The sequence below is a fragment of the Chryseobacterium daeguense DSM 19388 genome, assembly GCF_000430825.1.
GTDB lineage: Bacteria > Bacteroidota > Bacteroidia > Flavobacteriales > Weeksellaceae > Chryseobacterium > Chryseobacterium daeguense.
In genome coordinates, this window is record NZ_AUMT01000009.1 from 113916 (window position 1) to 171586 (window position 57671).

General features: G+C 35.7%; 52 protein-coding genes, 1 pseudogene and 1 riboswitch (2 of these 54 cut by a window edge). Of the genes and pseudogenes, 29 read left to right on the top strand and 24 right to left on the bottom strand.

What is annotated here, in order from left to right; genetic code table 11:
- From H560_RS0112105 to H560_RS0112155, 11 genes are all read left to right on the top strand, one after another.
- Positions 1-203 carry the end of a hypothetical protein gene (locus tag H560_RS0112105; RefSeq protein ID WP_034752754.1) on the top strand. Its footprint begins 283 nt before the window's first position, so 203 of the gene's 486 nt are visible here — the last part of the coding sequence; its start codon lies off the left edge, out of view; the stop codon is at positions 201-203.
- Between the two features lie 6 nt (positions 204-209).
- Positions 210-413 carry a hypothetical protein gene (locus H560_RS0112110; protein ID WP_027380290.1) on the top strand — a complete coding sequence of 68 codons (204 nt, stop codon included), beginning with the start codon at positions 210-212 and terminating at the stop codon, positions 411-413.
- Positions 413-703, top strand: coding sequence for a hypothetical protein (locus H560_RS0112115; RefSeq protein WP_034752756.1), 291 nt, complete (start codon positions 413-415; stop codon positions 701-703). Before H560_RS0112110 ends, H560_RS0112115 begins: the two co-directional genes overlap by 1 nt.
- Before the next feature lie 2 nt (positions 704-705).
- Positions 706-1587, top strand: coding sequence for a hypothetical protein (locus H560_RS0112120; RefSeq protein WP_027380292.1), 882 nt, complete (start codon positions 706-708; stop codon positions 1585-1587).
- Between the two features lie 164 nt (positions 1588-1751).
- Positions 1752-2105, top strand: a complete 354-nt coding sequence (locus tag H560_RS0112125; RefSeq protein ID WP_155845004.1) for a hypothetical protein — start codon at positions 1752-1754, stop codon at positions 2103-2105.
- A complete protein-coding gene (locus H560_RS0112130) occupies positions 2105-2932 on the top strand; it encodes a hypothetical protein (protein ID WP_027380294.1) in 828 nt (275 codons plus the stop codon). Before H560_RS0112125 ends, H560_RS0112130 begins: the two co-directional genes overlap by 1 nt.
- A gap of 1 nt (position 2933) precedes the next feature.
- Positions 2934-4931, top strand: a complete 1998-nt coding sequence (locus H560_RS0112135; RefSeq protein WP_027380295.1) for a hypothetical protein — start codon at positions 2934-2936, stop codon at positions 4929-4931.
- A 29-nt stretch (positions 4932-4960) separates the two neighbouring features.
- The gene (locus H560_RS0112140; protein ID WP_027380296.1) at positions 4961-5461 is read left to right on the top strand and encodes a hypothetical protein; all 501 of its coding nucleotides are present in this window, start codon (positions 4961-4963) and stop codon (positions 5459-5461) included.
- Between the two features lie 3 nt (positions 5462-5464).
- A complete protein-coding gene (locus tag H560_RS0112145) occupies positions 5465-5881 on the top strand; it encodes a hypothetical protein (RefSeq protein WP_027380297.1) in 417 nt (138 codons plus the stop codon).
- Positions 5878-6231, top strand: coding sequence for a hypothetical protein (locus tag H560_RS22405; RefSeq protein ID WP_051289317.1), 354 nt, complete (start codon positions 5878-5880; stop codon positions 6229-6231). The genes H560_RS0112145 and H560_RS22405 overlap by 4 nt, the downstream gene beginning before the upstream one ends.
- A 144-nt stretch (positions 6232-6375) precedes the next feature.
- On the top strand, positions 6376-7119 hold the full coding sequence (locus tag H560_RS0112155; protein ID WP_034752758.1) for a Mom family adenine methylcarbamoylation protein: 744 nt from the start codon (positions 6376-6378) through the stop codon (positions 7117-7119).
- Between the two features lie 28 nt (positions 7120-7147).
- On the opposite strand, the gene H560_RS22410 is transcribed toward H560_RS0112155, so the two are convergent.
- Both H560_RS22410 and H560_RS0112165 read right to left on the bottom strand, forming a co-directional pair.
- Positions 7148-7930, bottom strand: coding sequence for a GLPGLI family protein (locus tag H560_RS22410; RefSeq protein ID WP_027380299.1), 783 nt, complete (start codon positions 7928-7930; stop codon positions 7148-7150).
- A 27-nt stretch (positions 7931-7957) separates the two neighbouring features.
- A complete protein-coding gene (locus H560_RS0112165) occupies positions 7958-8227 on the bottom strand; it encodes a hypothetical protein (RefSeq protein WP_027380300.1) in 270 nt (89 codons plus the stop codon).
- Positions 8228-8605: 378 nt separating this feature from the next.
- Here H560_RS0112165 and H560_RS0112170 point away from each other — a divergent pair, with 378 nt between their 5' ends.
- The 8 genes from H560_RS0112170 (at position 8606) to ribA (ending at position 15642) form a co-directional block, all read left to right on the top strand.
- Positions 8606-10024 (top strand): lipopolysaccharide biosynthesis protein, encoded by a 1419-nt coding sequence (locus H560_RS0112170; protein ID WP_027380301.1) that lies wholly within the window; start codon positions 8606-8608, stop codon positions 10022-10024.
- A gap of 150 nt (positions 10025-10174) precedes the next feature.
- Entirely contained in the window at positions 10175-11191 is a 1017-nt protein-coding gene (locus H560_RS0112175) for a sugar phosphate nucleotidyltransferase (RefSeq protein ID WP_027380302.1), read from the top strand.
- A 114-nt stretch (positions 11192-11305) separates the two neighbouring features.
- Positions 11306-12154 carry a DUF4292 domain-containing protein gene (locus tag H560_RS0112180; protein WP_027380303.1) on the top strand — a complete coding sequence of 283 codons (849 nt, stop codon included), beginning with the start codon at positions 11306-11308 and terminating at the stop codon, positions 12152-12154.
- Positions 12151-13710, top strand: coding sequence for a murein hydrolase activator EnvC family protein (locus tag H560_RS0112185; protein ID WP_027380304.1), 1560 nt, complete (start codon positions 12151-12153; stop codon positions 13708-13710). Before H560_RS0112180 ends, H560_RS0112185 begins: the two co-directional genes overlap by 4 nt.
- A gap of 29 nt (positions 13711-13739) precedes the next feature.
- Positions 13740-13946: a twin-arginine translocase TatA/TatE family subunit gene (locus H560_RS0112190; RefSeq protein ID WP_027380305.1), complete on the top strand. Its 207-nt coding sequence runs from the start codon at positions 13740-13742 to the stop codon at positions 13944-13946.
- A 15-nt stretch (positions 13947-13961) separates the two neighbouring features.
- Positions 13962-14576, top strand: a complete 615-nt coding sequence (locus tag H560_RS0112195) for a DUF4254 domain-containing protein (protein WP_027380306.1) — start codon at positions 13962-13964, stop codon at positions 14574-14576.
- Positions 14573-15028, top strand: coding sequence for a hypothetical protein (locus H560_RS0112200; RefSeq protein ID WP_027380307.1), 456 nt, complete (start codon positions 14573-14575; stop codon positions 15026-15028). The genes H560_RS0112195 and H560_RS0112200 overlap by 4 nt, the downstream gene beginning before the upstream one ends.
- Positions 15029-15045: 17 nt before the next feature.
- Positions 15046-15642 carry a GTP cyclohydrolase II gene (gene ribA, locus H560_RS21530; RefSeq protein WP_051289319.1) on the top strand — a complete coding sequence of 199 codons (597 nt, stop codon included), beginning with the start codon at positions 15046-15048 and terminating at the stop codon, positions 15640-15642.
- A gap of 131 nt (positions 15643-15773) precedes the next feature.
- On the opposite strand, the gene H560_RS0112210 is transcribed toward ribA, so the two are convergent.
- A complete protein-coding gene (locus H560_RS0112210) occupies positions 15774-16301 on the bottom strand; it encodes a hypothetical protein (RefSeq protein WP_027380308.1) in 528 nt (175 codons plus the stop codon).
- A gap of 118 nt (positions 16302-16419) precedes the next feature.
- On the opposite strand from H560_RS0112210, the gene H560_RS0112215 reads away from it, so the two are divergent.
- From H560_RS0112215 to H560_RS0112235, 5 genes are read left to right on the top strand one after another with little or no spacing between them, the layout of a single operon-like run.
- Positions 16420-18129 carry a glycoside hydrolase family 3 protein gene (locus tag H560_RS0112215; protein WP_027380309.1) on the top strand — a complete coding sequence of 570 codons (1710 nt, stop codon included), beginning with the start codon at positions 16420-16422 and terminating at the stop codon, positions 18127-18129.
- Positions 18130-18133: 4 nt separating this feature from the next.
- Positions 18134-19282 (top strand): N-acetyl-alpha-D-glucosaminyl L-malate synthase BshA, encoded by a 1149-nt coding sequence (gene bshA, locus H560_RS0112220; RefSeq protein WP_027380310.1) that lies wholly within the window; start codon positions 18134-18136, stop codon positions 19280-19282.
- Positions 19283-19309: 27 nt separating this feature from the next.
- The gene (locus H560_RS0112225) at positions 19310-20584 is read left to right on the top strand and encodes a DUF2851 family protein (RefSeq protein WP_027380311.1); all 1275 of its coding nucleotides are present in this window, start codon (positions 19310-19312) and stop codon (positions 20582-20584) included.
- Positions 20577-20798: a PspC family transcriptional regulator gene (locus H560_RS0112230; RefSeq protein WP_027380312.1), complete on the top strand. Its 222-nt coding sequence runs from the start codon at positions 20577-20579 to the stop codon at positions 20796-20798. Before H560_RS0112225 ends, H560_RS0112230 begins: the two co-directional genes overlap by 8 nt.
- Before the next feature lie 3 nt (positions 20799-20801).
- Positions 20802-21314: a GNAT family N-acetyltransferase gene (locus H560_RS0112235; RefSeq protein WP_027380313.1), complete on the top strand. Its 513-nt coding sequence runs from the start codon at positions 20802-20804 to the stop codon at positions 21312-21314.
- A 25-nt stretch (positions 21315-21339) separates the two neighbouring features.
- Here H560_RS0112235 and H560_RS0112240 read toward each other — a convergent pair whose 3' ends face one another.
- Positions 21340-22125 carry a peptidase associated/transthyretin-like domain-containing protein gene (locus tag H560_RS0112240; protein WP_034752763.1) on the bottom strand — a complete coding sequence of 262 codons (786 nt, stop codon included), beginning with the start codon at positions 22123-22125 and terminating at the stop codon, positions 21340-21342.
- Positions 22126-22135: 10 nt separating this feature from the next.
- Positions 22136-22873, bottom strand: coding sequence for a carboxypeptidase-like regulatory domain-containing protein (locus tag H560_RS0112245; RefSeq protein ID WP_027380315.1), 738 nt, complete (start codon positions 22871-22873; stop codon positions 22136-22138).
- 182 nt (positions 22874-23055) lie between these two features.
- Between H560_RS0112245 and H560_RS0112250 the strand changes: the two genes are divergently transcribed.
- Positions 23056-26196 carry a UvrD-helicase domain-containing protein gene (locus H560_RS0112250; RefSeq protein WP_027380316.1) on the top strand — a complete coding sequence of 1047 codons (3141 nt, stop codon included), beginning with the start codon at positions 23056-23058 and terminating at the stop codon, positions 26194-26196.
- 42 nt (positions 26197-26238) lie between these two features.
- Complete coding sequence (locus tag H560_RS0112255; protein WP_027380317.1) at positions 26239-27030, top strand: hypothetical protein; 792 nt, start codon at positions 26239-26241, stop codon at positions 27028-27030.
- Positions 27031-27108: 78 nt separating this feature from the next.
- Here H560_RS0112255 and H560_RS0112260 read toward each other — a convergent pair whose 3' ends face one another.
- The 8 genes from H560_RS0112260 to folE all read right to left on the bottom strand — a co-directional run bounded on the left by H560_RS0112260 (position 27109) and on the right by folE (position 36537).
- Entirely contained in the window at positions 27109-27618 is a 510-nt protein-coding gene (locus H560_RS0112260; RefSeq protein WP_027380318.1) for a ferritin, read from the bottom strand.
- 126 nt (positions 27619-27744) lie between these two features.
- Entirely contained in the window at positions 27745-28212 is a 468-nt protein-coding gene (locus tag H560_RS0112265; protein ID WP_027380319.1) for a hypothetical protein, read from the bottom strand.
- 187 nt (positions 28213-28399) lie between these two features.
- The gene (locus H560_RS0112270) at positions 28400-29398 is read right to left on the bottom strand and encodes a hypothetical protein (RefSeq protein WP_027380320.1); all 999 of its coding nucleotides are present in this window, start codon (positions 29396-29398) and stop codon (positions 28400-28402) included.
- Positions 29399-29535: 137 nt separating this feature from the next.
- Entirely contained in the window at positions 29536-32187 is a 2652-nt protein-coding gene (locus H560_RS0112275) for a 4-alpha-glucanotransferase (RefSeq protein WP_027380321.1), read from the bottom strand.
- 125 nt (positions 32188-32312) lie between these two features.
- The gene (locus tag H560_RS0112280) at positions 32313-33479 is read right to left on the bottom strand and encodes a T9SS type A sorting domain-containing protein (protein WP_027380322.1); all 1167 of its coding nucleotides are present in this window, start codon (positions 33477-33479) and stop codon (positions 32313-32315) included.
- 237 nt (positions 33480-33716) lie between these two features.
- On the bottom strand, positions 33717-35183 hold the full coding sequence (gene cysS, locus H560_RS0112285; protein ID WP_027380323.1) for a cysteine--tRNA ligase: 1467 nt from the start codon (positions 35181-35183) through the stop codon (positions 33717-33719).
- A 245-nt stretch (positions 35184-35428) separates the two neighbouring features.
- Positions 35429-35860, bottom strand: a complete 432-nt coding sequence (locus H560_RS0112290; protein ID WP_027380324.1) for a DinB family protein — start codon at positions 35858-35860, stop codon at positions 35429-35431.
- A gap of 11 nt (positions 35861-35871) precedes the next feature.
- Positions 35872-36537 carry a GTP cyclohydrolase I FolE gene (folE, locus tag H560_RS0112295; RefSeq protein ID WP_027380325.1) on the bottom strand — a complete coding sequence of 222 codons (666 nt, stop codon included), beginning with the start codon at positions 36535-36537 and terminating at the stop codon, positions 35872-35874.
- A gap of 98 nt (positions 36538-36635) precedes the next feature.
- On the opposite strand from folE, the gene H560_RS0112300 reads away from it, so the two are divergent.
- A complete protein-coding gene (locus H560_RS0112300) occupies positions 36636-37790 on the top strand; it encodes a hypothetical protein (protein WP_034752765.1) in 1155 nt (384 codons plus the stop codon).
- 107 nt (positions 37791-37897) lie between these two features.
- Here H560_RS0112300 and metF read toward each other — a convergent pair whose 3' ends face one another.
- From metF to H560_RS23770, 7 genes and pseudogenes are all read right to left on the bottom strand, one after another.
- Positions 37898-38857: a methylenetetrahydrofolate reductase [NAD(P)H] gene (gene metF / locus H560_RS0112305; RefSeq protein WP_027380327.1), complete on the bottom strand. Its 960-nt coding sequence runs from the start codon at positions 38855-38857 to the stop codon at positions 37898-37900.
- A gap of 89 nt (positions 38858-38946) precedes the next feature.
- Positions 38947-41607: a methionine synthase gene (metH, locus tag H560_RS21535; protein WP_051289320.1), complete on the bottom strand. Its 2661-nt coding sequence runs from the start codon at positions 41605-41607 to the stop codon at positions 38947-38949.
- 7 nt (positions 41608-41614) lie between these two features.
- A pseudogene (locus H560_RS23760) lies at positions 41615-42675 on the bottom strand (fatty acid desaturase family protein).
- Between the two features lie 84 nt (positions 42676-42759).
- The gene (locus tag H560_RS0112320) at positions 42760-43770 is read right to left on the bottom strand and encodes a homocysteine S-methyltransferase family protein (protein ID WP_027380328.1); all 1011 of its coding nucleotides are present in this window, start codon (positions 43768-43770) and stop codon (positions 42760-42762) included.
- Between the two features lie 153 nt (positions 43771-43923).
- Entirely contained in the window at positions 43924-45108 is a 1185-nt protein-coding gene (locus H560_RS0112330) for an O-succinylhomoserine sulfhydrylase (RefSeq protein ID WP_394330264.1), read from the bottom strand.
- A 53-nt stretch (positions 45109-45161) separates the two neighbouring features.
- Positions 45162-46706 carry an ACT domain-containing protein gene (locus tag H560_RS23765; RefSeq protein WP_034752767.1) on the bottom strand — a complete coding sequence of 515 codons (1545 nt, stop codon included), beginning with the start codon at positions 46704-46706 and terminating at the stop codon, positions 45162-45164.
- Positions 46707-46708: 2 nt separating this feature from the next.
- A complete protein-coding gene (locus H560_RS23770; RefSeq protein WP_027380331.1) occupies positions 46709-47647 on the bottom strand; it encodes an alpha/beta fold hydrolase in 939 nt (312 codons plus the stop codon).
- A gap of 59 nt (positions 47648-47706) precedes the next feature.
- A riboswitch (SAM riboswitch) is annotated at positions 47707-47815 on the bottom strand.
- 189 nt (positions 47816-48004) lie between these two features.
- Between H560_RS23770 and H560_RS0112350 the strand changes: the two genes are divergently transcribed.
- Together H560_RS0112350 and H560_RS22415 are read left to right on the top strand one after the other, a co-directional pair.
- The gene (locus tag H560_RS0112350) at positions 48005-50620 is read left to right on the top strand and encodes an MGH1-like glycoside hydrolase domain-containing protein (protein ID WP_027380333.1); all 2616 of its coding nucleotides are present in this window, start codon (positions 48005-48007) and stop codon (positions 50618-50620) included.
- Positions 50621-50875: 255 nt separating this feature from the next.
- Positions 50876-54583, top strand: a complete 3708-nt coding sequence (locus tag H560_RS22415; RefSeq protein ID WP_081413969.1) for a DUF7619 domain-containing protein — start codon at positions 50876-50878, stop codon at positions 54581-54583.
- A 66-nt stretch (positions 54584-54649) separates the two neighbouring features.
- Here H560_RS22415 and H560_RS0112360 read toward each other — a convergent pair whose 3' ends face one another.
- The 4 genes from H560_RS0112360 to H560_RS0112375 form a co-directional block, all read right to left on the bottom strand.
- On the bottom strand, positions 54650-55075 hold the full coding sequence (locus H560_RS0112360) for an OsmC family protein (RefSeq protein ID WP_027380335.1): 426 nt from the start codon (positions 55073-55075) through the stop codon (positions 54650-54652).
- A gap of 26 nt (positions 55076-55101) precedes the next feature.
- Positions 55102-56424 (bottom strand): DUF58 domain-containing protein, encoded by a 1323-nt coding sequence (locus H560_RS0112365; protein WP_027380336.1) that lies wholly within the window; start codon positions 56422-56424, stop codon positions 55102-55104.
- An 88-nt stretch (positions 56425-56512) separates the two neighbouring features.
- Complete coding sequence (locus H560_RS0112370) at positions 56513-57544, bottom strand: AAA family ATPase (protein ID WP_027380337.1); 1032 nt, start codon at positions 57542-57544, stop codon at positions 56513-56515.
- 80 nt (positions 57545-57624) lie between these two features.
- On the bottom strand, positions 57625-57671 hold the final stretch of the coding sequence (locus H560_RS0112375) for a DUF4350 domain-containing protein (protein WP_027380338.1). Its footprint extends 1114 nt past the window's final position; 47 of the gene's 1161 nt are visible here — the last part of the coding sequence; its start codon lies off the right edge, out of view; the stop codon is at positions 57625-57627.

Here is a 57671-nt window from a genome sequence, read left to right on the forward strand (position 1 = left end):
AAATAGAAGATGTCCGATTTCAAGTTGATAAAGAGGGTTTTCTCTTAAAAAAAGAAAATGAAACATTAAAAAAATTAATGTCAGATTTTATTAAAGCCTGCAAAAATTTAAAGTTCCAAACCAATACAGGTGTTACAATTCAGCTTTTGAATTTACAGGAATTTATAGAGGTTGAAAATAGGTTTAATCAGTTTTTAAAATAAGTTTAAATGCCAATAACAGAAGCACAGGCAAAAGCCCGGATTAAAGAGAAATTAAAAATTGCCCGTAACAATATAACGGACCCGGACGAAGCTCTCGACGCTTTAGTCGATGCTCTTTTTGAAATCATTAAAGAATTATTGACAAATGCAACCGTAACCGGAATTTGTTCGGGAAATGGCGGACCATTAACACAAGGAAAAATAACGTAATGGGGAAAATCCTACATAATCAGACAATTTTAGACATTTCAATTGAAACAACGGGAAGTGTTGACAACTGCTTTCAAATAGCAATTGCAAACGGTCACTCTGTATCTGCTGATTTGACCGCCGGGAGTTCTTTCGGCAATGCGAAAGGCTCAAAGCTAAACGAAGATATAGTAGGTTATTATTCCGCAAAGAAAATACACCCCGCAACGGGTAGCACTGAAATATCGGAAGTTCCGCAACTTGGTGGAATCGGCTATATGAAAATCGCAGGAAATTTTAAAGTGAGTTAATTATGAATAAATCATTCCAAGATATTATAAACGAAATGTTGGGCGCGAAAGAAGGTAATTCTGATCTTTCCGGCTTAACATCCACAAGTAAAACGGCTGTGTGGCTTCAAATACTACAAACCGTCGCTTTTATCATTTTTAACTTTCAGGAAGCTTGCAGATTATTTTTAAAAGAAATTGAAGATAAAATTGCAAGTCAAAAAATACCAAACCTAATGTGGTATAGGGGGCTTGCATTAAAATTTCAATATGGCTTTGACCTACTCCCGGAAAGCGACCAATTTTCCACATCTTTTGAAGATAACGGGGTGATTGTGGAAGCAACACCGGAACAAATAGAAGCATCAAAAATTATAAAATATTGTGCAGTTACCCGAAATAAAGGAACTGACGGAAGAATAAAAATTTCAATGAAAATCGCGGGGCAAAATGTAGATGAAATTCTTGAAGATGAAAAGGCTTTAGCATTCAAAGATTATATCGAAGAAGTTCAAGCTGCGGGCGATGATATTGTTATCGTAAACTTCCTCCCGGACATTTTAAAGCTTGAAATTAAAATAGCCATTGATTCGCTTATTTTAAATAACAATGGTATGAGCATAATTACGGGGAAATATCCGGTTCAGGAAACAATACAAAGGTTTTTATTGAACACTCCTTTTAATGGTGAATTGAGCGTCCAAAGTTTAAGAGAAGCCATAAAAGCAACCGAAGGTGTAAAGGATTTACAGGAATTAAATGTTCAAAGTAAATGGATTGACCCAACTGTCGGCGGGTATGGAATGCTTCAGCCGATAACAATTTCTAAAATTCCAAGATCAGGAAGGTTTAAAATTGAAGATTGGAGCGGTATTACATATTTTAACTATACACCACAACAATAATGAATGATGAATTATTTAATATAAATTTTAGAAAATTGGCGATTTGGTATCTGCCGACATTTCTAAGAAAAAAAATAATACAAGCGTTCCTTTGGGCTTTGATTTTTCCCCTTGAATTAATGTATATAGAGTTTGAGAGAACCCGGAAACGTAATCTTACCAAGATGAATCATAATTACCAAAAGTTTTCAATTCAGAAAAGGTTAAATGATGCTTTTGATTCTCAGTTACGAAGAATAGAAATCGTCAAAGGAGTTCAATACGAGGGCGTTTATTTATATACGAAAGGAGAAATCGACCCAAACAGCCCAAATTATTACAGTGATTCTCCCAACAATAAAATGAAATGGCTAAAAACCGATAAACCTCTTTATTTAAGAACAAAATCGGAATTATACAGTGAGTTTGATTTTATTGTGAGAATTCCTGATACAAATATTAATCAGATCAGATTAAGAGCGGAAATAGACTTCTATGTTCTGCAAAGCAAAAATTATAACATCGAAATTATACAATAATGAAATATACTTTCAAATTTTTACAAACGGGTGGTGTACCGCTGACAAATGACCTTATGGCTTTACTTGAAGAAGCTTACGGTATTTTTGAAGTTTTAGGGGAAATAGCGGGAAACCTAACAATTTTAGCAGGTTGCGAAGAGATCGGCTCGACATTTAATCCGGGTATTGTAGCAATTGAGGGTAAGCTTTATTACTTTGAAGGTGGACTTTCAACGCCAACCGTTTACATTCATACCGAAGAAATACAAGAAACTTTTCAAGATCAGGCAAATAAAACCCTTATCGAAAAAAGAACAGTAAAATTCGGCAATGCGGTAACCACTTACAATTGGGCTGATTTTGTTCGTTTAGAAACATTAAAGGATATTCAGGAAAAAGTAAATAATAGCGTTTCTCTATCAGACTTTAATGCTTTGGTAGCTCGCATGGTAATACAGGAAATGAAAACCGCACCGATTCAAAACGGCGGGATTATTTTATCCTGGAGAAAGTCCGCGTCGGAAATACCCCAATTTTGGAAAGAATGCACCGATACAAGAGGTAAAATATTATTACACTGTGACCCGAACGATGTTGATTTTTCCAATTTGGGAAACACCGGAGGAAATAAAACAATTACTCAAACACTCGGTCAAATGCCTAAACATAGGGTAAGATATACAAGGACATTGCCTTGGGCTTCCGGCAGTGGCGGGGGGTTCTCCGGCGGAGGAAATCAATTTAACATTGGTGATGCCGATTCCTCAGAAGTTGGCGGAGATCAGCCAATGAACATAATGAACCCTTACAAAATAGTATTATTCATAGAACCTAACTTCCAATAAAATGCCATACACAGAAATAAACGATATTTTAAGCTGGTTTCAGACTGGCGATTATCCTACCGAATCACAATTTAAAGCTTCTTGGACTTCCTTTTGGCATAAATCAGAATTGATTCCCTTGAATCAAATTCAAGGCATTGATGAATTTTTACAGCAAACTACGCCGATCAGTTCTTTTAATACTCATTTGACTGACCCGGAAGCACACACTAATTATTTAGCAAAAAAAGATGCTTCAAATCTTACAGATCAAAATAAAGAATCTTGGAAAGTTGCTTTAGGGGTTGGCTCACTTCCTTCTAATATTGCAACGGTAGACGATTCTCCAAATAATATATACGGTAATGTTTGGAAAAAAGAACAGAGCGATGCTCTGTATATGATCGTCGACGAGTTTGTTTCCAATGGTAAAATTATGGCTTCAAAAATTGAAGCTTTAGGGCTTACAGAACTTATTACAGTTACGGAAACGTCTCTATCCGCTTTTATGGCGAATAATGCAAATTATGAGTACGAAAAAAACGACATGATCGCCATTCCCGATGGTGCAGGAAATTATTCTTTATACATCTACAGAGGCGGAATTAAAACCGTTTCAGGAAATTATATTCCGACTGGATTAAGCAATATAACTATTGCAATGGTTCAGGGCTTACAGGCTGCTTTAGACGCTAAAATGAATAAACCAACCGCCGCAGGAAACTATTTCATTAATCATAACGGAACAACGACTTACCGTGCTATAAATCCGACTGCTAACTATCTGTTGTTTTGGAATAATACAGATTTTACGGCTTCTGATATATATAATAATGCCGGTAAATATGGAATTGGTACAACGACACCAAGCGAAATGCTACATTTGAATAATGGCAGGATGAGATCAAAGGCTATTGTCTTTGATGATAATACGGAAACTTTGCCGAATCAGCTTACCCAGTCCGCCCGATTGCTATACTATACCGACAACTCCGGTACGAAAAAACGTGTCTTCATGAAAGAAGACTATTTGCCTGAATTCATCCTTCTTCCTTCCCAGTTAACCGAAGCGCAAAAAACCACATGGAAAACGGAAATGAACGGCGGTTTTAGCACTGCGAGTATGAGCGTTTTTATTATTAATCCTGTTGTTATTAAAAAACAAAACGGTAATAATTACATTTCATTACGTGGTGCTAATCTTTACTTGAATCCTGCCAATTTTCAGGTCGACATTGTTAATATGAGCGGGAACGTAGTATTAAATGTTCCTAACTCACAGGTACAGTTAATCAGCACCGGATTAGATTTGGTTTTTTATGTTAATTTATTTTCCCTGCCTTTGGGCAGTTATAAGGTGCGTTTAAGAAACGGACTAGCGGAATACACTACTTCTGTCAATTTCCAATTAGTCGACAATGTCAACAGTATTGATCCTTCGACATTACTTTGGAATACAAAAGTTTATCAGGATGCAGTTACAAGTAAAATGTTTGCTGCTGGAAATACGGTTCAGTACGCACTGGATAGCACCGTAAAAGCCCCTGCCGATGAAGCTGTATTTATATTTAAAGCCAAAACACAACTTCCGGTATTTCCGGCAGGAGAAGATTTTTACTTTGAATTTGATTGTCCTGCTTTATGGGTTAACGGTAATATCTCAAGCAACTTCTTTGGATTATCTGTAATTGCAGACTATCAAACACTAAATAATGACATCATTGGCGGTGTTGCTTTAGGTGTAAGAGGGGATTATTTAAACTGGGTGAATTTTACGAATACTACAGGTAATTTAGATTGGAATCAAACAGTAAATGTTATTTTGGTGAAGCGTGGAAACACTCTAACAAGAATAATTACGGCAAAACGTGCGCAACAAACCACGCCTATGACTTTTATTGATAACGTAACGATTACTGACGGACAGGCTTTATATATTTCTGCAATTTTTCAAAATACTACAGCCTATACTCAACAAAAATTTATGACCATGACTATTAAAGACATGTACACTTTTTAAACACAAACTAATTAATAAAAATCCTAATCATGAACACTTCGGAACTAATTATTAATACAAATGATAAAGAAATGTTAGACGCAATCAACATGACAAGTGACAGCTGGCACGAAATGCCAATCCCGGACCATCCGGTTTACCCGCAATTTAGTAGAAAGTTAATTGTATCCGGGTTTTCTAATCCTGACATGGAGTTACCGGAAGAAAGAATTTATGTGTATGTTACACAGGTTTTAACCCTCAAAACTACTAATAATGTGCATAAAAAAATCAGAATGCCAGATTGGGTTATTTACGAATGGAATAAAGAAGAGGTAATGCGTCCTGATGGGACCTTTATAACAGGAATAAGACAAATTAAGGATGAAGAGGGGAATATAATATCTGAAAATGAAGAGGTTATTAAAATGCCTTCTATCCAATACGTCCGTTTTCTCAATAAAACAAAATCGGTCTATTTGGTTGATATCCTTGCAAGATTCATGATTCAGTATGTAGATAAATTTCAAACAGAAATAGACGATATATAACCTATGAAAACAGTATTAAAATTATTGCTTGAAATCCTTTTTATGCTAATAGGAATCCCGATTTTCTTAGCTCTTTTTATTGTAGGTATCTTTTACACTTTTGTAAAGCACGCTGTAAAGTGGGATTACTCTATTTCAAGACAGTTTACACCAATTTTAAGAAGTATAAATCTTGTTTTTGATGGTTTAGCAAATGCCGGGGCAGGCGAACTATTGAACGATTCCTTTAAAATAAAAAATGATTACGCCCGATATGGGAAATGGTACGAAACGATATCAGCAATTACAGGACTTGTAAAGTTATATGAGAAAGATACTTGGCTGAGAAAGTTTTTAAAAATATTGGGTAAAAATCACTGTGAAGAAGCAATCACAGATATGCAAAATTATTACTATAACCATCTATTTACGAAAGAATGAAAGATTTATTAATAGAACACTTTGGGACGTTTATCGGGGCTATTTTAACGGGAGTAGCGGGGTTTTTATTTGGAAGAAAAAAAATACAGGCGGAAGTTGACGGTCTGTCGGCAGATAACGAGGGTAAAGAAATTGAAAACGCCGATAAATTAGTAAAACTTTATAAAGATGCTATTGATGATCTCGGTAGTAGATATGAGGTAAAATTTAAAGAGGTTACAAGTATGTATGAAATGAAAGTAAAACTTCTTGAAGATGAAATAAACCTTCATAAAAGGATTAATGCACAATTAAAGGAAGAAAATACAATGCTACGTCAGAAAATTAAAGATAGTGGTATAATTCTATAAGGCATTCGGAAAAAAGCCCTCCGACAAAATAAATAAGCTCTCACACAAATTTAAAACGGAACGAACCGCCGTCGGAGGACATAAAGTCTTCTGATCGCGGTTCGTTCTTTTTTTGTGTGAGAGCTACAAATATATAAATTAAATATGGAGATTAAAATAAACAGTAAAAATTTAGGTGAATTAGTAATAAAGCTAATCAGCAAAGAAAAAGCAAAGGAATTAATTGTAAATAACCATTACTCAAAAAAATGGAATAATCCAAGTTTCGGACTTTATAGTTTCGGGATATTCGAAGCCGGAAAGGAAGAAGAAAACGACTGTCTTGGTGTTGCGAGTTATGGATATATGAAAAATTTAAAAGCAAAAATATTTTATCACCCAAACCCGGAAGCATGGATGATTGAATTGAATAGGATGTGGATTTCTGATAAATTGGGTAAAAATGCAGAAAGTATTTTGATTGCACACTCATTAAAAATGCTGAAAAGATTAAATAAAAATATTGTTGCGGTCCAATCTTTTGCGGACGGTCGTCTTGGTTGCGGGACTATCTATAAGGCGTCAAATTTTAAATATTTTGGTAAGCATCAAACAATATTCCTGAAAAACAAATTAACGGGCGAAATAACGCATCAACAAAACTTAACGAACTCTACATCTAAAACACGTTTTATTCGCGATAATATAGCCTATTTGCTCGGTGATTTCGAGACTTTCAAAGTTGACACTTATAGATATATTTTTCCGCTATGTAAAAGGTTTCAATTCAAAAGCCCTCAACAACCCTACCCGGCATATAATAAGGGACAACATGAATACATATGGATAAGAAATAAAAAATTGATAAAAGATCGGCTTATTAACTTCATTAATGATATAAAAGAATAAAAGCTGTCCTTTGGGACAGCTTCATTTTTTAATTTTCGATTGAATTATTGTCTTTTTTAAAAGCTTCAATCATTTGATCTCTTCTTTCTTTTGTAAGAGTTTTGCTTTGAGGATACGGATTACTTTTAAACTCTTCTCTCTTTTTAATGTATTGTTCTCGTGTTACTGGAATTCCTTTTTGTAAAGGTGCAATTTCAACTGCTCTTTTTTCAATTCCAATTGCTGTAAATGAATGAAATTTGTTCGGGTCGCTAACTTCTAAGATTAGACCTGTTAAGCCCTTAAATCGGTAAGGTCCTTCTGATACTGGAATGTCTTTTGTGTACCAAGCTGTATAAACTCTATTACCGAATTTCGTTGTAGCTTTATTACATTTATATCCTAGAATCGTTTTTACATCTTTGTAATTAGTGTCCCAATCTAAATAAGTGTTTTCAAATGTGAAAAAATCACGATTTATATTACTTGTAAAGTAGATTTTTGAACCTTCTCTATATACAGAGTAACCCACTTTATACTTTGGCAATTCAGCTGCTTTGATTTCAACATTACTACCACTTTGAGCCGCAGTTGTTGCTTTTTTAACTGCATCCCTTGCAGCTACATATTGTTGGCTGTAAAACAAAGAATTGTTTGAATTGAAGTCCAAAAGCATAAGTTCTTTGAATCTATGGTTCTCATCTACATCTGTTGTATCTCGTACAAAAGAATATTCATATTGAACCTCAAGGTCTGAAATAGACTTATTAGATTGCTGAGAAAAGCCACAAGCAAATGAAAGTATTGATAAAATTAAAAAGTATTTACGCATCCTCAAATTTAATTAATTCTTAGGTTATTACCACATTCCCATCATTGGGTTAGTAAATGGAGCAGCGCATTCGTCTTCCATTTGCTGTAAGTCTGTTAAAAAACAATCCGGGGCATCATTAGGACCTACTTCCACAGTTTGAGTATAACCGCAAGACGATGTAAGGGTAATTGGGTGATAAAAGAATTTAGCAGTAGAAACAGTTTTTACTTCTTTTGTTTCTGTTTTAACTTCGGCGCTCTTTGCGCTTACTAATCCAGCAACACATACAGTTGCTAATAAAATCATTTTTTTCATAATTGTTTTGTTTAATGATTAATTTAAAAATCGACTTAAATGTATTAAAATATATCAAACGACAAAGAATTTATTTTTTATGTTAAATCGCTAGATATGATTTACTTTTGCATAGTTATAAATAATGATTTATTTTCATTTACGGTAATCCGTAAGGTTATTATAAAAGATTTTTTAAAGGGTGTTTAAACTGGGTTTAAAACCTTATTAAATAAAAAAGACACCCTAAGTGGATGCCGTCAATTATTGTTTTAAAAGCCCTTTTTTGGGCATTTGGTTTTAAAAATTTGTACTTTTGGTTTTCGCGATCATAAATTTTAATGTCGCTGATAAAAAATCAATTTCTAAATATTTACATTTGCAGAAAAATATCATATTTTGAAGAAGCTTCTCAACGAGACTATTATATATGGAATTGGGGCGATCATGCCGAGGATAATTGTCGTATTGCTGAATTATCTGTTTATTAAAAATATTAACAACGAAGATTTTGCAATTTTCACCAATCTTTATGCGCTTATTTCTTTTGTAAATATTGTGCTTTCTTTTGGTTTTGAAACGGCTTATTTCAGGTTTTCTTCAGATAAGGATAATGAGCAAAAAGTATTTAATACATCATTTTGGTTTTTAACGGGATTGTCAAGTGTTTTCCTGATATTGGTTTTATTATTTAATCAACCGATTGCCAATGTTTTCGGATATTCACAAACTCCTGAATTCATCAGATGGTTTGCCTGGATTGCTTTTTTTGATAATATTCTGGTGATCCCTTTAGCCTGGTTTAGATTTCATAACAGACCGATAAAATATACTGCAATTCGTGTAATACAGGCTGTTTTCCAAAGTATTTTTGCTATTGCTTTATTTCTATATATTCCGCAGGAATTTAGTTTACAATTAGGGTTAAAAGAAAAAGTTTCCTATCCTTTTTATAGTAATTTGGCAGCAAGTTTTCTTGGAGTCTTATTGGTAATCCCAATTATCTTAAAGGTAAAACTGCAGTTTTCAAAAGATCTTTTTTCTCAAATGATCAAATATTCCTGGCCGATCATGATTGCAGGCCTTGCATTCATGGTTAATGAAAATTTTGATAAATTTATTCAGAAATTTATTATCGATGATGGCGATGCAGGAGCATATGGTGGCTGCTATAAAATGGCGGTTTTAATGACTCTGTTCGTTACCGCTTACCGAATGGGAATAGAACCGTTCTTCTTTAAACAAATGCAAAATGAAAATGCCAAGCTTACCTATGCAAAAGTAACAGAATATTTTTCGTTTTTCGCATCTATAGTTGCTTTGGGAATTATCGCAAATGTTTCTTGGCTAAAGCATTTACTGGTTCCAAACAGTTCTTATTGGGTTGCCCTTAATATCATACCAATTATTGTAATTGCCAATTTATTTTTCGGTATTTATTATAACCTTTCTACGTGGTATAAAGTGACGGACAGAACAAGAGTAGGAACTTATATTTCCTGGGCCGGGGCGATTCTTACTATTATTTTAAATCTAGCTCTTTTACGTCAATATGGCTTTATGGTTTCTGCATGGGTAACTTTGGCGGCGTATTTTACAATGATGGTTCTATCCTATTTTTTAGGACAAAAATATTACCCTATCCCTTACAGAATGAAGAAAATTGCATTTTTCATTGTTCTTTTGGCTGTTTTCAGTTATGCAATTGCCGATTTCTTCGATTACAATTTATGGATAGGAAACTTACTATTCCTCATTTATGCCGGAATTCTCATCTATTCCGAAAAAGATATGCTACTTTCAAAAATAAGAAGATAAATTTTGGTCTTGAATTTGCTATTCATTGAATTTTATTTCAATGTAAACAAATGTTTAAAAAGATATAAATCATACCACACCAATGGTTTTAATTACTATCTTTAACTTTAAAATTAAAACTAACTAATAAAAAACATACATACATAGTTTATGAAAATTATTGTTCCTATGGCTGGACGCGGCTCCAGATTACGTCCACATACTCTGACAGTTCCAAAACCTCTTATTCCTATTGCAGGAAAACCCATCGTACAGAGGCTGGTAGAAGATATTGCTAAAGTTGCGGGAGAAAAGATTGAAGAAGTAGCTTTTATCATCGGAGATTTTGGTCAGGAGATTGAAAAATCTCTTATTCAGATCGCTGAAAAATTAGGAGCAAAAGGAAGCATTTATTACCAGAATGACCCTCTTGGAACAGCGCACGCCATCAAATGTGCAGAGCAATCCATGAGCGGAGACGTGGTAATTGCTTTTGCAGATACCCTTTTCCGTGCAGATTTCGTTTTGGATAAAAATTCAGACGGGGTTATTTGGGTAAAAAGTGTCGATGATCCGTCTGCTTTCGGAGTTGTAAAACTGGACAATTACGGCTTTATCACAGACTTCGTTGAAAAACCCCAGACTTTCGTTTCAGATCTTGCTATTATCGGTATCTATTACTTTAACAGTGCTGAAAAGCTGATGAACGAAATCAATTATATCATGGATAATGATATTAAAAATGGCGGTGAATACCAATTAACTACAGCATTGGAAAACCTTAGAGCAAAAGGAGCAAAATTCACGCTTGGAAAGGTAAATGACTGGATGGATTGCGGAAACAAAAACGCTACCGTGGAAACCAACAGTAAAATTCTTGACTATGAAAAAGAAGTAATGGTAAACTTCCCTGCTTCGGCTGTTATTGAGAATTCTTTGATCATTCCGCCTTGTTTTATTGGTGAAAATGTGAAAATTTCAAACTCAAAAGTAGGCCCTGGCGTTTCCTTAGGAAATAATACCGTTATCGTAAATTCAAATATCGAAAACTCTCTGATTCAGGAAAATACAAAAATCAACCACGGAAATCTTTCCAATTCCATGATCGGAAACTCCGCGCAGTATTTCGGCGTTGCAAGGGAAATTTCGCTGGGAGATTATTCTGTTTTGGATTTTTTGTCCAAATAAATTCAGGATAGAAAATATTTAACTTAAATAAGATATATTCAGGCCACACAAAAGATTTTGTGTGGTTTGGCGTTAATATTGCAACGTTTTTTAAAAAATTGAAAAGGTAAATACATGAAAAACTGTATCATAGCATTATTATTACTTTTTGTGGCCACTTCCTGCAAAACCAGAAATGCCCATAAAAAAAGGGACAATACCCTAAAAGTAGACAGCACGTATGTACTGGAGGATGACAGCAGGCCTAAAGACGCCAGTCAGCCGATAAGAAATAAGCTTACGTTTTTCGAAAATGTCCTGATCCCGCCACAATTCGAGCAGATAAAAATCAACAGCAAAGTAAATGTGGAAACCGGAAGTTTTATTCCTACCCTGGATGCCACTATTTATATTGAAAAAGATAAAAAAGTATGGATGAACCTTCAGGCACTGTTTCTTACTGTTGCCCGCGGAATTGCTACGCCAGAAGGTATAAAAGGCCAGGATAAAACCAGCAAAACTTACATAGATTCAGATTTTGATTACCTGAATAATTTACTGAACGTGAATTTCATCGATTATAAATCTCTGGAAAAAATCCTTATCGGAAGAACTTTTGTAAAGCTTAATGATTCTCAGTTCACATTAACAAAAAACGCCCAAGGCTATAAAATGGCGTCCAATGTTAATCAAAAATTTGAAACCGAAGAAAAAACCAGAGAATACAAAACGGTATTGCAGTATGATAATAATTATGATCTTTTAAGTGTTAATTTAAAAGACGTTTTATCTCCCGACGAGCTTGAAATATCTTACAGCAATTGGGAAGAGATCAATGGAATCCGACTTCCGAGAAATGTTAAAATAATTATAAAAGGCTCAAAAAGCAGTCAAATCTTACTGGAAAATACGAAATTTGACTTTTCGAGGATGGATACACCCTATTCTGTACCATCTAGTTACAAGAAAATTGAGATTAAATGATTAAAAAATTTAGCTTTTTAATAGGTATTTTATTGTTCGGACTGCATCAGGGACAGCAAAAAAAGGAGCAATTACAAAAACAAAATGCCGAACTTAAAAAACAAATTGCACAAATAAATTCTGATCTGGCAAAGACCAGAAACGAATCCAAACTTTCTATTGCCTATCTTGATAACGTTAATAAAAAACTGGCGTTACGTGAGAAGGTTTACAATAATACCCAGAAGGAAAAAAGATTTATTGAAGATGATATTTATCTTCGCCAGCTGGAGATTAACCGCCAGAATAAAGAGCTTAAAGTACTTCGTGACAATTACGCCAAAGTTTTGGTAAATGCTTATAAAAATAAAGGGGTACAAAATAAAGTAACGTTTATTCTTTCCGCTAAAAACCTGGGTGAAGCTATCCGAAGAGTTCAGTATTTAAAACAATATTCTGATTATCAGGATAAAAAAGCCGCAGAAATTACTGATGCTGCTGCTCAGATAAAAAGAACCATTGCCCAAAGGCAAAATTCTGTAAGGGAGAAAGCCAATCTACTGATCAATCAGCAAAAAGATTTAACAACAATTAATGCTGAAAGGGCTCAAAAAGAGCAGCTGGTAGCCGATTTCAAGAAAAACGAAACCAAGCTTACCGCCGAGCTTAGACAGAAGCAGACACAGTCTAAAGCACTGGAAGGCCAGATAAGAGCTATCATTGCTGAAGAAATAAGAATTGCAAAGGCTGAAGAAGAAGCCAGAAGAAAGGCTGAGGCTGAAAAAATACGACTGGCAAAAATAGCCGCCGAAAGAGAAAAAGCAAGGATAGAAGCCGAAAATAAAGCAAAAGCCGAAGCTCTGGAAAGAGAAAGATTAGCCGCTGAAGCTGCAGCGAAAAAAGCCGCAGAACTGGCAGCAAGAAGAGCTGAAGAAGAAAGAAAACGCAGCGAGGAAGCTGCAAGGGCCGAAGCCACATCAAGAGACGAAGCAAGAAAAGTTGCCGCTAAAAAAGCATCTGACGATGCTGCTGCAAAAGCAAAAGAAGCTACCGATAAATTAATTGCTGCAAGAGCTGCTGAAGCCGCGCTGGCAAAGAAAAAAGAAGACGACAAGAAAGCTGCGGAATCCAAAGCCATGACGAACTTTGGAGTTTCTACCATTGCAGGAAGCAATTTCGCAGAGAACAGAGGAAGAATGAGTTTCCCTGTAGATAAAGGTCAGATTACCCACCGTTTCGGAAGGCAGCCGCATCCTGTCTTTAAAAATATCATGGAGGAAAATAACGGGATTAAGATTTCCGTTCCTTCAGGTACACGTGCAAAGTCTGTATTCCCGGGAACCGTATCATCGGTTTTGGCAAACAGTGACGGAACAAAGACCGTCATGGTAAAACATGGAACTTATTTCACCATTTACTCCAATTTAGGAAGCGTAAGTGTTTCTAAAGGGCAGCAGGTTTCTGCAGGCACTTTGGTAGGAGTTGTAGGTCAGGATTTTGATGGCTCTTATACCCTTGATTTCCAGGTTTGGAACGGAACTACACCAGTTGATCCTTTAGGTTGGGTTTCTTATTAAAAAAGATTAACTTTGTATAAAAATTTGAAATGAATACTTTAACAATACTTGCCTTATCTTGGCAACATATCTTAATCGTAGCAATACTTCTTGTATTACTTTTCGGGGGCAAAAAAATTCCTGAACTTATGAGAGGTGTAGGCTCTGGGATTAAAGAATTTAAAGACGCTGTAAAGGAAGAAGACAAGCCGGGTTCTGAGAACAAAACCACGAACAATAACTCTTCCAGCAACTAAAATCTTTAACGCTCAATGAATTTTACAGAGACTGCATGGAAAGTCTTCAATCAATCTATTGAAGATTATCACGTGTCTGATGACGTTAACACTCTAATTAATAACCCGTTCGAAAAAGATACTTTGGAACGGATTTTGTATGCAAAGAACTGGATTGATACCGTTCAATGGCATTTGGAAGATATTATTAGAGATGAAAATATTAATCCGGCTGAAGCTCTTCTACTTAAAAGAAGAATAGACGCTTCCAATCAGCAAAGAACTGATCTGGTGGAATTTATAGACAGCTGGTTTCTTAATAAGTTTGAAAATATAACTCCTAAACCTGAAGCAAAAATCAATACTGAAACTATCGCATGGGCGGTAGACAGGCTTTCTATTCTTGCATTAAAGGTTTATCACATGTCATTAGAAGCAAACAGAGAATCTGCTTCTGAAGAGCACAGGGCTAATTGCCAGACAAAATTAGACGTGCTTCTTACCCAGAAAGAAGATCTCTCAACTTCTATTAATCAGTTGCTTACTGATATTGAAAACGGTGACGTTAAGATGAAAGTGTACAAACAAATGAAAATGTACAACGATGAAAGTCTTAACCCAATCCTTTATCAAAAGGGGCAACAAAAATGAAACGATTACTTTTTTTTGGAGTATTACTGCTTATAACATCCTGTGCAACGGAAAAACCAAATTTTTCTCCGCTGTCCAACAGTTTTTATAGCGAAACCAAAGGTTCTGATTCAGACAGAGGAGCTAAAAACAGCATTGATATCAATATCAAAGAAAATGTGAACGCTTCGGAAATCTCTAATCTGATCGCTACTTTTCCTCAGTTTAAAAATTCTGCCTTAAACGAAGAAATTACAGGATTAAAATATAGCCTCCAAAATTATCTGTATGCTATAGATGCCAATAATCTTGCCGGGAAAAATAAAGCCATCAAGAACTTTGAAAGATCTTACAAAAAAATTCAGAAATTAAGACAAAAGCTTAATAAGGATGATGATGAAGTCCTTAACAGGTATCTCGTAAGATTAAAAACCAATATTTCTGTAATCGAAGATTCTATAAAAGGAAATTAAAAAACTATTAAACATTCATGATTAAAATTCAGGCGGAAGCCAACGTTCCTACGGAGCACGGTAATTTCCGAATGATCGCTTTCTCCGAAAACGAAAACGACTGGATGCCGCACATGGCCATTATCGCCGAAAATACAGACTTTACTAAACCTGTCAACGTACGCTTCCACTCAGAATGTATTACTGGAGAAGTTTTCCATTCAAAAAAATGTGAATGCGGGCAGCAACTTGACGCTGCTATGAAATATATCCACGAAAACGGAGGAATTATCATTTACCTTCGACAGGAAGGGAGAAATATAGGAATTATAAATAAATTAAAAGCATATTCCTTGCAGGAAAAAGGTTTTGATACAGTAGAAGCCAACCTGAGACTGGGACTTCCCGCAGACGACAGAAATTTCGGGGTAGCAATTGAGATTTTAAATGTATTGGAAGTAAAAGACATTAACCTGCTAACCAACAATCCTGAAAAGGTAAAATATGTAACGGAAAGCAACATCCATCTCAATTCTAGAATTCCGTTGCAAATTCCGGCCAATGAGATCAGTCGGGGATATTTAAAGACAAAAAAAGATTATTTTGGTCATCTGCTTGATGATAATGATAATTAAAGAAATAAAAACTCTGGAATCTTCCAGAGTTTTGCTTTTTTATTGATTTGTTGTGAGTGTCTAGCTGTCATTTCGGTTTTTCTGTTCCCAGTCCCCTACATTTAAAAATAAAAAACTGAAAAGATATATTCTTAATTGATTTTAATGGTCTTTATTTTAGACTCATCAAGATTATAATATTTTACAACTGCATTATAATCGCTAGTATCTACAGAGGCTGTATTTTTCGCAGCACTTGCCGGAACTAGTACTACTCTGAATGTCTGGTTATTTAAATATTGATTGGCTTCTGCAGAAGACATCGTAGATTGATTAAAGTTTGCCGAAGTACGGATATTAACCTCTTGTGTATTAAAATCGAAACTATAATCTAATTCTCTACCCGTAGCCGGTACTGTAACATTATCTAAATAATAAGTTTTAGGAATGCTTTCCCAATATCCACCTACTTTTCTGTATACTAAAACTACATCTGTATTTAAAATATTAATATCCATGGAAAGTGTATAGCTGTTAGAACTGGAAAATGTTCCGGTAGCATCTCTCATTTGAGAATAAGTATCATGATCTACAAAATTATTATTGTTATCATCATCATCGCAGCTGAATATGAACAAACTCACAAACGCCAGCAATAAAATTGGAAGAAATTTTTTCATTTTTATAAAAGTTTAGTTGTTTATTATTTATAAAGCGTATTCAAATCATATACCAAAAATTTCAAAAACATTGTTTTCGTCATTTTTTTAATCGTATTTTTGTTCTTATTCAAAAATTATGAAGAAAATAATTTATACATCCCTCTTTATATTCTTATTTTTCAGCTCAAAAGTAACAGCCCAGTATCAGCCTAAAAACATTTCTAAAGAAGATTTGAAAAAGGCCAGCCAGTGGGTGGACAAAACATACCGCTCCCTTTCCCAGGACGAAAAGCTTGGACAGCTTTTTATTGTAGCTTTATATACCAATAAAGGTGAAAATGAAATTAATAACGTAAGAAATATCGTTACAAATGACAAAATAGGAGGTTTAATCTTAATGCAGGATGATGCAGCAAGGGAAATTAACCTCGTTAATGAATTTCAGCAAAAATCCAGAGTTCCTTTAATGATTGGGATGGATGCAGAATGGGGATTGTTCCAGAGAATTGCAACAGCTCACAAATTTCCGTGGGCCATGACTTTGGGAGCCATTCAGAATAAGATTTTTATTGAGCAAATGGCCGCAAAAATAGCCGAAGACTGCCATAGAATGGGGATCAATTGGGATTTTGCTCCCGTTGTAGATGTCAATACCAATCCGGGAAATCCTATTATCGGGAACAGAAGCTTCGGATCTGAAGTAAATAATGTGATCAATTCGGCTTTAGCTTATTCAAATGGCCTTCAGGACAATAATATTTTAGCAGCAATCAAACATTTCCCGGGCCATGGAGACACCAGTACAGATTCACACTTGGATTTACCCGTTGTTTCGCATAACCTGGATCGTTTGAACGCTATTGAGCTCGCTCCTTTCAAAGCATTGATAAATAAAGGAATCGGTGGTGTAATGGTAGCGCATTTATACGTTCCGGCACTTGAACCGGCTAAAGGAATTCCGGCTTCAGTTTCTAAAAATATTATTACCGGATTATTAAAAGATAAATTAGGATTTAAAGGCTTGATCATCACCGATGCTTTAAATATGGGTGCTGTAGCCAATAAATACAAGCCTGGGGAACTTGATGCACTGGCTTTCAAAGCAGGAAATGATATTATGCTTTTCTCACAAGGCGTTGCGGAAGGAAAAAAATTAATCCAAAAAGCGATTGATAATGGAGAAATTCCTCAATCCAGAGTAGAAGAAAGTGTTAAGAAAATTCTTCTGACCAAATATTTCCTGGGGTTAGACAAATACACCCCGAAAAATCCTGAAAACATTAATGCTGATCTTAATAATGAATCTCATAAGATTTTGGTAACAAATCTTTATTCCGAGGCGATTACCTTATTAAAAGATGAAAAGAAACTGCTCCCGTTATCCGGAAAACAAACCTATTATGTTCCTTTGGAGGAAGCACCTTATCAGACTTTCGCCAATCTGCTGGGATCTAATATAATTATTAAAAAAGTGGCTGAAATCAATTCAATTCCTGCTAATTCCACAGTAATTGTAGGTTTTCATAAAGATAATTCTACCGCTTACAAGCCTTATAAAATCTCAGCAGAATCAAAAAAAGTTTTAGCTGATTTAACGAAAAACCAAAACGTTATCCTAAATGTTTTCGGAAGCCCTTATGCTTTAAGAGATATTGATATTTCAAAAGTTTCAACAGTTCTTGTTTCTTATGAAAACAATGATGATTCCATGACTGCAACGGCTCACGCCCTTACCGGCAAAAGAAAAATATCCGGAAGACTTCCGGTTTTGGTTAATGATAAACTAAAAGCAGGAATGGGAATAGACTTCACCCCACTACAAATTGATACACTAAAACATCCATAAAATAATGAAAATAGGCATACTTTGCTATCCAACATACGGAGGAAGCGGAATCGTTGCAACAGAGCTGGGAATGTCCCTTGCCAATAAAGGCTATGAGGTTCATTTCATCAGTTCTGCGCTTCCGGCCAGATTAGATATCACCAATCCGAATATTTTCTTCCACAGGGTAAATGTTCAAACCTATCCGCTGTTTCAGTATCAGCCTTATGATATTGCATTGAGCTCCATGATTTACCGCGTTGTAAACCTCTACAAGCTAGACCTGCTTCATGCCCATTATGCAATACCTTATGCCTACGCGGCTTATACGGCAAAGCAAATGCTTCAGGAAGATAACAACGATATTCCTTTGGTGACAACACTTCACGGAACAGATATTACCCTGGTTGGCCAGCATCCAAGCTACAAGCATGCGGTGGAGTTTTCCATCAATAAATCTGATGCCATTACTTCTGTATCCGAAAGTCTTAAAAAAGATACCCTTCAGTTTTTCAATATTAAAAAAGAAATCCAAGTAATCACTAATTTTATTGATAATTCTGAGTTTGATGAGTGCAATGAATGCCAGAGAACCCAGTTCGCCAATCCGGACGAAAAAATATTGATCCACGTATCAAATTTACGACCTGTAAAGCGTGTTGATGAAGTGTTACAGATTTTCAAAAATGTTGAGAAAAAAGTAAAATCAAAATTAATTATCATTGGCGAAGGTCCGGACATGGAAAAAGTGAATCAATTCCTCGAAGAAAATCCCGATTTGATTTCAAAGATCCGTTTATTGGGTAAAGTCAATGATTTATATAGAATTCTTCAGCTTTCAGACGTATTTTTACTGCCTTCAGAGCAGGAAAGCTTCGGTCTGGCGGCATTGGAAGCAATGGCGGCCAATACTCCGGTAATAAGCTCCAATGCAGGTGGTATTCCTGAGGTAAATATTCAGGGAGAAACAGGATATCTCGCAGAAATAGGAAACGTAGAAGCCATGAGCAACTATACCATTAAGCTGCTGAGCAATGATGAACTTTTAGCCAAAATGAAGAAAAATGCGAAAGATCAGGCTATAAAATTCGATTTGAAAAACATTCTTCCTATATATGAAGAAATGTATAGAACAACTATAGAAAATTTTAAAAAAGAGTTGACAAGAGTGTAGCACTTCTGCTATATTTGTGTCACACTCATGACGGAAAAATTACTTCAATATCTTTGGAACTATAAGGTTTTCAAACATTTTGACTTCAAGGATATTGAAGGGAACGCCGTTGAAATATTAGACTTCGGAAAATGGAATACAGATTCCGGTCCGGATTTCCTGACGGCGAAAATTAAAATCAACAATATTATTTTAGCCGGAAATATCGAGCTTCACATAAAATCTTCCGACTGGATTTTCCATAATCATTCCCAGGATCCCAATTATCAAAACATCATCCTTCACGCTGTTTTCCAGAATGATATTGAGATTGATGAGCTTAAAAATAAAAACGTCCCTACACTGGAACTGAGAAATCACATTGATGAAAGCATTCTCTGGAAATATGAAAAGCTCATCAGTGGAAATCAGTTCATTCCTTGCGAGAATATATTTGATCCGAAAAAAATCCCGGTCAACTTCCATGAAGAAAATATTCTTAAAAAGCTGGAAGAAAAATCTTTGGAAATTGAGAAAAGTTTAATTCAGTTTAAAAATAATTTTGAGGCTGTTTTATTTCACAACCTTGCCTATTCTTTTGGCTTAAAGGTGAATGCGCTTATTTTTAAGCAGATTGCAGAAAGCATTGATTTTAGTATTATCAATAAAATCAGGCATAATGAGATGCAACTGGAAGCATTACTTTTCGGGATCTCCGGCTGGCTGGACAATCCCGTAGACGAACAAATGAAAATCTGGAAACGCGAATTTGATTTTCTTAAAGCTAAATTTTCTATTTCCGAATTAAAATTTCACCCAAAGTTCCTCAGATTACGGCCTCCAAATTTTCCTACCATCCGCCTTTCACAGCTTGCCAATCTGTATCATCAGCATCAAAGCTTATTTTCGAAAATTATTAATGCGAAAAATTCTGATCAGCTGTTCGAAATATTTAAAACGGTAAAAGCTTCCGAATACTGGAATAATCATTTTAATTTCGGAAAAATATCTACTGTTGATCAGCCAAAAGTTGTAAGTAAGGATTTTATTGAATTGATTATTTTAAATACCATTTTACCTTTAAAATATACTTATCACAAATACCACAACGAAGAAATTGCAGACGAGATTCTGGTTTTCTATACTCATCTTTCAGCAGAAAAAAATTCAATTACAACCGATTGGAAAAAGCTTGGAGCCCCGTTGAAAACAGCTTTGGAAAGCCAAAGTCTGATTTATCACTTCAAAAATTCCTGTGAAGAAAAAAATTGCTTAAATTGCAGTATTGGATTTAAAATTTTAAAAGAATCTTCAAATGTTTGATAATATCCGTCATAAAATGGAAAGAGAATGGTTTGGCGTTCTTACAAGAACCGGCGCCAAGCTGGGAATTCCCGTATCTAAGCTGAGAGTTTTTTTCATTTACTCTACTTTTGCTACAGCAGGTTTTTTCTTTCTTATTTATCTCGGATTAGCCTTCACACTTTGGGTAAAAGATATTTTTATTACCAGAAGACCCAATGTTTTTGACCTATAAATCATGGAATTTTTACACATTATTTCTCCTGACGATTACAGAGTCCAGGAAATCTTCGCATCATACTGCAGTACTTTTCCGGAGGCGGAACGGAGGAATGAGGCACAGTTTGCAGCTTTATTCTCCCATCCTGATGTAAAAATTATTTCCGTTTTACATGAATCAAAAAATATCGGCTATCTCATTATCTGGGAACTGAGCTGTTTTACTTTTGTAGAACATTTTGAAGTTTTTGCAGCATTCAGGAATCAGAAACTGGGTTCGCATATCATCAATTATTTATTCGAAAATTATCCCAGAATTGTCCTTGAAGTTGAACACGGACATTCTAATGATGACGCCTTAAGAAGATTTTCATTTTATCAGAAAAACGGCTTTCATCTGATTGATGAGCTATACGTACAGCCAAGCTACGGCGAAGGAAAAAGCCCATTGGATCTATGGCTGCTGGCTAATTACATCCCTGAGAATTTAGAGGAAGTTAAAGACGAAATATATGACGTTGTTTATCATTAAGAAAATCTGAAATGTCTCGAAAATTTCATTTATTTGAGGTCTTCAGCCTTGCTGTGAAGATTGGGATTGTTTCATCCATTCTCAATAATGCTCCCGAAAGATTTTTAGCCCTTACAAAAATTCTTGACTGAGGTTTTTCCAAAAAAGCAAATTCAATAAATTCTGAAATTCTTTCCTGCGGAATACCCTGTTTCGTAAAATAATCATCTTCCACTCTGTCCCGGACCCATTTGATGTGCTCCTGCAGATCATCATATCTGTACTGGCGCTTTTGTCTTCTTGCCTTTCCGCTCACCAGGTCGTAAACACCCTGCACATTCAGACTTCCCAACAGCATCGGTAACAGAACCTGCTTTACTTCTGCCGGTTTTTCCCTCATTTTCCCGGCCGGCTGGGGAAGCCCTACTGCATCTTCTACAATCTGTCCTTTATCCACTTTTGCCACTCTTCTTGAGTCTTTTTCCAGATCTCCGGTAATTTTTGTAAGCTCCACTTCTTCAATTTCCTGAATAATTCTAATCATTTTTACAAAGAGAAACGGATTATTTCCATTGGCTAAAACCCTGGTAGAAGCCCTTTCAAAGCCTGTTTTTATAAATCTGATTTCATCATTGGGAGAAGCTTCAATAGAAAACTCTCCGGAAGAATTGGTCAATACTTTTTTATCAGAGGAAATATTAATGACCGTAACAGCAGACAGATCATTATTATTTTCATCCGAAATCTTTCCCGTTACCATTTGCTGCGAATAAAAACCAGCAGACAGAAGAAGAAAAGCAAAGTAGAAAAATCTGGCAATTGTTCCTTTCATAAGAATTAAACTAAGGCGTTTTATACGTAGAAATTCTGTTAAGGACAGCGCTTTTAAACCTGTTTATATCCGCCTCGCTGCAATATCCGTATTTTAAAATTGTTTTTCTTTCAAATCCGGTTCTGAAAATATAAAGAATAAAATGCTGTATTTGTGGTTTACTAACCTTTAAATCCTCAAAAAACTTATCTCCTAAAGCCGTCTGAAGATAGCTCATGAAATCCACATCATCCCACTTGTTTTTAATTTTACCAATAGTAAAAGTTCCCTTTGTAACAGGCTGTACAAACTCTCCCGGTCTTGCCGCCAAAACTCTTGGATCAGATTTTTGCGCCATATATTTTCCAAGATCATTTTTCAGCTTTTGTACTTTTCTTGGAGGATTCAGGTTTTTTGCATCTACTTTAAGGTCTCCTGTTATGCCTTTTTTAATCTCCACTTCAGCAATCAGCGTGGCTGCCCTTATTAAAGTGACATTAATCGGTGAGGTGATATTTTCCTTAGTTACCTTTCTGTTTGCCCGCTCAAAGCCCGTTCTTACGAATCTAAGCTCATCGCCGGCGCGGCCGGAAATCATGAAATGACCGTCCCGATTGGTGGTTACCCTTTCATCAGTTCTTATATTGATAACGGTGACATCCTGCATTTCCACATTATTTTCAGAAACAATCTTTCCGAAGATATAATCCTGGGCATTAGAATGGATGAAAAAAAGAGAAAATAGAAAAAAGAATAGTTTAAGTTTCACTGGCTATTTTTTATAAAGCAAAACTAAAGTTATTTTTAAATTAAATGATAAGTTTAACCACAGTTAACTTGTTTTAGGAATTATTTTAGAAATTTCATTTCAAAAAGTGTTAAATAGTGAATTAAATTTGTTAAAATTTCATTTAAAAATTAGCTAACTTGCACTATTAATCGATTCAGAAAATGCAAAATTCTTATACAGTTATCAATGCTTCAGCGGGTTCGGGGAAAACGTATGCCCTTGTTCAGCGCCTGTTGATGATCTGTCTTCGGTATCCTAATCAGCAGCAGTCGATAAGGAATATTCTGGCACTGACTTTCACGAATAAGGCTGCCAATGAGATGAAAGAAAGAATTTTGACCTGGCTGGGAAATTTTTCGGCTGAGAGTTTCGCTGAAAATGTAGATTTAATAAATATTCAGAAAGCCTTTGAAGAAGAAGGTTTAAAAATTACCATAGACGAACTTCATCATCGTGCAAAGAAGCTGCTGGATTACATTCTTCATAATTATTCCACATTAAATATCGGGACAATTGACCGTTTCAACTCTCGTCTGGTAAGAAGTTTTTCCTATGAGTTAGGTTTGGCTAAAAATTTCAACCTTGAAATAGAAGCGGAACCTTTTCTGATTGAAGCTGTCGATAAAATGCTTGATCAGATCGGAGAAAATGAAGTAATTTCCAATTCATTTATGGATTATGTAGATTACAGCCTTGAAAATAATGAAAGGATTAATTTAAATAAAAACCTCTATGATTCCGCAAAGGAATTTGTAAAAGACATTCATTACGAGCATCTTAAAAACAATAAAGACTTCGACAATACGAATTATGAAAATATAAAAAATACGCTGCGGAAAGAAATTGTTTTTAATAAAAAGAAGGCTGTGGAGATTGCAACAAAATCTATTGAATTATTCCAGTCAAGAAATATTGAGATCGAAGATTTTGCACAGGGAAAAAATGGAATCGGAGGATTTTTTACTAAAGTTTTAGATTTTTACAATCAAAAAAGGCCGGGTTTCCCTTTTCCTACCACGCTGGAAGAATCTGTAGTCAACAATTACACAAAAGGCGCTTCGTCAAAGGCAAAAAGCAAAGAAGCGGATATTTTTGAAATTCTGGATCAGCTTCTGGAAAACAGAATGCAGCTGATTCTTTTATACATTGAAACGCAAAAAAAAGAGAAAATTTTATCCGCGTTGCTCCCTTTGAAAGTTAACAAAGATATTCAGGATGAATTGAAGAAAATTGAAGACGAAAATGACCTTGTTTTACTTTCTAAATTCAATATTTTAATTAACGAAAATCTTCGTAATGAGCCTTCCGCTTTTATTTATGAAAAAGTAGGTTCACAGTTTCAGCATTATTTTTTTGATGAATTTCAGGATACTTCCGAACTGCAGTGGCAGAATTTTGTTCCGCTCAGAGACCATTCTGTGTCGATGGAAAATACTTCATTTACGCTGGTTGGGGATCCAAAGCAAAGTATCTACCGTTTTCGCGGCGGTGAAAGCAAGCTAATGCTGGATATTATCAATAAAAAAGAAATATCACCTAAAGAAGCGGCTCTTCTCATTTTAAAAGACAACTGGAGAAGTGCAAAAAATATTGTAAAATTTAACAATGACCTTTATAAATTTCACTCTGATATTTTAGAGGAAGAACATAAAAATATTTTCGGGACGGACGCTGAACAAACCCCGAAATCCGGAATTGAAGGCCGGGTAAAAGTAAATCTTATTGAAAATCTCACCAATGAAGATTTTTACAATGACACTTCAGAAAGGATGCGGAAAGATATTCAGGAAAGCCTGGATAATGGTTTTAAATTTTCCGACATTACCATTCTGTGCCGTGGAAATTTTGATATTTTCAGTTATTCTCAAAAGTTAGGAACTTTAAAAGTTAATTATAAAGGCGAGGAAACCAACATCAAAACGATCTCGGAAAAAGGCCTTACACTGGAGCTATCCAATACGCTGAAGGCTGTGATTGAGTTTCTGAAATGGGAAGTGAATCCTAAGAATAAACCTAATTTAATCATGATGATGTATTATTTGAATAAATTAGGAAGAATTCACATGGCAGATTTCACACTGGAAATGAAAGAAATTCTAGATATTGAATCTCATGAAGAAATTTTGCAATTTATCCTGCACAAATACGCATTAAAACTTAAGCAAGATCATTTCCCTAAGTTTAATTTATACAATTTCGTAGAATATTATATCAACGAATTTTCGGTTGAAAATAAGGAGACAGATTTTCTTTTGAACTTTTTGGAAATGCTCTTCAATTTTACACAAAATGCCGGTGCAAGCACGAAAGAATTTCTAAAATATTGGGATGAAGAGGCTTCCACCTACACCATTCAGGCTTCGGAAAATATTGATGCGATACAGATTATGACCATCCATAAAGCGAAAGGACTGGAATTCCCGATTGTTTTTATCCCAATGATGAATAAAAACCGGGATGCTGAATTTACCAACTGGTTTGAAACCAATCAGGATGCAGTATTAAAATCTGTGAATATCAATCAGTTCAGTAAAAACCTCGAAGTTTACGATCCCGAAATTGAAAAATTCAACAAGCAGAATTCTTACAAAAATTTTGTTGACAGATTATGCCTGCAGTATGTAGCCACGACGCGGCCTGTGGAGCAATTGTTTTTTTACATTCAAAAAGCGAATAAAACTTCAAATAATCTTGAACTTCTGGAATTTCTTCAATCCAGAAATACGGAAAATCTTGACGAATTTGATCTGTATGATGTACATCCTGAAATATTGAAAAAACATTCCAAAGATAAAACCTCAACTTTTAAAACAAAAGATATTCGTGTTTTAAAGAATATCAGCGAAAAAAATACTTCTATAAAGATTGCCACTCCGTCTAAAAATTATCAGGTAAGAAATGAGAAAGTAAGAGTAGGGCTTTTTGTTCATGAATTATTGTCCCAGATTAATACCTCAAAAGACATTGCAAAGGTCTTGGAATGCTATGTTCTGGAAGGTCATATCACTGTGGAAGAAAGCATTGAAATTGAAGAAAAATTAAGACATATCATAGAAACTTATCATGAATATTTTGATAAAAAATGGGAAGTAATCAATGAAAAAGACATTATGATTTCCGAAAACGGCGAAAGCCGGGTTTATCGTCCGGACCGTATTCTGAAGGGAGAAGAAGGCTATATAATTGTAGATTTTAAAACCGGAGAAGAAACTTCAAAAAATGAAAGGCAAATAGAAAATTATAAGAATATTTTACAAAAATTAGGAAGAAAGGTTTTGAAAACGCAGTTGATTTATTTGTAAATAGGCACATATTTTGCACGTTCAGTTCAAATAAAAAAACAAATGAGAAAAATTTCACAAATAGCGCTTATTGCTATTCTTATTTCGTGCGGTAAGGATAAAATCGAACCTGCAAATTCAACTTCCACCACTCAAAGCGAGTCAACTCCTGAAACTCCTGTAGCAACATCGGCAGAGGAGGTTTCCGGAACATGGGTTGCGGATAATTTTCTGGAAGGCATCAAAAAAACAAAATCCGTTTACCAGAACAGGGACAGCAAAACTAAAGTCTTATTTTTCACTCTTGATAAAAATGAACTTCTGAATAGCGTAGGTATGCTGAAAGGATTTACTGCTCATGAGGGTGGCTATGATGTACAAATCAAATTTGATGAAAGCAAAAAAGCTTTTGCAAAAGATGAAAGAATAAAAGTTAATAATGCCGATTTTGAAGAATCCTTTGAACTAAAAATGAACGGTTCTAAGAAGCTTGAGATGGTAATGTCCGGCAAAACGGAAGTATATCAAAAAATAAACAGCGACCTTGCTGCGGAATTAAGAAAAATCCTTTTTGAAGGAAACTACACTGAGAAAGGGGCTCCAACTAAAATTACTTTCGGAAGCGATGGCAAGGTTAATTTTAAAGATTATACTAAATATGATGTAATTTACGATTTTGCTGACGGGACTCAAAAATTTGACGGAATCCTTCTATCTAAAGGAAACTCTACCGATTCTGATCTGTATCAGTTTAAAATAAATGGAAAGACCCTGGAGCTTCAGCTTATGCACGAAAATGAAAAAGACAGAACATTAAAGCCTGAAGGTAATAAAATTGTTCTGACCAAGGAATAATCTTATTCTTATATAAAAATTTCGGAGGCCTCGTCATGACGAGGCCTCCGATTTTATTGCTGATAAATATATTAAGTCTTAAGCCGTTGCATCCGGAGTAAAAACTCTCTGAGCCAGCTCCTGATCAAAAAGATACAATGCAGACGGATTGTCGCTTACCATTTTGATTTTAGTAACGTACTGTGAAGCACTTGCTTCCTCTTCCACCTGCTCGTTGATAAACCACTGAAGAAAAGAAGTTGTAGCAAAATCACCTTCGTCATTGGCGTTTTTCACGATATTGAAAATACTTTTTGTAACTTTTTGTTCGTGTTCTAAAGCTTTTTCGAAAATATCGATAGCTCCTAAGAATTCATGTGGCGGCTTTGGAATTTCTCCGATAATGATTTCGCCTCCCACATCATTCAAATAATCAAACATTTTATCTGCGTGCATCAGCTCTTCTTTGCTCTGCACTCTGAAATAATTCGCAATACCGTCAAGATCCTTTGCCGAAAACCAGGCAGACATTGAAAGGTAATATTGTGCGGCGTATTGTTCGTGAGCTATTTGTTCGTTAATTAATTGCGCAATTTTCTTGCTAACCATAAGTAATAAATTTTACAGTCAAAATTAGGGAATAAATGCCCGAAATCAAAAGTTTTAGTCTATTAAATAAAAAAAGGACGGAATGAATCCCGTCCCTTACACATTAAAAATCAAAATTATAAACTGTTAATTAGCAGCCGGAGCAGCTGTAGTCATTGGTTTTTTCATCATTTTCCCTCCTTTCATGCCTCTTTCTTTCATTGCCATTTTTCTCTTCTCCATTTTTTCTTTTCTGTCTGCCTGCCATTTTCCATATTGTTCAGGAGTTAAAATCTGCTTCATCTCAGCATCCATTTCCGCTCTTTTTGCCTTCATCTGTTCCATCTTAGCCTGTCTTGTTTCTTTGTTTTTATCGAAGTTGGCTTTCATTTCAGATTTTTTCTTTTCGTGAAGTGCTTTGATTTTATCTACCTGATCCTGGCTTAAGTTTAAGTCTTTTTGCATTTGAGCCAGATGTTCCTGTTCTCTTTGCTGGAACTTCTGTTTCATTTCCGCTCTTTTTGCTTCTTTTTCCTGAGGAGTTGGAGTTGTCTGTTGTGCCATTGCAAAACCTCCCATTCCGATAAATGCTATTGCTAAAACTAATTTTTTCATCTTTTTAAAATTTTTAATTATTTAATTAATTGTTATACATCTTTTTGATTATTAGTTAAAACTAAAGTTAAAAGACAACATTCATAAAAAAATGTTAAATTTTGATATTAATTTGAAAATAGTAAAAATAAAAAAGAGCAGATCCTAAAACCTGCCCTTCACACCACTTAAATATAATATATGAAAATTAATTCTTTGCAAATCCGTTTCTGAAACCTCCGTTTCCTCTGCCCTGTCCGCCATTATTTTGCTGTCTCGGAGCAGCATTTTCACTTCTTCTGGAACCGCCGTCATTTCGGAATCCTCCTCCATTATTTTCTCTTCTTGGAGCGCTTTCTCTTCTTACTTCATTATTTCCACGGAAGCCGCCGTTATTTCTGATACCTTCGTTTCTGTTATTGTCTGCTCTTTCAGATCTGAAACCTCCATTGTTGCTTCTTACCCCATTGTCATTGTTTCCTACTCCATTATTTTCATTTCTGAAACCAGAATTGTTATTATTTCTGTTTTCTGCCTGACCGCGGAAACCACCGTTATTATCTCTCACAGGTCCACGGAATCCGTTATTCGGTCTTTGGGATCTTACAATATTGAACGTAGGGTTGTCATATCTTCGGAATTTTGCTCTGTCTACTCTATAGATATTGATGTTTACGTTTCTGTAACGAGGCATCGGTCTGCAGATGGAAGCATAATGCGTTCTTCTGTAATTTTGAAAATATACTACCGGGCTGTATCCGTGATAATAATTGTTTTGGAAAACTACAAAAACTCTCGGTCCTAAAATTCTCTGCAGCGCATAGAATCTGTCGTAATACCATCTGTCCGGGTTGTATCTGTAGTAATTATTCCATGATGAAAAGCTTACATATAAGTTATTCAGCCTTAAAATCTGGTCAATCTGCCATGGAGCCAATCTGTTTTGATTAAAGAACACATTCCAGTTGATACTTACAATGCTGTTTCTGTAATCATTATAATTGCTTTGGTAATAGTTGCTTGGATAATAATCCTGAGGATAGTTATAATAGTAATCATCAGGGAAATAGTTCTGATCGTCCTGGTCACTGTAATAGCCGTCATTTTCATAATATCCGTCATCATCACCCCATCCGTTATTTGGATACTGCTGAGCAAACGACAAAGTCGCAAAACTCATAGCAAAACCGATTAATATTTTTTTCATTTTATAGTCGTTAATTGGTTAATATATAGTAGAATATCTTATTCTATCTTTTGGATATAAATAAAAAAAAGAAGTTAAATCTTTCGACATAACTTCTTTAAATTATTTATTAACTATTTGATAATCAAATGTTAAATTTACAGCCTTCCGCTATCTTTTATCCAGTTTGCAATTTTTTCGTTAAAAGATTCTTTTTGCTTTAAATCTTCAAGGTTAATATGCATTCTGTATCGCCAATAGTGTGGAAATATCGCCGGATTGTTAATTCTTTCATTGTCCATTTCCTTATTCATAAGCTCTTTATCTGTTGCCAGAAACTCCTGAATCGGGAAAATAGCCAGCATGGCATCATTATAAAGATGCTGTTTCATAATGATTTCCGCGATGTGGGAATCTATTTCTTCAGGGGCTTTTCCGTACTGTACCAGCTGCTGGTTAAAGTATTTCTGGGTTAAAGCAGGATCTTCTGTCCACCACTGCCTCAAAGTAGAACTGTCATGCGAAGAAGCCGTTACCACATTGAGATAACCTGCATTTTTCGGATTATAAAAAGGAATATCATCAGACGGCATCCGTTGTACTTTCAAAGCAATGATTGCCAGCTCATCCATAACTACAGGAACGCAGTCCGGAACCATTCCCAGATCTTCCCCACAAATAAGCATTTTTGTCGCATTAAGGATCACAGGGAGCTTTTCCATAGCCTTCTCATACCATAAATGATCCTGTCTCCTGAAGAAGTAATCATGGTATAGATCATAAATGGATTTCTTTTCCCAATCCGACAAATATTGATATGAATCTGTGTGATAAACATTAAATCTCGGGTGATAAACTATCTGTCCGTTTCTTTCTTCAATTAAAAATAAAACATTGGCACAAAGTGATATTAGCTGCTCTTCAATATCTCCTCGCGGGTTTTTCTTAAAGAAATCAGCTAGCTTTCGCTGTGTATTGAATTCCTCTTTAAATGAATAAGTTCCGTCCTGATTATTATTAATAAATTCAAGAGCTTTAGCCCTGTTATCACCAAAATATTTCCAAAGAATCTCATCATTAATGAAAGGCTTGCAATATCTGTCAAAATTAAACGGAATATGCCATGCATTGAATTCCTCTAATGTAATAGGAACCGCAGGATAAAAATACCCCAAAATGCCCTGAGTAGCAGAAATTGGCATTCTCCAGATTCTGAAAAACCCTAAAATATGGTCAATTCTCATTGCATCAAAATACTGCTCCAATGCTTTGAACCTGTTTTTCCACCATTGATAATCATCATCTTTCATGGCTTCCCAATTGTACGTTGGGAATTCCCAGTTTTGCCCTAATTCCGTAAACTGATCCGGTGGTGCTCCCGCCTGGAAATCCATTCCGAACAATTCCGGCTCCGTCCAGGCTTCCACAGAATGCCTGTAAATGCCGATCGGCAGATCCCCTTTCACGGAAATTCCCAGACTATGTGTATAATCAATCGCATCTTTCAGCTGCTTATGAAGCTGGTACTGAACCCATGCATGAAGCATTGAAGCATCATAATCCTTGCTTTTCGCCGAGAAAAACTGTGAAATTTTGCCTGCAATATATTTTTTATGAGTCTTCCATTCATTGAAGTTCGGGGTTTTGTATTTGTCTCTCAAAACACAAAACGCAGAATACGGAATGAGCCACGACTCATTATCCTTTATAAATTTTTTAAAATTTCTGTCTTTATAAATTTTGTCTTTATCTTCTTGAAAAACAGCTTTCAGGTATTTCCATTTTCCGGAAATCACCCTTTCGTAATCAATCAGGTCTAAAGCATTTAACTCTGATTTTTCGGTTTCATATTCTTCTACTAAATCTTTCGGTAGTTCAAAATCAAGATTTTCGAGAGAAATATACTGTGGATGCAGCGCATAAACCGAGACTGCCGCGTATGGATAAGAATCCGTCCAGGAATAATTAGCCGTTGTATCATTGATCGGGAGAATCTGGATTATTCCCAATTGGGTTTCATTAGCCCAGTCTGCCAGTTTTTTCATATCAGAAAATTCTCCAACCCCAAAACCATCTTCTGTTCTCAAAGAAAAGACAGGAATCGCAACACCCGCATCATGATACATCTGATACAGCTTAAATTTGAAATAATGATTGGAAACAATCTGCAGAACATCTTTCAAAGGATTCGGTAATGCAAACCTGTTTTCACCTGTTTCTACATCAATTATTTTATTTTCTCTGATATCGAAAAGGCAGTATTTATACTGAATAAATTCATTTTCAGGAATTTCAACGGAAGCCTCCCAAATCCCAAAGTCTGTCTGGCAGAAATGAATGGCATTTTCATAACTCCAATTGCCCAAAGATGTAGTGCTGCCTATCAGAACGATCTTCCAGTCGGGGTTATAAATCGGGGCTTCTATCCTGAATAAATGGGTATGCTTTTTTAAAACCGAAACTTTTTCCGGAGAAAAATGATTCAGCTTGTTGTAAAGAATTTTATTATTTAAATAATTTTCGGGGAAATTTTTATTATTCCATTCATCGAAAATCATAAATTCTTTGTAGTTGTGCGGAAAATTAAGATAATGCGGAACAAATTCCTCCCTTATCATATTCCCTCTTTCATCTAAAAGCTGATAATGATAAGAAATGGCTTTTGAAAAGTAATCAACCTCACATTTCCACAAACCATTCTCAGAATAAAACATAGTATGAGTCTGAGATACAGCATTTTCTTCATTAATAACCACCTGCAGTTTTTCTCCAACTTTTGCGCTGTAACCTACATTAAAGTATAGCTTCATTTACATTTTTTTATAAAAATACATTTTAATCTCGAAAAATAAAACTAATTGAATGTCAAATATTCATTAAAAAAAACCTTCTCAAAATATTTCGAAAAGGTTTTTGTATTTATTTTAATTAAAGATTATTCCGTTACCAGAATTTTCTTGTTTAATAATATTTTCCCTGATTTATCTGTAATGCTCACCAGATAAGCTCCGCTCACCAGGTTTTTAAGATTAACCTGTTGGTTTAATAGTCCGTCTTTTACAGATAGATTTTGCTTCATGACGTTTTTACCGGACAGATCAAAAACATTTACTTTAATATTTCCTTTTACAGATTTATCATTCACATTTACATTGATAATGTGCTCATCCACTCTGGTTGGATAAATATCAAGGTTAGCAAAAACAGTATTGGAAACAGCTTTATCATTCACGAAATATTTACTTGCTAAATCGTAAATATGTAAATTCTGCTCGCCTGCCATTTGTTTTGCCTCTAAAGTTTCAAGATTCACTTCATACAAAGGAGCGCCTTTTGCACTTGCAATCACTACATTTCCTTTTGCGTTTACAGCAGAACCGTTTACTGAATAGTTTTCAGGAATTCCGGAAATTTTACCTATAAATTTTGCTTTTAAATCTTTTGCAGAAACTTTAAAAACATTTCCGTATGCTGAAAAAACATAGAAATTATTTTCTGCATCGGCAATCATATCCCCCCCAAAGCCCGTCTGAATCATTGTAAAAGAATTTTTACCATTCGAACGGTCATCTTTTATAATTCCGAGGTCATTTACCACATATTGGTTTCCTTTTTTGCTGATCTGCAGGAACTGTGTTCCGGCGTTATTGATGGCGTAAATATTTCCATCATAACCCGTTGTCATTCTTGTGATATGAGAATTAATATCGCAGGAAGTTACTTTTGCAACATTGTTTTCAACCAAAGTAATTTCTTTTGTTTTTGAATTTAAAACATAAATATTGGAAGAAAACATCGGCATATACACCAGATTGTTATTGGAAGAATCAAAAGCCAGAGTCGCCATATTCACTGCCTGAGCATTGTTGTACGTATTTTTATCCTCAGTTACAGCGCCGTTTCTTGTTTGAGAAAAAACTTTTGCAGGAGAATCAGCCGTAAAGATCTTCTCACCCGAAGTACCGTTTGATGTATCTATGGTGCGGAAATCATTGAAAACAATACTCGGCGTATCTTTTCCTACCAGTGCGAAAATATCTTGTTGTGCGTTTGCGTTTGCTCCTATTAAAAGCAAAAACAAAGGGAATAAATGTTTTTTCATATTATAAATTTTAGTTTTTAATCATTTTAGTATGACTAAATTACGTAATTTTTAAATTGAATTTTAAAAAAATTCCATGGCTTGAAAAATTATTTACTTCCATATTTGTCAATACGTAAGCAATGTTTAAAATAGAATGATATAATTCGTGCTTAGATCCGTTAATTGAAATGATAAAATTTATATATAAAAAAACTCCTACAAAATTGCAGGAGTTAATATAAATATTTTAAAATTCTAGTTCAAAACATAAGTTGTTCCGTCACGGCCGTCTTTCAGCTCAATACCTTCTGCAAGCAGCTTATCACGAATTTGATCTGAAAGTTCGAAGTTCTTCGATTTTCTGGCCTGATTTCTTAATTCAATTAAAACTTTTAAGGTCTGATCCAGTTTTTCATTGTTGTTCTCTTCAATGGTCTGTAAACCTAAAACATCAAAAATCAAAGCAATTAAAGTAGATTTTAAATCCTCTAAATCTTTAGTTGAAATTGTTTCCTTACCGTCATTTAAAGCAAAAATATATTTTACGGCTTCAAATAAGTGGGCAATTAAAACAGGCGAATTGAAATCGTCCGTTAAAGCATCATAGGCTTTACCTTTCCATTCCTCCAGATTGAAAACTGATTGTTTTTCATCATTCGGAGTAATTGAATTTAGAACTTTAATCGCTTCCATTAATCTGATAAAACCTTTTTCGCTGGCAATCATCGCATCATTGGAAATATCCAAAACACTTCTGTAGTGAGCCTGTAAAAAGCAAAAACGAACAATCGACGGATGGAAGGGCTTTTCAAAGAAATCATTCTCTCCTGTTACCAACTGCATCGGCAGAATATAATTCCCTGTTGATTTGCTCATACGCTGAGAATTCATTGTCAGCATATTAGCATGCATCCAGTAATTTACCGGAGCGGTATCATTGCAGGCCTTTCCCTGTGCAATTTCACATTCATGGTGTGGAAATTTCAGGTCCATTCCTCCTCCATGGATATCAAAAGTTTCACCTAAATATTTCGTACTCATTGCAGTACATTCAAGATGCCAACCCGGAAAACCTTCTCCCCAGGGCGAATTCCATCTCATGATATGTGCCGGAGAAGCCTTTTTCCAAAGGGCAAAATCCTGCGGATTTTTCTTTTCACCCTGCCCGTCCAAATCACGGGTATTTGCAAAAAGCTCTTCGATATTTCTTTTTGAAAGTTCACCATAATTTAAACCTCTCCTGTTATATTCCAACACATCGAAATACACGGAACCGTTGCTTTCATAAGCGAATCCTCTTTCGATAAGTTTTTGGGTTAATTCAATCTGCTCCACGATATGTCCTGTAGCTGTCGGCTCAATATTCGGAGGCAATAAATTAAACATATCCAGAACTTTATGAAAATCCACCGTATATTTCTGTACGATTTCCATTGGCTCCAGTTTTTCCAGACGGGTTTGTTTTACAAATCTGTCATTATCCACATTTCCATCGTCTGTAAGGTGACCCGCATCGGTAATATTTCTTACATATCTTACCTTGTAGCCAAGATGCGTAAGGCTTCTGTAAATAAAATCGAAGGAGAGAAAAGTTCTTACATTTCCCAAATGCACGTTGCTGTAAACAGTGGGTCCACAAACGTACATCCCAACATTTCCTTCTAAAATTGGTTTAAATATTTCTTTTTCGCCTGTAAGCGAGTTGTATATTTTTAGTTGCATTTATTTTAAATTAAATTGAATTGTTTTTAACGCAAAGTGCGCAAGATTTTTGGACTACTAACTGTTTTTTAAAGTTCGAAGGCGTTCTACTCAGCAAAGATCACAAAATCTCTTCAACTATATCTATTTTCGGATAATCATAAGCATAACGTTTAAGCTTTAAAAATCAGCCAGACAGATTCTGTCACAACAAATAATCGTTGTAATAAAAATCTTGTCTGAAACTTTTTTAAATTTTATCATTATTAAATAGCTTTTAAGTGATGCCACAAATGATCAATATAATCATTAATTATAAATTCCAGTGTGAAAACCTGAGGATCGGTTTTTGTCATATCACAGGTTCTTGTGAGCGCTTCGTCAGGAATATTTTCTACTGTATTTACCAGCTGAAAATTCAAAAATTTCCATAAGCTGATGATATCCTGTGTCGGCACATTCTGGTAATTCTGAGCTTTTACCCAAAAATCCTGATCATATACGATATTCTCGTTTTCTTTATATTGTGTAATCACAAATCTCCTGATATTCGCCATTGCGCTGTCACAAAGATGACCTAGAATTTCTTTTTTAGACCATTTTTCCGGAGAAGATTTGTAAGTCCAGTCTTCCTCATATATTTCCTGAAATCTCAGAAGCTGTTCTTCAACAATATTTTTTAGAATTTGATAATCCATTTACTTCAAATTTAATCCAATTTTGCGTGACTTCCTACATAATGCAGAAATTCCTGCCTTGTAATAGGATTGGTCTTGAAAATCCCGCTCAATTCCGCGGTTATGGTAGAGCTTGCCGTGTCTTTAATTCCCCTGCAGTTAACACAAAGGTGTTTTGCGTCAATGATACATGCTACATTTTTAGTTCCCAAAGCTTCTTTCAGGGCGTTTACAATCTGCATGGTCAGCCTTTCCTGAACCTGCGGCCTTTTTGCGTAATAATCTACAATCCTGTTGATTTTTGAAAGCCCGATCACCTCTCCGTTTGAAATATAAGCCACGTGCGCACGGCCAATAATCGGAAGGAAATGATGTTCACAGAAAGAATATACCGTGATATCTTTTTCCACCAGCATCTGGCTGTACTTATATTTATTGGAAAATGTGGAAATCCCCGGCTTATTTTCCGGCAGCAATCCTCCAAAAATTTCATTGACGTACATTTTTGCGACCCTTCTCGGAGAATCTTTTAAAGAATCATCCGTCATATCCATCCCCAACGTATGCATAATTTCCCCAAAAAGCTCGGTAATTTTTTCTATTTTTTCTTCTGGTGATTTATCAAAAGCATCTTCCCGTATAGGCGTATGTTCTTTTCCAGTGAAAATATCATCGTCGTTATCAGTAAAATCAACCATTTTTATTTAATTTGCACAAAAATACGGATAAAATCTGTTTCATTAATTTCAAATTAAACTAAAAATATTATCTTTCAAAAACACTCTCATTATTAGCCATGATTATTGTTGAAGAAGTACAGAATGAAAACCAGAGAAAAGAATTTTTAGAGTTTCCCGCGAGACTTTTTCGTGGTGATAAGAATTACATCCGCCCTTTAAATAAGGATATTGAAGATATTTTTAACCCTGAAAAAAATAAATTCTTCAAAAATGGGGAATGCACACGGTTTTTATTTAAAAATAAACAAAATCAAACGGTTGGGAAAGTTGCGGTTTTCGTTAATCATCTTTATGAACAAAAACAGCCAACGGGAGGAATGGGTTTTTTTAACTGTATCAATGATCAGGAAACAGCCAATTTTATATTTGACCACTGTAAAAAATGGCTTCAGGAAAGAGGAATGGAAGCCATGGACGGTCCGATAAACTTTGGGGAACGTGATAAATTCTGGGGACTTCTTATTGATGGTTTCATTGAGCCTTTATACGGGATGAATTATAATTTCCCTTATTACAAGGAGCTTTTTGAAAATTACGGCTTTAAAATTTATTTTGAGCAGCTTTGTTTCACCCGCCCTATTTTTGCCGAAGTTTCCCGGGTTTTTACCGTAATGCATACAAAACATAAGCGAAATCCTGATATTTCATCAAGACCGATGACGAAAAATAATCTTGAAAAATTTGCCCGGGATTTTACCGAAATTTACAACAAAGCCTGGGCAGCACACGGAGAAGGAAAGCAAATGGAAGAGGCGAAAGCTCTGAAAATGTTTAAAACCATGAAACCTATCATGAATGAACATATTTCATGGTTTGTCTACGAAAACGAAAAGCCGATTGCGATGTGGATGAATCTTCCGGATGTAAACCAGTGGTTTAAATATCTAAATGGGAAATTCGGGGTTTGGGAAAAGCTGAAATTTCTTTGGGTAAAAAGGTTCGTAAAAAATGAAAAAATGGTAGGACTGGTATTCGGTGTTGTCCCCGAGTGGCAGAGAAAAGGAATAGACGGCTACATGATCTGGGAAGGAACCCAGCACCTGAGAAAACATACCGATTTTAAGACCACAGAGCTTCAATGGATAGGTGATTTTAATCCAAAAATGATCAAAATTGCCGAAAGTCTTGATACCACCGTGACCAGAAAACTGGCGACTTACAGGTATTTGTTTGACAGGAATAAAGAGTTTGAACGGCATCCGATGCTTTAGTTTAGATTTCGGCGGGCTTGCCTTTGGCGAGCCCGCCGAAATCTAAACTCACAAAAAAAGCCCTGCAAAAAAACAAGGCTTTAAAAATCAAATATCATTTTACTTTGTTAGAATAGCTCTCCGGCTACTTTCTTAATATTATCGCTTTTCCCCATCGAATAAAAATGCAGCACAGGAACTCCAAAATCCAGTAATTCCCTGCATTGGTTGATAGCCCATTCTACTCCGATCTGCTTTACCGCTTCATTATTCTTTGCTTTTTCCACTTCATTGATTAATTCTTCCGGAAGGTCAATCTTGAAAATCTGCGGCAATACTTTTAAGTGTTTCTTAGTCGCAATGGGTTTTATTCCCGGGATGATTGGAACCGTAATTCCCATTTCGCGGGCTTTTTTTACAAATTCTATAAATTTTTTATTATCAAAAAACATTTGGGTAACGATATAGTCTGCACCGGCATCCACTTTTTGCTTAAGCCATTTTAAATCATAATTCATGGATGGCGCTTCCATGTGCTTTTCCGGATAACCGGCAACACCAATGCAGAATTTATTATGCTCATCACATTCTTCGTCCTGATTATGTAGATATTTTCCTCTTCCTAAATCATTGATCTGATGCACAAGATCCATGGCGCTGGCATGGCCTCCGTTAGTAGGTTCAAAATATTGATGTCCCTTCATTGCATCGCCCCTCAAAGCCATTACATTATCAATACCCAGATACATACAATCCACCAAAAGGTATTCTGTTTCTTCTTTGGTAAATCCTCCGCAAAGCAAGTGAGGAACGGTATCTACATTATATTTATGCTGAATTGCAGCACAAATCCCCAGTGTTCCGGGGCGCATTCTTGTGATTCTGCGCTCCATCAGGCCATTTCCTTTATCGATGTAAATATATTCTTCTCTGGAAGTCGTCACATCAATGAATGGCGGTTTGAATTCCATTAATGGATCAATATTCTTGTATAAGTCTTCAATTCCGATTCCCTTTTGTGGCGGTACTACTTCCAGGGAAAATAAAGTTTTTCCGTTTGCGTTTTTTATGTGGTCTGTAATCTTCATTATATTTTTTGTTGCTTGTTGGGAGTTACTGGTTGATAGTCAGAATGGTAAAAACCAGCAACTGACAACTATAAACCATTAACTTTAATTTAATCTGCTAAATTCGGTGACAACCATTTTCTCGCTTCCTGCAAAGAAATTCCTTTCCTTTGGGAATAATCTTTAAGCTGGTCTTCTGCAATTTTTCCTAAACCGAAATATTTTGCGTGAGGGCTTCCGAAATAATATCCTGAAACCGAAGCAGTCGGGAACATGGCCAGACTCTCGGTTAAAAAAACACCGATGTTCTCTTCCACTTTTAATAGATCCCAGATCGCGTGTTTCTCCAAATGATCCGGACAGGCAGGATACCCAGGCGCCGGACGAATCCCTTTGTATTTTTCGGCAATAAGCTCTTCGTTGGTTAAATTTTCCTGATTCGCGTAGCCCCAATATTCGGTTCTTACTTTTTTATGTAAAAACTCGGCGTAGGCTTCTGCAAAACGGTCTGCCAGTGCTTTTACCATAATCGCGTTGTAATCATCGTTTGCTTTTTCATATTCTTCCGCCAGCTCATCCGTCCCGAAACCTGTCGTTACACAGAAAGCGCCCATATAATCGGTCTTTCCAGAACTTTGAGGAGCGATAAAATCACTTAAAGCCAGATAATCTTTCCCCTTTGAGCGTTGAGCCTGCTGTCTTAATGTTAAAAATTTTACTTTCTGCTCATTATTTTCATCGAAGATTAAAATATCATCCGTTTCATTAGAATTAGCTTTAAAAATTCCGAAAACAGCTTTTGCGGTTAATAATTTTTCGTCTAAAATTCTTTTTAGGATAACCTGTGCATCTTTGAATAATTCTTTTGCCTGGGCTCCTACCACCTCATCTTCCAGAATATTCGGATATTTTCCGTGCAGATCCCAGCTTCTGAAAAACGGCGACCAGTCGATGAAAGGTAATAACTCTCTTAAATCCTGATTTTCGATAACCGTAACACCCAACTGATTCGGAGTGAAAATTTCTTCATTTTCCCAGTCAATTTTAAACTTGTCTTTTCGGGCATCTTCAATGGAAACATAATCTTTATCTACCTGCCTGTTCAGGAACTTTTCCCTGAACTCCGAATAATCACTTTTTAATTCCGAAACATATTCTTTATTTCTGTCGCCCAGCAATGAGCTTACCACATTTACTGCTCTGGAAGCATCATTTACGTGGACTACGGCATTTTTATATTTTAAATCGATTTTTACTGCGGTATGGGCTTTGGAAGTTGTTGCACCACCGATTAACAAAGGAAAATCTAAGTTTTGTCTTTCCAATTCTGAGGCAATGTACACCATTTCATCCAAACTTGGCGTGATCAGGCCACTCAAACCGATAACGTCCACCTGATGATCTATGGCTGCCTGGATTATTTTCTCGGCAGGAACCATCACTCCAAGGTCCACAATTTCATAATTGTTACAACCCAAAACCACGCTCACAATATTTTTACCGATATCATGAACGTCACCTTTTACCGTTGCCATTAAAATTTTACCGTTTGCCGGTTTTGTTCCGTCTTTTTCAGCTTCAATGAATGGCTGTAGATAAGCCACTGCTTTTTTCATCACCCTTGCTGATTTTACCACCTGTGGCAGAAACATTTTTCCACTTCCGAATAAATCTCCTACAACTCCCATTCCGGTCATCAGGTTAATTTCGATAACATGAAGTGGTTTTTCTGCCTGCAATCTCGCCTCTTCTACATCTTCTTCTATAAAACGGTCGATTCCTTTTACCAAAGAATGTGTAATTCTTTCCTGCAAAGGTTTGGTGCGCCATTCCAGCTCTTCTACTTTTTCTTTTTTAACAGATTTATGTTTTTCGGAATAATCAAGAAGTCTTTCTGTTGCATCTTCTCTTTTATCAAGAATTACATCTTCTACAAGCTCCAAAAGCTCTTTATTAATTTCATCATAAACCTCAAGCATGGCAGGATTTACAATTCCCATGTTCATCCCCGCCTGAATTGCGTGATATAGGAAAACCGAGTGCATTGCTTCTCTCACTGTATCATTTCCACGGAATGAGAAGGAAACATTGGAAACTCCTCCACTTACTGATGCATACGGAAGGTTTTGACGAACCCATCTTGTTGCTTCAATGAAGTCGATCGCATTTCTTCTGTGTTCATCCATTCCTGTGGCAACAGGGAAAATATTTAAATCAAAAATGATATCCTCTGCAGGAAATTTAAGCTGATTCACTAAGATGTCGTAAGACCGCTTTGAAATTTCAATTCTGCGTTCAAAAGTATCTGCCTGCCCTACCTCATCAAAGGCCATTACAATCACTGCTGCACCGTATCTTTTAATGGCTTTTGCCTGCTTTATGAATTCTTCCTCACCGCCTTTTAAGCTGATGGAATTTACCACACATTTTCCTTGTGCTACCTGTAATCCCGCTTCTAAAATCTCCCATTTTGAAGAATCGATCATAATAGGAATCCTGGAAATGTCAGGCTCTGAAGCAATGAGGTTCAAAAACTTGATCATGGAAGCTTTTCCGTCAATCAGTCCGTCATCGAAATTGACATCCAGAATCTGCGCTCCGCCTTCTACCTGATGACGGGCAATATCCAGTGCTTCTGAAAATTTTTCTTCTTTTATTAATCTTAAAAACTTTTTTGAGCCGGCAACATTGGTTCTTTCCCCAACGTTGATAAAGTTACTTTCCGGTGTAATAATCAAAGGCTCAAGCCCCGATAATCTTAAATATTTCATCAATTTATTATTCTTCTAAAATAAAATATGCGTTATTCGCATTTTGCTTCAGCAAATCAATATGTTTGCCCAAAGCGGTAAAAATTGGAAACCGTTTATAGCCGAGATTGTGCTCCGCAGCAAATTTTTCGATTTCCTCTGTAATTTCGTTATAATATAAATAGCTGTAATTCGGGAAAAGATGATGGGCAACGTGAAAGTTGAAATTCCCAAGTATATTTCGCACAAACCAGTTATTTTCCTGTAAATCATTAGTAACTTCAAATTGGTGTTTTAACCAACTGAAAGGCAATCCATTTTTTTGATCTAATTTCGGAAAGGCATTATCAGGAAGCGGATGCAAAGGCAACAGCACGAAAAGCGCAAAAATACTCGCCGCAATTACCTGTAAAAACCAGGCTCCCAAAGCCAAACCAACAGAGACTTTAAAAAATAAAACAGTTTGTACGCAACCATTTTCACTTTCTCTTTTACAGGAATGGCACCCTGCGTTTTAAGGATTACTCTTTCTTTGTCGAAAAAATCCCTGAAATCGCGGATAAACATCCAGTTGAATAAATATAAAGGATAAACCAAAAAGAAAAAGAAATGCTGGTATTTCTGAACTCCTTTAGCCCTAATCCAAGGAACAATGAGTAAAAGTCCGCTCTGCTCAATGTCCGTATCCCATCCATCCACATTAGGATATGCGTGATGGCTTGCAATATGCCTTTTTTTCCAGATATATGAATTGGCTCCCACAAAATCGAAGATCTGCAGAACTGCGCTGTTTAGTTTTTTACTTTTGAAAATATTATTATGAGCTGCCTCGTGAATCAAATTCAGATAAATCAAAACAAGGAAAATCCCCATCAAAACAAAACTCGAAGTATAAACCCAGGGCTTATCAGCATTAAGAACAGCAAACACATATAAACCTAAATAGACCAAAGGCAAAATAATGGCTTTGATCTGAATATAAAGATCCCTGTTTTCGGGAATGGATTCTACTCGCTGGTTCACTTTTTTTCTGAGTTCATTAAACAATTTTGCATCATCTGAATCTTTTAAGTAAATAGGTTTTTCCATTACGTTTAAATTTTGTGTGATATTTAAAGATAATATTAAAAACTGTTCCTTTTTTTAATGATTCAATTAAAATTTTCTATTAAATCAGACAAATTCTTTCAATTTTCTTGGTGGATACTGTGAAACCAGATCTGCAATTGCCTTAATATGGTCCGGTGTTGTTCCGCAGCAGCCCCCGATAATATTGATCAATCCTTTCTCTACGTATTCCTTAATCTGACTGGCCATATCTTCCGGGCTCTCATCATACTTTCCGAAGGCATTCGGCAGGCCTGCATTCGGATAGGCAGAAACATAAAATTCTGAATTGTGGGCCAGTGTTTCCAGATATGGCGTCAACTGATTTGCTCCTAAGGCACAGTTGAAGCCTACACTTAATAAATTTAAATGTGACACGGAAATTAAAAATGCTTCCGCCGTTTGTCCGCTCAGCGTTCTTCCCGAAGCATCGGTAATTGTTCCTGAAACCATGATCGGAATGTCTATTCCACGTTCTTCATTTATTTCATCAATAGCAAAAAGTGCAGCTTTAGCATTTAAGGTATCGAAAATAGTTTCCACCAAAAGAATATCTGAACCTCCGTCCAACAAAGCTTCACATTGCTGTTTGTAAGCCACTCTCAGCTCTTCAAACGTGATCGCTCTGTAACCAGGATCGTTTACATCCGGGCTTAAACTTGCCGTTCTGTTGGTTGGTCCGATGGATCCGGCTACAAATCTCGGTTTGTCAGGATTTTTTGCAGTGTATTCGTCACATGCTTTTCGGGCAATTTTTGCAGATTCGTAATTGAGTTCGTAAACTAAATCTTCCATGTGGTAATCCGCCATTGCAATAGTAGTTCCCGAAAATGTATTGGTTTCAATAATGTCTGCCCCGGCTTCAAGATACTTTTTGTGTACTTCTTCAATAGCCTGAGGCTGGGTTAATGAAAGTAAATCATTGTTTCCTTTCACCGGATGCTCCCAATCTTTAAAGCGCTCGCCTCGATAATCTTCTTCTTCGAATTTATATCGCTGAAGCATGGTTCCCATCGCTCCGTCAAGAATTAAAATTCTTTCGGATAATGCTTTGTATAGTTGTTCTGAATTTTTCATTTTTATTTATTTTAATTTTTTCGAATTAGATTCGAATTTCCCAAATTTATGTACCAAATCTTCGCAGCCCGACTTGAGCGGAGCTCTTTTTGCCGAAGCAAAGCGGAGGCAAAAAAGCGGGAGCGGAAGGCGGATAAAGCTGCCCAAATCAATTTAATCCAAAGCCTGTTTCAAATCTGCAATGATATCATCCACATTTTCCAGACCTACCGAACAGCGCACCAGGCCTGGAGTAATTCCTACTTCATTCCTTTCTTCATCTGACAGTTTTGAATGTGTTGTAGAAGCCGGGTGTGTAACAATAGTTCTCGTGTCTCCCAAGTTTGCGGAAAGCGAGCACATTTTAATTTTATCTAAAAAATTTCTTCCTCCTTCAATTCCTCCTTTGATTTCAAATGCTACAATGTTTCCTCCTAATTTCATCTGCTTTTTTGCAATCTCATAGCTTGGATGCGATGGCAGAAACGGATATTTCGCCAGTTCTACATTCGGGTGATTTTCTAAAAACTCAGCTACTTTTAAGGCATTCTCACAATGTTTTTCCACCCTAATCGCCAATGTTTCCAAGCTTTTCGACAACACCCAGGCGTTGAAAGGCGACATTGCAGGCCCGGTATTTCTTGCAAAAAGATAAATTTCACGAATCAGATCTTCTCTTCCAACCGCAACTCCACCCAAAACACGGCCCTGACCATCAATAAGTTTCGTGGCTGAGTGAACAACAAGATCTGCACCATATTTGACAGGCTGCTGCAGATAGGGTGTTGCAAAACAATTATCTACAACAAAAATCAGATTATGCTTTTTTGCAATCTGTCCGAAAAACTCCAAATCCAGGACTTCAATGGCCGGATTGGTAGGAGTTTCCAGATATAAAATTTTGGTGTTCGGCTTAATATATTGTTCTACATTTTCGGCATCTTCAGCTTTGAAATAGGTTGTTTCAATATTCCATTTCGGGAAATATTTTGTGAACAGTGTATGTGTAGATCCAAAAACCGACTGGCAGCTTACGATATGGTCTCCAGCATTCAGCAAAGCCGCAAACGTTGAATAAATCGCTGCCATTCCTGTTGCGAAAGCATACCCTGCTTCTGCACCTTCCATTTTTGCGATTTTATCGGTAAATTCCGTAACATTCGGGTTTGAAAACCGGCTGTATAAATTCTTTGATTTTTCTTCTGCAAAACTTGCCCTCATATCTTCCGCATCCTGAAAAATAAAGCTGGATGTTAAATACAAAGGCGTTGAATGTTCATCAAACTGACTTCTTTCAGTTTGGGTTCTTATGGCGAAGGTTTCAAAATTTTCGTTTTCCATTCTTTTATTATTTTCCATAGGTTTCACCTAAGGCTATTGATATTGAACCCTCCGGATTCAAATGGCTGTATTTATTTTGTTTCACTTACTCTTAAAATATCTCCGAATACTCCTCTTGCCGTAACTTTGGCTCCGGCTCCGGCTCCCATGATGACAATCGGATGTTCTCCATAGCTTTCTGTATAGATCTCAAAAATGGAATCTGAACCTTTTAACTGTCCTAGAGCTGAACTGGCAGGTACAGAAATCAATTTTACATCAAGCTCTCCTTTTTCTTTTTGCAAGTCGCCATGCAAATCGCCAACATATCTCAAAACATGATTCGGTGCCTGATTTTCCTTAATTTTCTGATATTCTTCATCCAATTCTTCCAATCTCGATAAAAATTCAGGTTTAGAAACAGACAGCAGGCTTTCAGGAACTAAATTCTGAATATTGATATCATTAAATTCATTGATTAAATCTAATTCTCTTGCTAATATCAGAAGCTTCCTGGCCACGTCATTTCCTGATAAATCTTCTCTTGGATCAGGCTCCGTGTATCCTTTTTCCAGTGCTTCATTAATGATGGTTGAAAACTTATCATCCCTCAAGGAAAAGTTATTGAAAACATAGCTCAGTGTTCCCGAGAAAACACCTTTTATCCTTGTAATATTTTCTCCTGAAAGGTGTAATAATTTTATAGTGTCAATTAATGGTAATCCTGCTCCTACATTGGTTTCATATAAATAACGTCTGTTATTTTTGTTCAACGTATATCTTAGTTTACGGTATTCTTCAATAGGCAGCGTGTTGAAAATTTTATTGGATGACACAAGATCAAAACCATTTTCTGCCAACGTATGGTAGTTATGTACAAAATCTTTACTTGCCGTATTATCCACAACTATAAGATTCTCCAGCTGATTCTCTTTTGAGAAATTGATGAGTTCTTCAACATTTGAAGGACTTTCTGCTGTTAACACCTCATCATTCCAATTGTTATCAAAGCCTTGTTTATTGAAGGCTATCTTTCTGGAATTGGCAACTGCGACAACCTTAAGATCGATTTTCTTACGTCTTTTAATCTCGTCTGAAGATTCTAAAACCTGTTCTATCAGGGTTTTTCCAACATTCCCGTGGCCGATAATTGCTAAATGAACAGTTTTCGGTTTCTTAGAAATTTCAGACTCTATGATATTTTTTGCTTTTTCATCCTGTGAAGAAGTTACGACGATATTTACACGTTTTTCAGCAGCAATCTGGTTTAAAAGCAATGGAAAAACATTATTTCTAGCCAGCTCTGCAAGAACTTTATTGAAATCTTCCGCAACAAAACCTATTACTGAAACATTATTTATACTGTAAATCTGGGAAACTTTTCCCGATTTTCTTTCTGCCTCGAATTCATCAATCAGGCAGTTGACCGCCTTTTCAGAATCATTTTCGTGAACTAAAATTGAAATCCCGTTTTCAATAGCCTGCTGGGAAATTACCCCCACACTGATCCGAGCCAATGTAAGCGCCTTGAAAATTCGTCCGTCTATCCCGATTTCACCTAAAAAATCCTCTCCTTCAAATTTGATAATTGACCGGTTTTTCAAAAATTTTATTTCGTTTGCATTAATCTTGCTCATTTTTACAAAATATTTTTAATGATGTTATTTAATTGTTGGTATTCCATTAAGAAGGCGTCATGCCCATGAATTGATTTGATCTCGTGACAGAAAATATTTTCCTTTTTTTCTTTTAGCTTTTCAAAGCACATTCGGATTTCAGAAGCCGGGAAGAATAAATCTGTATCAACGGAGATCATGTGCATTCGTGCCTGAATTTTTTCCAAATAATCTTCATTGGCATTAATATTCATCAGCAGATGATTCATAAGCTTATAAGATTTTAAACTAAATCTTTCGTTTAAAGCTTTTCCGTGATAAATCAGCCAGTCTTCTGATTCTAATCTCTGTTTTTCCTGATTATATTTATTCTGGAATCTATCATTTAAGGACTGGGGTGTCCGGTAGCACAACATCGCATGAATCCTGGCTTTTTGCAATGGCTCATCGTTTTGATTTAACAAAAATTTCTGAACCAGGCATTGCGCATGAAGCCAGTCGTGAGTTTTAAAATCGCAGGCAATCGGAATGAAAATTTCAGCAAGGGTTGGTTTTTTCACCAGCATTTCCCAGCCGATTCCTCCTCCCAGAGAACCTCCGATAATGGCATGTAAACTTTTAATATTTAAAATTTCAAGTCCCTTTAAAAAGATATTCGCAATATCTGAAGGTGTGAAATCTTCATATTCACCAATTAAAAAATCATCGTAACCGTTTCCGGGAATATTGAAACACAGAACCGTGTATTTGTTTGTATCAATAACCTGATTTTCGCCAATAAGCTGTTTCCACCATCCTTTTTCTCCGGAGACATTGGAATTTCCGGTTAAAGCGTGGTTAACTAAAACTACCGGTGAAGAAAGCAGATCTCTCCCGAAAAGCTGGTAGCTTAACGGAATATTGTATTCCTTACCGGAATTGGTTTTATACAAAAAATGACAATATTTTAGTTCTGTTTTCAATTCTATTTACTTTAAATACAATTGAAAATGCCATGAGAAATGGCTGAAAGAACTTCAGTGAGTTATCTGTCCAAAAATAATTTTGGTAGAACGTAGCACCTTCATTGCTTGCGCAAAGGGTTGCTAAGGTTTCACAGGGTCTAATCCCTCAACCTTTCTTGATAACATTTTCAATATTTGAATGAACGAATGATGCAAAGATAGAATATTTCTTTTAAAAAATTTAAAAAAAATTAATTTAATATTTCTAACGCCGATCAATAAAGGGTTTCCGACTTTATTTCCAAAATTATTCAGAAGGGTGAAGTTGGAATTATTTCTCAAAAAAACTAACTTCGTATTGAAATATGGTGAAATATGAGTGTTGAGAAACAAAGATTACAAGACAGCGACTGGAAAAACTGGGGACCTTACGTAAGCAACCGGCAATGGGGAAACGTACGTGAAGATTACAGCTCAAACGGCGATGCGTGGAATTTCGCCAATCACAACAATGCAGAAAGCTATGCCTACCGCTGGGGCGAAGAAGGAATTGCGGGAATCTCTGATGCAAAGCAGCTATTTTGTTTTGCACTTTCTTTCTGGAATAAGAAAGATAAGATGGTGAAAGAACGTTTTTTTGGACTCAGCAATCCTCAGGGAAACCATGGAGAAGATATTAAAGAAATTTTTTATTACCTCGACAATACGCCTACTCACAGCTATATGAAGATGGTGTATAAATACCCCATCAACCCTTTCCCTTATGATGATATCCGGGCGGAAAACGCCAGGAGAAGCAAGAAAGAGCCCGAATACGAAATTATCGATACCGGAATCTTTGATAATGATGAATATTTCGATATTTTTATTGAATATGCAAAGGCTGACCATAATGATATTCTGGTTCGGGTAACAGTTTGCAACAGAAGCCAAATTGACGCACCCATTGTAGTAATCCCTACAGCCTGGTTCAGAAACAACTGGAAATGGGGTTACAATACTTACAAAGGCCATACAAATGCGTCATCTGAAGGCTGTATTGATATTAATCACGACAGCATTTCAATCAAAAAGTTTTACTCCAGAAACATTAATGCTGAAAGTGTTTTTTGCGAAAATGAAACCAATACTCCAAAGCTGCACGGCGCACCATATCCCGGAAACACTTATTATAAAGACGGTATCAATGACTACATCACTTACGGCAGCAATACCGTAAATCCGGAAAAAAGAGGAACAAAAGCTTCTTTTATAATTGATGAAACCATTGAAGCCGGACAGTGCAAAACCTTCGATTTCAGATTATCTCCGAATGAAACTGACGAGCCTTTCGAAAATTTTGATGAAATATTTAAATCCAGAATAGAAGAAGCTGATGAATTTTATCGTGATATTCAGCAAGATATAGAAAGTGACGATGAGAAAAACGTTCAAAGACAGGCTTTCGCAGGATTGCTTTGGAATAAGCAGTTTTATCATTACAACGTTGGAAAATGGTTGAAGGGCGACCCGAATTACGAAGCTCCGAGAGATTTCAATAATTATGTAAGAAATACCGAATGGAACCATCTTCACAATAAAGACATCATCTCAATGCCCGATAAATGGGAATATCCTTGGTATGCAACCTGGGATCTGGCTTTTCATTGTGTCCCATTTGCTATTATTGACGCAGAATTTGCGAAGGGACAACTTCTTTTGCTGACAAAAGAATGGTATATGCATCCAAACGGGCAGCTCCCCGCTTATGAATGGAACCTGAGTGATGTGAACCCGCCTGTTCATGCCTGGTCTTGTTTCAGGGTCTTTAAAATTGATGAAAAACAAAATGGTAAGCCAGACCTGTTATTTTTAGAAAAAGTTTTCCAAAAACTGCTTCTGAACTTCACATGGTGGGTTAACCGAAAAGATAAAAACGGTAAGAATATTTTTGGAGGAGGCTTCCTGGGACTCGATAACGTGGGTGCTTTTGACCGAAATATGGTGTTAAAAGACGGGCAGCACCTTGAGCAAGCCGACGGGACAAGCTGGATGGCGATGTACGCCCTGAATATGATGCGAATTGCCATGGAGCTCGCTCAATATTATCAGGTGTATGAAGATATGGCGATCAAATTTTTTGAACATTATCTCTATATTGCCGAAGCCATGGAAAATCTTGGCGAAGGCACAAAAGGCCTGTGGAATGAAGAAGACGGATTTTTCTATGACGTTTTACAGCTTGGAAACGGCGATAGTATTTCATTAAAATTAAGAAGTATTGTTGGTTTGATTCCGATGTTTGCCGTGGAGATTATTGACCACCATCTCCTTGATAAAATGCCTAATTTCAGGGAAAGAATGGATTGGGTTCTAAAGAATAAACCTGAGCTTACAAAACTCGTCTCGCATTGGGAAGAAGAAGGCCAGGGAAGAAAGCATCTGATGAGCATTCTTCGAAAAACCAGGCTCACAAAGGTTTTAAACAGAATGCTGGACGAAAAAGAATTCCTAAGCGATTACGGAATCCGTGCCATGTCTAAAGTTTACGAGGAAAACCCATTTGTATTTTCTGTTCACGGTACCGAAAACGTAGTCTACTACACACCTGCCGAGAGTGACAGCCGAATGTTCGGAGGAAACAGCAACTGGCGCGGGCCTATCTGGTTTCCTATCAATTTCCTGATCGTAGAAAGCCTGCAGCGTTTCCATTTTTATTATGGAAACAGCCTTAAAGTGGAGCTTCCGACCGGAAGTGGAGACAAAAGAAACCTTGATGAAGTAGCCAAAAATATCAGCAACAGGTTATGCTCTATTTTTCTTAAAGATGAATTTGGTCAACGCCCGTTTAATGGAGGAAATGCGAAATTCAATTATGATGATAATTTCAAAGATTACATTACTTTTTTTGAATATTTCCACGGAGATAACGGCCGGGGAGTGGGCGCTTCACACCAGACAGGATGGACCGCAACCGTCGCAAAACTGATGAAACCAAGAATGACATTATAGTAAAAAGCTCCTTTTTAGGAGCTTTTTTTGTAGAAATATATCGACAGGAATTGCAAAAAAAGCATTAATTAATTGGTTATCTTTGCAGTACAAAACACATACAGATGAAGACAAATTATTTTGCTTTCCTGATTTCTATATTGGGAATTCGACAATTCATTCAAAACATTTCTCGAATTGAATATTGGTTGGGATTTTAATTCCCTGCCGATTTACTGAACACAAAACCTCAAAAAATTTAACACAAAAATTTTAATGAAAACAAAATTATTTTATTTATTGTTCTCTTGTATGCTTAGCTTGGGAATAAGGGCACAGAACATCTCCTTTACAGATGCTAATTTTAAGGCAAAACTGCTTTCTGCATCACCTAGTAATACGGTTGCAAAAAATCTTAACGGAAATTATTTTAAAATTGATGCAAATGACGATGGAGATATTCAGGTGAATGAAGCACAGCAAGTAAGTGAGCTGAATGTTTCTATTTATGGGGAAGGTACTGGCATTTCATATACAACAATAAATTCTATCGACGGAATAAAAAGTTTTGTAGCTTTAAAAAAGTTTGCTTTAAAGATAGGAAATTCGAATCACTATTCGGGAGCAGTAGATTTATCCGGTATGACGAATTTAGAAAATTTAGACCTTTCATTAGTTTTCAGTACTACTGCCAATCATGACATTAATGTTTCCAACTGTACAGCTTTAAAAACTTTTGTAGCGGGATACAATGGAGCTTCTCCAGCTTTATCTTTCTCAGGATGCTCTGTATTAAATAATGCTAAAATAATTGGCTACAATGACGTTTATGGAACTCCAACTGTTAATATAGGAACATTAGATTTTAATAATTTCACTTCATTAAAGGATCTTTATATTGAAAATATTAATTTAAATACATTATTACTTCAAGGTTGCAATGCCTTAGAAAACCTTACACTTAAAGAATATTTTACTAATGCTGTGAGTAGCCTTATAAATGTTGCCAATTTACCTAATCTAAAGACAATAACGCTTAACAAGTATAATGTAACGTTGGATGCTCATAACTGTCCAAATTTAATTTCAGTTACTGGCGGAAATATTACAAATCTGAATGTAAAAGATTGTACAAACTTGGTCGATCTAAAGGCTAATTCTTACAACAATACAATGAATGTTAATAATTGTATTAATCTAAAGACAATATCAGGGGCTGCAAACTGTAGTTCCATCGATCTGAGTAATTTACAAAACTTAGATAGTATATTATTTTTTCCTCTTGATTGCATGCAGCAACAAACTACCCTCATGTCATCTCTTAATGTACAAAACTGCCCAAAATTAAGAAAGATTGCAACATATGAATTGAAACTAACCTCACTTGATGTGAGCAACCTTCCTAAATTAGAAAGCTTAAAGATTTTACATTGTGATTACAGCCCTGCAAGTTCTTTGACATTAACTCAGATTAATGCCTCTAATTGCCCAATGCTTACTACTTTTGATATAAAAGGATCTTACAAAATACAATCAATCAATTTGCAGAATTGCTCTTCATTATCAAATATCATTTTGCATAATGGAAATTCTTACGAAGGCAGATATGCTATAAATAATATTAATTTAACCGGTTGTAACAATTTTACAGATCTTGATATTAGAAGATGCAACTTTTCAAGCTTGGACCTACCCAACTTACCTAATTTAAAAACTCTCGATTGCAGTGACAACTATTTAAATAATCTTGACTTCTCCAACCTGCAATCTTTGGAAACTATTATATGCGGAAAAAATAATCTTACAACACTTAATATACATGACCTTCCTAATTTGATAAATTTTGATTATAGTGATGGAACTATAACCTCATTAGACTTTCAAAATTTGCCAAAAGTAAAGAATCTAGTATTTAATAATAATCAATTATCAAATATGGTATTAAACAATATGCCGTTAATTGAAAAGCTTGTATGTCGATTTAATTCTTTAACAAATCTAAACCTTCAAAACTTACCTATTAAATATTTAGACTGCAGAGACAATCAGTTAATTAATTTAGTTATAAATAATTTAAACAACCTAACAAGTTTATTCTGTTCAAACAATCAACTGACATCATTAAATCTTACCAGTAATTCAAACATTTCATTTGTAGATTGTAGCTACAACCAACTGAGCTCACTTGATACTTCCGGATTACAGTATCTCGATGAACTATATGCTTCACATAATCAATTACAAAATCTAAATATTGCCGGAAGACATCTCTTACATCTAGATTGTTCATATAATAATTTGACTTCTTTGAATTTAGACAATACAAGTACGGATTACAGTTTCAACTGTTCTCATAATCAGCTTACAACACTTGATTTCAGCAAATATTATCATGGTCAGAATACCCCCCCATCCATAGATGGATTTATATGCTCTGATAACCCACAGCTCTCCATAATTATTTTGAAAAATGGTATTTCAGAATTTGGCTCTTATTATGATTTCTCTAATCTTCCTAATCTTAATTATGTATGCTGTGATGACTCCGAAATACCCGCGGTTCAAGCCATGATAAGCCAGAACGGATATACAGGCTGCAACGTGAACAGCTATTGCAATATTACTCCCGGCGGAAACTACAACACCATCACCGGAACCGTAAGATTCGATGAAAACAACAATGGATGCGATACGAATGACGAATTTTTCGAGCATATGAAGCTGAAAATCAATGACGGCACAAGTACCGGAGAAACATTTGTTAAAAGTGACGGAACTTATAACTTCTTTACACAAACTGGTAATTTTACAGTAACTACTGAACCGGAAAACCCTTCTCTTTACACAGTAACACCTTCCAGTTTCACGGTGAATTTTACAAATGATAACAATAATATTTCCACTCAAAACATCTGTGTTACCAAAAACGGAAACGTAAAAGACCTGGAGATCATCATTGCTCCCGTTACTGATGCAAGACCCGGCTTTGATGCAAAATATAAACTTATCTGGAGAAATAAAGGAAATGCTACGCTTTCAGGAAAAGCAATTCTTTCGTTCGATACTTCAAGAATGACTTTTGTTACATCATCACTGCCTTCAGTTGTAAGTGGAAACGAAGTGACATTTGATTTTGTAAATTTAAAGCCTTATGGAAATACGGCTTCGGAAATTACATTTAATATTAATCCGCCGACACATCCTACAAACCCCGTGAACAATGGAGATATTCTTAATTTTACGGCAAATGTAACTCCGCTTTCCGGCGATGTGAATCCAGAAGACAATTCATTTAATTTTAAACAAACGGTGGTCAATTCGTTTGACCCTAATGATATTACCTGTCTTGAAGGAAATCAAATCCCTGTTTCTATGGTTGGAAAAGATCTTCATTACGTAGTAAATTTTGAAAATACAGGAACTGCTTCTGCGGTAAATATTGTTGTGGAAATGGATATTGATCCTAATGATTACGACATCAATTCTCTTCAGTTACAAAATACATCGCACAATACTTTTACAAAAATAAAAGGTAATAAAGTAGAGTTTATGATGAAAAATATCAATCTTGCTGCATCAGCACATGGAAATATTGCATTTAAGATTAAGACCAAAAATAATCTTGTAAACGGAGACAGCGTAATGAATAAGGCCAACATTTATTTTGATTACAATTTCCCGGTGGCAACTAACGAAGCGGTTACTAATATTGGCGGTACAACATTAGCGGTTACAGAATCTGTAAAAGATAAAGACAAGGTAAATGTTTACCCAAATCCTACCAAAGGAGATGTAAATATAAGTGCTGATTCAATCATCAAGTCTATAGAAATCTATGATGCCCAGGGAAGAATTATTCAGAAGCAGACAGGTATTAATGCTAAGAATACTAAAGTTTCTTTACATAATAATATTTCGGGATTATATATGTTCAAAATTATTACAGAACAAAATACATTGATGAAAAAAGTAATTAAGAATTAAAATTATCTTTTAAACTTTTATGCAATCCTCTTTCATCCGAAAGAGGATTTTTTATATTTAAATAAATTAAGCCGTAACCACCTCTCCATTTACAAAAACTTCGTAGCCTATTTCAACATTCGGTTCCAATGTTTTAGAAACAGAACAGTATTTTTCAAAAGACAGTTGGGCAGCTTTATATGCTTTTTTAGGATCAATATCACCTTCCAGAAGGAATTTAACCTTAATTGATTTAAAAGGTTTCGCATCATCCACAGGAATTCTTTCACCTTCTACTTCCGCCTTGAAACCTGTAATTTCCTGTCTTTGCTTTTTCAAAATGGAAACTACGTCAATTCCGCTGCAGCCTGCAACCGCCATCAATACGCTTTCCATCGGCGAAACACCTTTTGCACCAGGCTGTGTTGTATTATCTAAAAGGATTGAACTACCCTGAGAATTGGTAGCTTCAAATAAAAAATCGTCATTGATTCTATTAAGTGTTATTTTCATATTGGTTGCTTGTTGCTTGTGCAAAATTATAAAATTCCCCTTGCTTTTATTTCAAGATATTTATTGATAACATCGATATTTAAATTCTCCGGCAGGGTATAAACCGTATAAATTCCGTATTTACGAAGCTCCTGGATAATTAATTTTTTTTCAAACTCAAATTTTTCCGCAATAATCTCATCGTAAATCTCCTGCATACTTTCAGGATTTTTATGAATTAAGGTCTGTAATTCCGAATTTTTAAAGAAAACGACCACCAGCAAATGGTTTTTTGCAATTCCCCGGAGATATTTCAGCTGACGGTTTAATCCATCCAGCGTTTCAAAATTAGTGAATAATAAAATTAAGCTTCTTTGATTTAAAGAATATTTTACATCCTGATACAATCGGCTGAAATCACTTTCAAAGAAATCCGTTTTAATATTATACAGCGCTTCGGAAATTTTTCTTAATTGACCGGATTTATTTTCTGCTGCAATTTTGTTCTCTGTTTTCTTAGAGAAGGTCATCATTCCGGCCCGGTCTCCTTTTTTCAGAATAATATGGGACAATGCCATCGTTGCATTAATGGAATAATCCAGCAAACTTAATCCTTTAAAAGGCATTTTCATTGTTCTTCCGGTATCAATCAGCATAAAAATCCGCTGTGATTTTTCGTCCTGAAACTGATTCACCATCAAGCGGTTAACTTTGGAAGTCGCTTTCCAGTTGATCGTTCTGATATCATCACCGGGAACATATTCTTTGATCTGCTCAAATTCCATCGTGTGGCCGAGCTTGCGGATTTTTTTGATTCCGCCTAATAGAAATTCACTTTGGATAGCCATTAATTCATACTTTCTAAGGTGAATAAATGACGGATAAGACGGAAGATTAGCATCCTTCTGGAAAGTAAATCTCTTCGAAACAAATCCTAAAGGAGAAGAAACATATACATTCAGATTTCCGAAATTGTATTCTCCCCTTTCTTTCGGTTCCAAAATATATTGAAAAAATGAATTTTTCCCCGACTCAATCTGCTTTTCAATCAAAAAATCTCTTTTCTGAAACTGAAACGGAATTTCGTCTATAATTTTTGTATTAATTCTAAAGCTGTAATTATTTCTGATGTCAATTTTCACGGGATTTTCATCACCGTTCGATAGTTTTTCAGGTAAAATCCTCTGCGCAGAAATACCCTCTTTTTTATTGAAAACAAATAGATAATCCACCATTGCCGCCAAAAAGATCAACAACAAAACAATATGCGCAACCACCATCAGAAACGGAAAGAAAAATGCAAAGACATACAGAATTCCCACTCCAATGAGCGCGAAGAAAAAGCGTGTATTGATGTATAAATTCTTCATGTTGCAAAGGGATTAGGAGTTAAGATTAGGATACATTTTAAATTAAACAATGCAATTTCCCTAAATCCTTAGCCCTAATTTCTAAAATCTACCTGGGAATTTCTATTCCCTCTAAAATCTGTCTTATAATTTCGTCGGCTGTTAAGCCTTCCATTTCTCTTTCCGGCGATACGATTACTCGGTGTCTTAAAACCGCATAGCTTGCCTCTTTAATATCTTCAGGAGTTACGAAATCTCTCCCTCTTAATGCTGCAAAAGCTTTTGAAGCCGTTAATAAAGCTAAACTTGCTCTTGGAGAAGCTCCGAGATACAAGAACTGATTTTCACGGGTATTGACGATGATTTTCGCAATATATTCCATCAGCTGAGCTTCAACAATGATTTCTTTTACCAACATTTGATAGTTTTTCAGCTGCTGAGCCGTAATTACTTTGTTTACAACCTCTGTTTTATCTTCTTTTTTACTTTCGTGCTGATTTTTGATGATTGCAATCTCCTGCTCAAGATTTGGGTAACCTACATTTATTTTGAATAAAAAACGGTCAAGTTGCGCCTCCGGAAGTCTATAAGTTCCTTCGTGCTCAATCGGGTTTTGCGTGGCTACTACCAGAAACGGCTCTTCCATAGTATAGCGGATTCCGTCCATGGTGATTTGCCTTTCTTCCATCACCTCGAACAACGCAGCCTGAGTTTTAGCCGGCGACCTGTTAATTTCATCAATTAAAATAAAATTGGAGAAAATAGGACCTTTTTTAAATTCAAATTGAGAATTTTTTACATTAAAAATTGATGTTCCTAAAATATCAGAAGGCATCAAATCCGGTGTAAACTGGATTCTGCTGAAGCCTACATCAATAGTTTTAGCTAATAATTTTGCCGTGATGGTTTTTGCCACCCCCGGAACACCTTCAATCAGAACGTGTCCGTTCGAGAGCAATGCAGCCAAAAGATGTTCCACCATGCTTTCCTGGCCTACAATTACTTTTGCAATTTCGGATTTTACTTTTTCCAAACTTGTCCGAAGCTCAATCATATCTATCCTGGACTGAAACTGATCTTCTTTTTTATCAAAATTTATAGAACTTTGATTTTCTACATTTTGGTTTTCAAGGTTTTCCATATTTATTTAATTTAACAATATACCAATGCAGCAGTTTACCAATTAATGAAGGATTGTTACATTGTTACACTTCTAGATTGTTACATTTTTACTATTTCATCCAGCAAGGTATTCATTTTTGCCAGAT

Coding starts and splice junctions, on each gene's coding strand:
- H560_RS0112110 (WP_027380290.1), top strand. CDS start 210: ATGCCAATAACAGAAGCACAGGCAAAAGCCCGGATTAAAGAGAAATTA.
- H560_RS0112115 (WP_034752756.1), top strand. CDS start 413: ATGGGGAAAATCCTACATAATCAGACAATTTTAGACATTTCAATTGAA.
- H560_RS0112120 (WP_027380292.1), top strand. CDS start 706: ATGAATAAATCATTCCAAGATATTATAAACGAAATGTTGGGCGCGAAA.
- H560_RS0112125 (WP_155845004.1), top strand. CDS start 1,752: ATGAATCATAATTACCAAAAGTTTTCAATTCAGAAAAGGTTAAATGAT.
- H560_RS0112130 (WP_027380294.1), top strand. CDS start 2,105: ATGAAATATACTTTCAAATTTTTACAAACGGGTGGTGTACCGCTGACA.
- H560_RS0112135 (WP_027380295.1), top strand. CDS start 2,934: ATGCCATACACAGAAATAAACGATATTTTAAGCTGGTTTCAGACTGGC.
- H560_RS0112140 (WP_027380296.1), top strand. CDS start 4,961: ATGAACACTTCGGAACTAATTATTAATACAAATGATAAAGAAATGTTA.
- H560_RS0112145 (WP_027380297.1), top strand. CDS start 5,465: ATGAAAACAGTATTAAAATTATTGCTTGAAATCCTTTTTATGCTAATA.
- H560_RS22405 (WP_051289317.1), top strand. CDS start 5,878: ATGAAAGATTTATTAATAGAACACTTTGGGACGTTTATCGGGGCTATT.
- H560_RS0112155 (WP_034752758.1), top strand. CDS start 6,376: ATGGAGATTAAAATAAACAGTAAAAATTTAGGTGAATTAGTAATAAAG.
- H560_RS22410 (WP_027380299.1), bottom strand. CDS start 7,930: ATGCGTAAATACTTTTTAATTTTATCAATACTTTCATTTGCTTGTGGC.
- H560_RS0112165 (WP_027380300.1), bottom strand. CDS start 8,227: ATGAAAAAAATGATTTTATTAGCAACTGTATGTGTTGCTGGATTAGTA.
- H560_RS0112175 (WP_027380302.1), top strand. CDS start 10,175: ATGAAAATTATTGTTCCTATGGCTGGACGCGGCTCCAGATTACGTCCA.
- H560_RS0112180 (WP_027380303.1), top strand. CDS start 11,306: ATGAAAAACTGTATCATAGCATTATTATTACTTTTTGTGGCCACTTCC.
- H560_RS0112185 (WP_027380304.1), top strand. CDS start 12,151: ATGATTAAAAAATTTAGCTTTTTAATAGGTATTTTATTGTTCGGACTG.
- H560_RS0112190 (WP_027380305.1), top strand. CDS start 13,740: ATGAATACTTTAACAATACTTGCCTTATCTTGGCAACATATCTTAATC.
- H560_RS0112195 (WP_027380306.1), top strand. CDS start 13,962: ATGAATTTTACAGAGACTGCATGGAAAGTCTTCAATCAATCTATTGAA.
- H560_RS0112200 (WP_027380307.1), top strand. CDS start 14,573: ATGAAACGATTACTTTTTTTTGGAGTATTACTGCTTATAACATCCTGT.
- ribA (WP_051289319.1), top strand. CDS start 15,046: ATGATTAAAATTCAGGCGGAAGCCAACGTTCCTACGGAGCACGGTAAT.
- H560_RS0112210 (WP_027380308.1), bottom strand. CDS start 16,301: ATGAAAAAATTTCTTCCAATTTTATTGCTGGCGTTTGTGAGTTTGTTC.
- H560_RS0112215 (WP_027380309.1), top strand. CDS start 16,420: ATGAAGAAAATAATTTATACATCCCTCTTTATATTCTTATTTTTCAGC.
- bshA (WP_027380310.1), top strand. CDS start 18,134: ATGAAAATAGGCATACTTTGCTATCCAACATACGGAGGAAGCGGAATC.
- H560_RS0112225 (WP_027380311.1), top strand. CDS start 19,310: ATGACGGAAAAATTACTTCAATATCTTTGGAACTATAAGGTTTTCAAA.
- H560_RS0112230 (WP_027380312.1), top strand. CDS start 20,577: ATGTTTGATAATATCCGTCATAAAATGGAAAGAGAATGGTTTGGCGTT.
- H560_RS0112235 (WP_027380313.1), top strand. CDS start 20,802: ATGGAATTTTTACACATTATTTCTCCTGACGATTACAGAGTCCAGGAA.
- H560_RS0112240 (WP_034752763.1), bottom strand. CDS start 22,125: ATGAAAGGAACAATTGCCAGATTTTTCTACTTTGCTTTTCTTCTTCTG.
- H560_RS0112250 (WP_027380316.1), top strand. CDS start 23,056: ATGCAAAATTCTTATACAGTTATCAATGCTTCAGCGGGTTCGGGGAAA.
- H560_RS0112255 (WP_027380317.1), top strand. CDS start 26,239: ATGAGAAAAATTTCACAAATAGCGCTTATTGCTATTCTTATTTCGTGC.
- H560_RS0112260 (WP_027380318.1), bottom strand. CDS start 27,618: ATGGTTAGCAAGAAAATTGCGCAATTAATTAACGAACAAATAGCTCAC.
- H560_RS0112265 (WP_027380319.1), bottom strand. CDS start 28,212: ATGAAAAAATTAGTTTTAGCAATAGCATTTATCGGAATGGGAGGTTTT.
- H560_RS0112270 (WP_027380320.1), bottom strand. CDS start 29,398: ATGAAAAAAATATTAATCGGTTTTGCTATGAGTTTTGCGACTTTGTCG.
- H560_RS0112275 (WP_027380321.1), bottom strand. CDS start 32,187: ATGAAGCTATACTTTAATGTAGGTTACAGCGCAAAAGTTGGAGAAAAA.
- H560_RS0112280 (WP_027380322.1), bottom strand. CDS start 33,479: ATGAAAAAACATTTATTCCCTTTGTTTTTGCTTTTAATAGGAGCAAAC.
- cysS (WP_027380323.1), bottom strand. CDS start 35,183: ATGCAACTAAAAATATACAACTCGCTTACAGGCGAAAAAGAAATATTT.
- H560_RS0112290 (WP_027380324.1), bottom strand. CDS start 35,860: ATGGATTATCAAATTCTAAAAAATATTGTTGAAGAACAGCTTCTGAGA.
- folE (WP_027380325.1), bottom strand. CDS start 36,537: ATGGTTGATTTTACTGATAACGACGATGATATTTTCACTGGAAAAGAA.
- H560_RS0112300 (WP_034752765.1), top strand. CDS start 36,636: ATGATTATTGTTGAAGAAGTACAGAATGAAAACCAGAGAAAAGAATTT.
- metF (WP_027380327.1), bottom strand. CDS start 38,857: ATGAAGATTACAGACCACATAAAAAACGCAAACGGAAAAACTTTATTT.
- metH (WP_051289320.1), bottom strand. CDS start 41,607: ATGAAATATTTAAGATTATCGGGGCTTGAGCCTTTGATTATTACACCG.
- H560_RS0112320 (WP_027380328.1), bottom strand. CDS start 43,770: ATGAAAAATTCAGAACAACTATACAAAGCATTATCCGAAAGAATTTTA.
- H560_RS0112330 (WP_394330264.1), bottom strand. CDS start 45,108: ATGGAAAATAATAAAAGAATGGAAAACGAAAATTTTGAAACCTTCGCC.
- H560_RS23765 (WP_034752767.1), bottom strand. CDS start 46,706: ATGAGCAAGATTAATGCAAACGAAATAAAATTTTTGAAAAACCGGTCA.
- H560_RS0112350 (WP_027380333.1), top strand. CDS start 48,005: ATGAGTGTTGAGAAACAAAGATTACAAGACAGCGACTGGAAAAACTGG.
- H560_RS22415 (WP_081413969.1), top strand. CDS start 50,876: ATGAAAACAAAATTATTTTATTTATTGTTCTCTTGTATGCTTAGCTTG.
- H560_RS0112360 (WP_027380335.1), bottom strand. CDS start 55,075: ATGAAAATAACACTTAATAGAATCAATGACGATTTTTTATTTGAAGCT.
- H560_RS0112365 (WP_027380336.1), bottom strand. CDS start 56,424: ATGAAGAATTTATACATCAATACACGCTTTTTCTTCGCGCTCATTGGA.
- H560_RS0112370 (WP_027380337.1), bottom strand. CDS start 57,544: ATGGAAAACCTTGAAAACCAAAATGTAGAAAATCAAAGTTCTATAAAT.